Source organism: Streptomyces sp. NPDC085866, from assembly GCF_044541035.1.
Lineage (GTDB): Bacteria > Actinomycetota > Actinomycetes > Streptomycetales > Streptomycetaceae > Streptomyces.
Genome location: NZ_JBITSQ010000005.1, coordinates 56,079 through 113,055 on the forward strand (window position 1 = coordinate 56,079; position 56,977 = coordinate 113,055).

The 56,977-nt window shown below is 73.1% G+C and carries 44 protein-coding genes (1 of these 44 running past the window's edge); 34 read left to right on the forward strand and 10 right to left on the reverse strand.

Annotation, left to right across the window (positions count from 1 at the left end):
• The 6 genes from ACIF83_RS13295 to trpD all read left to right on the forward strand — a co-directional run.
• On the forward strand, nucleotides 1–1,837 hold the 3' portion of the coding sequence (locus tag ACIF83_RS13295; protein ID WP_393468489.1) for a BTAD domain-containing putative transcriptional regulator. The gene continues 1,154 nt to the left of window position 1, outside the view; the window shows 1,837 of its 2,991 coding nt (coding positions 1,155–2,991); its start codon lies beyond the left edge, outside the window; its stop codon occupies nucleotides 1,835–1,837.
• 159 nt (nucleotides 1,838–1,996) lie between these two features.
• Nucleotides 1,997–3,034: a 2,3-diaminopropionate biosynthesis protein SbnB gene (gene sbnB / locus ACIF83_RS13300; RefSeq protein WP_393468491.1), complete on the forward strand. Its 1,038-nt coding sequence runs from the start codon at nucleotides 1,997–1,999 to the stop codon at nucleotides 3,032–3,034.
• Between the two features lie 42 nt (nucleotides 3,035–3,076).
• The gene (locus ACIF83_RS13305) at nucleotides 3,077–4,591 is read left to right on the forward strand and encodes an anthranilate synthase component I family protein (protein WP_399726392.1); all 1,515 of its coding nucleotides are present in this window, start codon (nucleotides 3,077–3,079) and stop codon (nucleotides 4,589–4,591) included.
• Nucleotides 4,588–5,175 carry an anthranilate synthase component II gene (locus ACIF83_RS13310; RefSeq protein ID WP_399726395.1) on the forward strand — a complete coding sequence of 196 codons (588 nt, stop codon included), beginning with the start codon at nucleotides 4,588–4,590 and terminating at the stop codon, nucleotides 5,173–5,175. The genes ACIF83_RS13305 and ACIF83_RS13310 overlap by 4 nt, the downstream gene beginning before the upstream one ends.
• Nucleotides 5,176–5,413: 238 nt before the next feature.
• Nucleotides 5,414–5,635 carry a hypothetical protein gene (locus tag ACIF83_RS13315; protein WP_398137703.1) on the forward strand — a complete coding sequence of 74 codons (222 nt, stop codon included), beginning with the start codon at nucleotides 5,414–5,416 and terminating at the stop codon, nucleotides 5,633–5,635.
• A gap of 42 nt (nucleotides 5,636–5,677) precedes the next feature.
• Complete coding sequence (gene trpD / locus ACIF83_RS13320; protein ID WP_399726399.1) at nucleotides 5,678–6,754, forward strand: anthranilate phosphoribosyltransferase; 1,077 nt, start codon at nucleotides 5,678–5,680, stop codon at nucleotides 6,752–6,754.
• Between the two features lie 79 nt (nucleotides 6,755–6,833).
• Here the strand turns inward: trpD and ACIF83_RS13325 are convergent, their stop codons facing one another.
• The 3 genes from ACIF83_RS13325 to ACIF83_RS13335 all read right to left on the reverse strand — a co-directional run bounded on the left by ACIF83_RS13325 (nucleotide 6,834) and on the right by ACIF83_RS13335 (nucleotide 10,431).
• On the reverse strand, nucleotides 6,834–8,177 hold the full coding sequence (locus tag ACIF83_RS13325; RefSeq protein ID WP_399726402.1) for a cation:proton antiporter: 1,344 nt from the start codon (nucleotides 8,175–8,177) through the stop codon (nucleotides 6,834–6,836).
• Nucleotides 8,158–8,745 carry a flavin reductase family protein gene (locus ACIF83_RS13330; RefSeq protein ID WP_399726405.1) on the reverse strand — a complete coding sequence of 196 codons (588 nt, stop codon included), beginning with the start codon at nucleotides 8,743–8,745 and terminating at the stop codon, nucleotides 8,158–8,160. Before ACIF83_RS13330 ends, ACIF83_RS13325 begins: the two co-directional genes overlap by 20 nt.
• Before the next feature lie 84 nt (nucleotides 8,746–8,829).
• The gene (locus tag ACIF83_RS13335) at nucleotides 8,830–10,431 is read right to left on the reverse strand and encodes a tryptophan halogenase family protein (protein ID WP_399726409.1); all 1,602 of its coding nucleotides are present in this window, start codon (nucleotides 10,429–10,431) and stop codon (nucleotides 8,830–8,832) included.
• Between the two features lie 311 nt (nucleotides 10,432–10,742).
• Here ACIF83_RS13335 and sbnA point away from each other — a divergent pair, with 311 nt between their 5' ends.
• From sbnA to ACIF83_RS13375, 8 genes are all read left to right on the forward strand, one after another.
• Nucleotides 10,743–11,753 carry a 2,3-diaminopropionate biosynthesis protein SbnA gene (gene sbnA, locus ACIF83_RS13340; RefSeq protein ID WP_398137701.1) on the forward strand — a complete coding sequence of 337 codons (1,011 nt, stop codon included), beginning with the start codon at nucleotides 10,743–10,745 and terminating at the stop codon, nucleotides 11,751–11,753.
• A 66-nt stretch (nucleotides 11,754–11,819) separates the two neighbouring features.
• Nucleotides 11,820–12,083, forward strand: coding sequence for an acyl carrier protein (locus ACIF83_RS13345; protein ID WP_097252620.1), 264 nt, complete (start codon nucleotides 11,820–11,822; stop codon nucleotides 12,081–12,083).
• Nucleotides 12,080–13,318, forward strand: coding sequence for a beta-ketoacyl-[acyl-carrier-protein] synthase family protein (locus ACIF83_RS13350; protein ID WP_399726412.1), 1,239 nt, complete (start codon nucleotides 12,080–12,082; stop codon nucleotides 13,316–13,318). Before ACIF83_RS13345 ends, ACIF83_RS13350 begins: the two co-directional genes overlap by 4 nt.
• A gap of 62 nt (nucleotides 13,319–13,380) precedes the next feature.
• On the forward strand, nucleotides 13,381–14,475 hold the full coding sequence (locus ACIF83_RS13355; RefSeq protein WP_393468521.1) for a beta-ketoacyl synthase N-terminal-like domain-containing protein: 1,095 nt from the start codon (nucleotides 13,381–13,383) through the stop codon (nucleotides 14,473–14,475).
• A gap of 64 nt (nucleotides 14,476–14,539) precedes the next feature.
• A complete protein-coding gene (gene fabG / locus ACIF83_RS13360; RefSeq protein WP_399726416.1) occupies nucleotides 14,540–15,283 on the forward strand; it encodes a 3-oxoacyl-ACP reductase FabG in 744 nt (247 codons plus the stop codon).
• Between the two features lie 26 nt (nucleotides 15,284–15,309).
• Nucleotides 15,310–16,002: a 2-hydroxychromene-2-carboxylate isomerase gene (locus ACIF83_RS13365; protein ID WP_393468526.1), complete on the forward strand. Its 693-nt coding sequence runs from the start codon at nucleotides 15,310–15,312 to the stop codon at nucleotides 16,000–16,002.
• A complete protein-coding gene (locus ACIF83_RS13370) occupies nucleotides 15,999–17,447 on the forward strand; it encodes a condensation domain-containing protein (protein WP_393468529.1) in 1,449 nt (482 codons plus the stop codon). Before ACIF83_RS13365 ends, ACIF83_RS13370 begins: the two co-directional genes overlap by 4 nt.
• Entirely contained in the window at nucleotides 17,444–18,619 is a 1,176-nt protein-coding gene (locus ACIF83_RS13375) for an FAD-dependent monooxygenase (protein WP_399726420.1), read from the forward strand. Before ACIF83_RS13370 ends, ACIF83_RS13375 begins: the two co-directional genes overlap by 4 nt.
• A gap of 131 nt (nucleotides 18,620–18,750) precedes the next feature.
• Here ACIF83_RS13375 and ACIF83_RS13380 read toward each other — a convergent pair whose 3' ends face one another.
• Nucleotides 18,751–20,238 carry an FG-GAP-like repeat-containing protein gene (locus ACIF83_RS13380; RefSeq protein ID WP_399726423.1) on the reverse strand — a complete coding sequence of 496 codons (1,488 nt, stop codon included), beginning with the start codon at nucleotides 20,236–20,238 and terminating at the stop codon, nucleotides 18,751–18,753.
• Between the two features lie 52 nt (nucleotides 20,239–20,290).
• Nucleotides 20,291–21,718, reverse strand: a complete 1,428-nt coding sequence (locus tag ACIF83_RS13385) for an FG-GAP repeat protein (RefSeq protein ID WP_399726426.1) — start codon at nucleotides 21,716–21,718, stop codon at nucleotides 20,291–20,293.
• Between the two features lie 317 nt (nucleotides 21,719–22,035).
• Here ACIF83_RS13385 and ACIF83_RS13390 point away from each other — a divergent pair, with 317 nt between their 5' ends.
• Nucleotides 22,036–22,392 (forward strand): FAD-dependent oxidoreductase, encoded by a 357-nt coding sequence (locus tag ACIF83_RS13390; RefSeq protein ID WP_399726429.1) that lies wholly within the window; start codon nucleotides 22,036–22,038, stop codon nucleotides 22,390–22,392.
• Here ACIF83_RS13390 and ACIF83_RS13395 read toward each other — a convergent pair.
• The 4 genes from ACIF83_RS13395 to ACIF83_RS13410 form a co-directional block, all read right to left on the reverse strand.
• A complete protein-coding gene (locus ACIF83_RS13395) occupies nucleotides 22,389–22,844 on the reverse strand; it encodes a hypothetical protein (protein ID WP_393468540.1) in 456 nt (151 codons plus the stop codon). The two genes, ACIF83_RS13390 and ACIF83_RS13395, sit on opposite strands and share 4 nt — an antisense overlap.
• 40 nt (nucleotides 22,845–22,884) lie before the next feature.
• The gene (locus ACIF83_RS13400) at nucleotides 22,885–24,072 is read right to left on the reverse strand and encodes an amidase domain-containing protein (RefSeq protein ID WP_399726433.1); all 1,188 of its coding nucleotides are present in this window, start codon (nucleotides 24,070–24,072) and stop codon (nucleotides 22,885–22,887) included.
• A 244-nt stretch (nucleotides 24,073–24,316) separates the two neighbouring features.
• Complete coding sequence (locus tag ACIF83_RS13405) at nucleotides 24,317–25,249, reverse strand: helix-turn-helix domain-containing protein (RefSeq protein ID WP_399726436.1); 933 nt, start codon at nucleotides 25,247–25,249, stop codon at nucleotides 24,317–24,319.
• Nucleotides 25,250–25,341: 92 nt separating this feature from the next.
• Nucleotides 25,342–25,983, reverse strand: coding sequence for an HAD family hydrolase (locus tag ACIF83_RS13410; RefSeq protein WP_399726439.1), 642 nt, complete (start codon nucleotides 25,981–25,983; stop codon nucleotides 25,342–25,344).
• Nucleotides 25,984–26,180: 197 nt separating this feature from the next.
• Between ACIF83_RS13410 and ACIF83_RS13415 the strand changes: the two genes are divergently transcribed.
• The 17 genes from ACIF83_RS13415 to ACIF83_RS13495 all read left to right on the forward strand — a co-directional run bounded on the left by ACIF83_RS13415 (nucleotide 26,181) and on the right by ACIF83_RS13495 (nucleotide 54,362).
• A complete protein-coding gene (locus tag ACIF83_RS13415) occupies nucleotides 26,181–26,405 on the forward strand; it encodes an MbtH family protein (RefSeq protein WP_393468553.1) in 225 nt (74 codons plus the stop codon).
• A gap of 65 nt (nucleotides 26,406–26,470) precedes the next feature.
• Entirely contained in the window at nucleotides 26,471–31,495 is a 5,025-nt protein-coding gene (locus ACIF83_RS13420; RefSeq protein WP_399726442.1) for an amino acid adenylation domain-containing protein, read from the forward strand.
• Complete coding sequence (locus ACIF83_RS13425; RefSeq protein ID WP_399726445.1) at nucleotides 31,492–38,241, forward strand: amino acid adenylation domain-containing protein; 6,750 nt, start codon at nucleotides 31,492–31,494, stop codon at nucleotides 38,239–38,241. Before ACIF83_RS13420 ends, ACIF83_RS13425 begins: the two co-directional genes overlap by 4 nt.
• Nucleotides 38,242–38,246: 5 nt before the next feature.
• Nucleotides 38,247–39,215 carry an ornithine carbamoyltransferase gene (locus ACIF83_RS13430; RefSeq protein WP_398137689.1) on the forward strand — a complete coding sequence of 323 codons (969 nt, stop codon included), beginning with the start codon at nucleotides 38,247–38,249 and terminating at the stop codon, nucleotides 39,213–39,215.
• 80 nt (nucleotides 39,216–39,295) lie between these two features.
• Entirely contained in the window at nucleotides 39,296–40,552 is a 1,257-nt protein-coding gene (locus tag ACIF83_RS13435) for an MFS transporter (RefSeq protein ID WP_399726448.1), read from the forward strand.
• Between the two features lie 108 nt (nucleotides 40,553–40,660).
• Entirely contained in the window at nucleotides 40,661–41,452 is a 792-nt protein-coding gene (locus ACIF83_RS13440) for a Tat pathway signal sequence domain protein (RefSeq protein ID WP_399726451.1), read from the forward strand.
• 42 nt (nucleotides 41,453–41,494) lie between these two features.
• Nucleotides 41,495–42,694, forward strand: a complete 1,200-nt coding sequence (locus tag ACIF83_RS13445) for an inositol-3-phosphate synthase (protein ID WP_399726454.1) — start codon at nucleotides 41,495–41,497, stop codon at nucleotides 42,692–42,694.
• A 2-nt stretch (nucleotides 42,695–42,696) separates the two neighbouring features.
• Nucleotides 42,697–44,172, forward strand: coding sequence for an SCO3242 family prenyltransferase (locus tag ACIF83_RS13450; RefSeq protein WP_399727144.1), 1,476 nt, complete (start codon nucleotides 42,697–42,699; stop codon nucleotides 44,170–44,172).
• Complete coding sequence (locus tag ACIF83_RS13455) at nucleotides 44,169–45,065, forward strand: sugar phosphate isomerase/epimerase family protein (RefSeq protein WP_398137688.1); 897 nt, start codon at nucleotides 44,169–44,171, stop codon at nucleotides 45,063–45,065. Before ACIF83_RS13450 ends, ACIF83_RS13455 begins: the two co-directional genes overlap by 4 nt.
• The gene (locus ACIF83_RS13460) at nucleotides 45,062–45,721 is read left to right on the forward strand and encodes an EboA domain-containing protein (RefSeq protein ID WP_399726459.1); all 660 of its coding nucleotides are present in this window, start codon (nucleotides 45,062–45,064) and stop codon (nucleotides 45,719–45,721) included. The genes ACIF83_RS13455 and ACIF83_RS13460 overlap by 4 nt, the downstream gene beginning before the upstream one ends.
• A 46-nt stretch (nucleotides 45,722–45,767) precedes the next feature.
• Nucleotides 45,768–46,625 carry a TatD family hydrolase gene (locus ACIF83_RS13465; RefSeq protein WP_399726462.1) on the forward strand — a complete coding sequence of 286 codons (858 nt, stop codon included), beginning with the start codon at nucleotides 45,768–45,770 and terminating at the stop codon, nucleotides 46,623–46,625.
• 9 nt (nucleotides 46,626–46,634) lie between these two features.
• Entirely contained in the window at nucleotides 46,635–47,789 is a 1,155-nt protein-coding gene (gene eboE / locus ACIF83_RS13470) for a metabolite traffic protein EboE (RefSeq protein ID WP_399726465.1), read from the forward strand.
• Nucleotides 47,786–49,174, forward strand: a complete 1,389-nt coding sequence (locus ACIF83_RS13475; RefSeq protein WP_399726468.1) for an alkaline phosphatase family protein — start codon at nucleotides 47,786–47,788, stop codon at nucleotides 49,172–49,174. The genes eboE and ACIF83_RS13475 overlap by 4 nt, the downstream gene beginning before the upstream one ends.
• 30 nt (nucleotides 49,175–49,204) lie before the next feature.
• Entirely contained in the window at nucleotides 49,205–50,026 is an 822-nt protein-coding gene (locus tag ACIF83_RS13480; RefSeq protein ID WP_393468587.1) for a 4'-phosphopantetheinyl transferase family protein, read from the forward strand.
• Between the two features lie 136 nt (nucleotides 50,027–50,162).
• The gene (locus ACIF83_RS13485) at nucleotides 50,163–50,888 is read left to right on the forward strand and encodes a hypothetical protein (RefSeq protein WP_399726471.1); all 726 of its coding nucleotides are present in this window, start codon (nucleotides 50,163–50,165) and stop codon (nucleotides 50,886–50,888) included.
• Between the two features lie 133 nt (nucleotides 50,889–51,021).
• Complete coding sequence (locus ACIF83_RS13490; RefSeq protein WP_145884418.1) at nucleotides 51,022–51,801, forward strand: ABC transporter ATP-binding protein; 780 nt, start codon at nucleotides 51,022–51,024, stop codon at nucleotides 51,799–51,801.
• Nucleotides 51,801–54,362 (forward strand): FtsX-like permease family protein, encoded by a 2,562-nt coding sequence (locus tag ACIF83_RS13495; protein WP_399726474.1) that lies wholly within the window; start codon nucleotides 51,801–51,803, stop codon nucleotides 54,360–54,362. The genes ACIF83_RS13490 and ACIF83_RS13495 overlap by 1 nt, the downstream gene beginning before the upstream one ends.
• A 67-nt stretch (nucleotides 54,363–54,429) precedes the next feature.
• On the opposite strand, the gene ACIF83_RS13500 is transcribed toward ACIF83_RS13495, so the two are convergent.
• Nucleotides 54,430–55,386, reverse strand: coding sequence for a TauD/TfdA family dioxygenase (locus tag ACIF83_RS13500; RefSeq protein WP_393469788.1), 957 nt, complete (start codon nucleotides 55,384–55,386; stop codon nucleotides 54,430–54,432).
• A gap of 236 nt (nucleotides 55,387–55,622) precedes the next feature.
• Here ACIF83_RS13500 and ACIF83_RS13505 point away from each other — a divergent pair, with 236 nt between their 5' ends.
• Nucleotides 55,623–56,387, forward strand: coding sequence for a 4'-phosphopantetheinyl transferase family protein (locus ACIF83_RS13505; protein ID WP_393468598.1), 765 nt, complete (start codon nucleotides 55,623–55,625; stop codon nucleotides 56,385–56,387).
• A 59-nt stretch (nucleotides 56,388–56,446) separates the two neighbouring features.
• Nucleotides 56,447–56,935 carry a hypothetical protein gene (locus ACIF83_RS13510; protein ID WP_393468601.1) on the forward strand — a complete coding sequence of 163 codons (489 nt, stop codon included), beginning with the start codon at nucleotides 56,447–56,449 and terminating at the stop codon, nucleotides 56,933–56,935.
• Nucleotides 56,936–56,977: the final 42 nt, after the last annotated feature.

Here is a 56,977-nt window from a genome sequence, read left to right on the forward strand (position 1 = left end):
CAGCGTGCTCGCCGAGCGGCAGGTGCTGCTGGTGCTCGACAACGTCCGCTCCTTCGCCCAGATCCAGCCCCTGCTGCCGGGCAGCGGCGGCTGCGCCGTGCTGGTGACCAGCAGGGAGCAGCTGGAGGAGCTGGTCACCTGGCCGCAGGACGCCCGGGTCCACCTCGGGGTGCTGCCCGGGGACGACGCCGTGGAGCTGCTCGGGCGGATCGTCGGCGAGGAGCGCATCGACTCCGCCCGCGCCGACACCCGGCGCCTCGCCGACCTGTGCGACCGGCTGCCGCTGGCGCTGCGCATCGCCGCCGCCCGGCTCGCCTCCAAACCGCACTGGACCGTGCGGCACCTGGTGACCCGGCTGGGCGACGAGCGGCGCCGGCTGGACGAGCTGAGCCAGGGCGCGGCGCAGGTGCGGGCCAGCTTCGAGCTGTCGTACCGCTATCTCCCGGACGACACGGCCCGGCTCTACCGGCGCCTCGGCCTGCTGGACGTACCGGACTTCGCCGCCTGGGTGGGCGGTGCGCTGCTGGACGTCGACGTGCTGGACGCCGAGCGGCTCATGGAGGATCTGGTCGACGCGCAGTTCCTGGAGGTCGTCGGCGTCGACGCGACCGGCCGGCTGCGCTACCGGCTGCAGAACCTGATGCGGCTGTACGCCCGCGAGCGGGCCCAGGCCGAGGAGCCCGAGCCGGAGCAGCGGGTCGCCCGGGAGCGGGCCTTCCGTACCTGGCTCGCCCTCGCCGAGGAGGCCCACCGGCGGGAGTACGGCGGCCACTTCAGCGTGGTGCACAGCCCCGCGTCCCGCCGCCCCCTCGACCGCATCCACACCGACGAGCTGCTCTCCTCGCCGCTGGAGTGGCTGGAGGCCGAGCGGCTGTCGCTGGTGGCCGCGGTGGCGCAGGCGGCGGAGCTGGAGATGGACGACCTCGCCTGGGACCTGACGGTGTCCGCCGCCGTGCTCTTCGAGACCCGGCACTATCTGGAGGACTGGCGGGAGTGCGCCGAGGTCGCGCTGGAGGCGGCCCGGCGCGGCGGCAACCTGCTCGGCCAGGCGGCCATGCTGCACCAGCTCGGCGGGGTCGCCCAGTCCTACCGGCGGCTGGCGGAGGCGCACGCCCGGTACACCGAGGCCATGGAGCTGTTCGAGGAGGCCGGCGAGCCGCACGGGCAGGCGCTGAACCTGCGGAACCTGTCGATCCTGGAGCGGTTCAGCGGCGACCTCGACCTCGCCATGACCCGGCTGGAGCGTGCGGGCGACATCTTCCGCACGGTCGGCGACGTCTCCTCCGAGGCGCACGCGCTGGACAACATGGCCCAGATCGAGCTGGAGCGGGGCAACACCGAGCTGGCGATGAAGCTGGGGGTCGAGGCCGTGCGGATCATGGAGTCGATCGACCGGGGCAGCAAGCGGGGCGTCGCGCAGACCATCCACCGGCTCGGCCGCGTGCATCTTGCCCGGTCCGATTTCCCAAAGGCAGAAGAAGCGTTTCTGCAGGTGATCGAGCTGGTCCAGGCCAAATCCGATCTGGTCGGTCTCGCCTATGCCCTGCTCGGTCTCGGCGAGGCCCGGCTCGGCGCGGGTGACGTGGACGCCGCCGAGGCGACCCTCTCGGAGGCCCTGGAAGTCGTCGAACGCATCGACAGCCCGCTCGTCGACGGCCAGATCAATCTCGTCCTCGGCGAGGCCCGTTGCCGCCAGGGCCGGCTCGACTCCGCCCGGGAGCGGGCGAGCGCGGCCCACGCCGTGTTCCTGCGCACGGGCTCGCCCCGCTGGCGTGCGCAGGCGGAGCGGCTGCTGTCCCGGCTGGACGAGGAGCCGGGCCGGAACGCCTCCGGCTGACAGTCTTCCCGTGCACGTCCTGTACCGCGTACCGCTGCACGTCCTGTTCCACAGCACGTCCCGTACCGCAGCACGTGATGTAGACGCCCAATAATCAGCCGATAAGGGACGTGCCTACTTTCGGCTGGGACAGACGTCAGCCGAAGTGTGGAGTACAAGATGCCGCCCGTTGCCAAGGCGCCTTCCTTCGCGGTGATTTCCGGGGCCCAGGTCCACCGGGTACTCGACGGCCGGTACCGGGAGGTGGTGGGCCTGATCGAGACGGCCTACCGCGTCCACGGCGCCGGTGACACCGTCAATCCGCCGTCCTACTTCCTGCGCTTTCCCGACCGCCCGGCCTCCCGCATCATCGCTCTGCCCGCGTCCATCGGCGGCGAGGTCCGCGTCGACGGGCTGAAGTGGATCTCCAGCTTCCCCGAGAACGTGGCCGCCGGACTGCCGCGCGCCTCCGCCGTGCTGATCCTGAACGACCACGACACCGGCTATCCGCTGGCCTGCCTGGAGAGCTCCATCATCAGCGCGGCCCGTACGGCGGCCTCGGCGGCGCTGGCCGCGGACGCGCTGAGCCGGGGGCGGGGCGAGCGGCCCCGGCGGGTCGGCTTCGTCGGCACCGGACTCATCGCCCGCTACGTCCACCAGTACCTGGCCGGTACGGGCTGGCGGTTCGACGAGATCGGTGTGCACGACCTGTCGGCCGAGCACGCGGCCGGATTCGCCGGCTACCTGGAGGGGGCGGCGGACGGCGGCCGGGTCACCGTGCACGAGAAGGCCGAGGACCTGGTCCGCGGCAGCGACCTGATCGTCTTCGCCACCATCGCCGGCACCCCCCACATCACCGACCCCGGCTGGTTCGGCCACCACCCGCTGGTGCTGCACGTGTCGCTGCGCGACCTCGCGCCCGAGGTGATCCTCACCGGCGCCAACTTCGTCGACGACATCGAGCACTGCCTGAAGGCCGACACCTCCCCGCACCTGGCCGAACAGCTCACCGGCGGCCGGGACTTCATCGACGGCACCCTGTACGACGTCCTCGCCGGCGAACGGGCCGTACCCGCCGACAGGCCGGTGTTCTTCTCCCCGTTCGGCCTCGGCGTGCTGGACCTCGCGCTCGGCAAGCACGTGTACGACACCCTGCACGCCTCCGGCGAACTCTCCGTCCAGCCCGACTTCTTCCACGAGCTGCGCCGCTACGGCTGAGCGCACTCCTGACCGGACCACCCCGAGGAAGGGGCCCCACCCGTGACCACCCTGCTCGACCCACCTCCCCACGCGGCCGGCGCCCGGCGCCGGCCCGTTGCCGTCCGCGTCGACGAGACCCCGCTGCCCCCGCACGACCCGCTCGCCCTGTACGACACCCTGCGCGAACGCCTCGGTGAGGGCGAGGTGTTCCTCCTGGAGAGCCTGGAGGCGCCCGAACAGGAGGGCGGGGACTCCCTCGTCGGCCACGGCCGGCTCGCCGAACTCCAGGTGCACGCCGACCGGGTCACCGTCGACGGCATCGCCCCGGTCGTGGACGCGCTGCTCGCCGCAGCCGACGCCCTGGACCTCGCCCCGCTGCCGGGCGGAGCCCGGGCGCTCGCCTCCGACGACCAGGTGTGGGAGCTGCTGCGGGCCGCCGAGCGCGCCTTCGCCGTCGAGACCGCGGTCCCCGCGGACACCTACGCCTTCGGGTTCCTCGCCACCGTCGGCTACGGCGCCGCCTGGCACATGGAGCGGCTGCCGCGGCGCACCGCCGACGGCGGACCCGACCTGGTGCTCACCCTGTTCCGCGAGGTCGTCCACTACGACGGCGCCGCCGGCACCGTCGCACTGCGCACCGCGCACAGCGAGGACTTCCCGCCCGCCGATTCCGGCACGGTCGCGGCGGCCGTCGCCCGGCTGCGTCCGGTGCCCGGCGCCGTACCCGAGGCGCCCGCGGCGCACGCGGTGCACGACAGCACCGACGAGGAAACGTTTCTGGAGAACGTCGAACGCTGCCTCGGGCACATCCGGGTCGGGGACATCTACCAGATCCAGATCGGCCACCGCATCGACGTCACCACCGACCTGGCCCCGCTCGACGTCTACCGGCGGCTCCGGCACCGCAACCCGTCCCCGCACATGTACCTCGTGCCGCGCGGCGGGACCACCCTCATCGGCGCCAGCCCCGAGGTGCTGTTCGCCACCCGCGGCGACCGGATCGTGATGCGGCCCATCGCCGGCACCACCCCGCGCAGCGGCGACCCGGCCGTCGACGGTCCCCGCATCGCCGCCCTGCGGGCCAGCGAGAAGGAGCGCGCCGAGCACGTGATGCTGGTCGACCTGTGCCGCAACGACATCGGCCGGGTGTCCCGGCCGGGCACGCTGGCCGTCGAGCGGCTGATGACGGTCGAGACGTACTCGCACGTCTTCCATCTGGTCTCCAGCGTCGAGGGGCGGCTCGCGCCCGGCGAGGACACCTGGTCCGCGCTGCGCGCCACCTTCCCGGCCGGCACGGTCACCGGCGCGCCGAAGATCCGTGCCATGGAGATCATCGAGGAGCTGGAGAGCGAGCCGCGGCGCATGTACGCCGGTGCCGTCGGCCTGGTCGACGTGCGCGGCTGGTCCCGGCTCGCGCTGTGCATCCGCACCGTCGCCCACGACGGGGCGACGTACTCCACGCAGGCGTGCGCGGGCATCGTCGCCGACTCCGACCCGCACGCGGAGTGGCGCGAGACGTTGCACAAGATGGGTGCCGCCTACTGGGCGCTGACCGGTGAGGAGCTGCTGCCGTGAACGTCCTGCTCGTAGACGCCTACGACAGTTTCACCCACATCATCGACCAGTACCTGCGCACCCTCGGCGCCCGCACCGAGGTGGTGCGCTCGGGGACCCGTACACCGGAGCAGCTGCTGGCCGGGGCACCGGACGCGGTGGTCCTCGGGCCGGGGCCCGGGCATCCGGCCGACTCCGGGCACGTGGAACTCGTGCACGCCTTCGCCGGGCGTGTGCCGCTGCTCGGCATCTGCCTGGGCCACCAGGCCATCGGGCTCGCCTACGGGGCCGAGGTGGCCGTCGCCGAGCGGCTCAAGCACGGCAAGACCAGCCCGGTCACCCATGACGGGGCCGGGGTGTTCACCGGGCTCGGCACCGAGGTGACCGCCACCCGGTACCACTCGCTGATCGTCACCGAGCCGCTGCCCGAGGAGCTGACGGTGACCGCACGGGCCGTGGACGACGGATATGTCATGGGACTCAGACACCGGCAACTGCCCGTCGAGGGCGTCCAGTTCCATCCCGAGTCGGTGACCACCCTCGGCGGGCTGCGGCTGCTGGAGAACTTCCTGAGGGGCGCGGCGACGGTGGAGCGGGTCGCTTGACGAGCGGAATTAACGGCACCGTGTGCGGAATTACCCGTACCGGTGCCGATTCCACTTCCGGGGCATCGGAATTCAATGGTCCGTATTCTCGGGGACCGCCTCTGACCTGCATGTATATCGTCGTTATCGCCGGGCGTGCGGGGGCGAAGCTCGGCCGATAATAAAGCGAAGCGGCACCCCCATAGATTTCTTGCTGTCGGAACGAACCGCAGCAACGAAAACCCAACGGGAGACGAAAATGCAGCTCGTCAAGACCGCTCGGAAGAACAAGCTCCAGGCTCTTGTCCTTGCCGCGCTGACCGCGGGCGCCGTTTTCACCGCCGTGGCCGGCGCCGACCACGCCGAGGCGCAGGAGCGGCCGGCCGCGGTCGCCGGGGGCGGGGTTCAGGCCGGTGTCGTGGTCTCCGGCGACGGCGTCACCGTGACGCTGGGCACCGGCGACGTGGACCCCTGGAGCTAGGCCGGGGCGACGGGCCGAACCACGGACCGAAGGAGAGTACCTGTGAGCACAGGCACTGAGACGGAGCGGGCGGAACGCTCCTGGCCCGCACTGCTCGGGTCCGTTCTGAACGGTCGTGACCTGTCCGGCGCGGACACCGCGTGGGTCATGGACCAGGTGATGCGGGGCAGCGCCCCGGACGCCCTGATCGCCGGCTTCCTGGTCGCCCTGCGCGCCAAGGGGGAGACGGTCGGCGAACTGGAAGGGCTCGTACGAGGAATGATGGCGCACGCCGTGCGCATCGACGTGCCGGGGAGGACCGTCGATGTGGTCGGTACCGGGGGAGACGGGGCGAACACCGTCAACATCTCCACCATGGCCGCCATCGTGGCGGCGGGCGCCGGCGTACGGGTCGTCAAGCACGGCAACCGGGCCGCGAGTTCGGCCTCGGGGTCGGCGGACGTACTGGAGCGGCTCGGCGTGAGTCTCAGGATTCCGCCGGGGCAGGTCGCCGCGGTGGCGGAGGAGGCCGGGATCACCTTCTGCTTCGCCCCCGACTTCCATCCGGCGATGCGGCACGCGGCCGGGGCACGACGGGCGCTGGGCATTCCGACCGTGTTCAACGCCCTGGGGCCGCTGACCAATCCGGCGGCTCCCGCGGCGCACGCGGTGGGGGTCTCCGATCCGCGGCTGCTGCCGCTGGTCGCCGGGGTGCTGGCGCGGCGGGGGGCCACCGCGCTGGTGTTCCGGGGCGACGACGGGCTCGACGAGCTGACGGTGACGACCACGTCCACCGTGTTCTCGGTGGCCGGGGGCCAGCTGCGGCAGGAGGCCTTCGATCCGCGGGACGTCGGTGTCGCGCTCGCGCCGGTCGAGGCACTGCGGGGTGGGGATGCCGTGCACAACGCGGAGGTCGCGCTGCGGGTGCTGGACGGTGCCCGCGGCCCGGTGCGGGATGCGGTGCTGTTGTCGGCCGCGGCTGCGCTGGCCGCGGAGGCCGCCGGCGGTTCAACGGTGACCGAGCGGATCGGTGCTGCTCTGGGCCGGGCCGCGGATTCCCTGGACTCGGGGGCGGCTCGGGCAACGTTGGACCGGTGGATTGTGGCTACAGGGGACAGGGCGCTGGCTCCGGTCGCGTGAGTGGCCCCCGGGGTCGGTGTGACCGCCCCGGGGACTGCGCCCCCAGACCCCCGCTGCAGGCCCGGAACGGGCCTCGTCCTCAAACGCCGGACGGGCTGGACTGTGCCGGCCGGTGCGAGGAGGTTGCCGGGAGGGGCTGGGAGGTCGCCGGAAGGTTCTGGGAGTGTGCCGACGCCTCCGGCGGGTCGTCCGACACAGGCACTCGGCGGAACCAGTTCAGCGCAGGGGAGGTGACCGCAGTCGTGATCAGGGCCATCAGGACCAGGATCGTGAACAGGGAGGGGCCGATCACGCCCAGCTGGAGGCCGAGGTTCAGGGCCACCAGCTCGGTCAGGCCGCGGCAGTTCATCAGCGCGCCGATGGACATCGCGTCCCGCCAGGACTCGCCGGCCAGCCGGGCCGCGGCCGTGCTGCCGCCCCACTTGCCGAAGGCGGCCGCCGCCAGCACCGCCGCTGCCCACAGCCACTGGGAGGGATCGCCGTTGAGCAGGGCGATGTCGGTCTTCAGGCCTGTGTTGACGAAGAACAGCGGGAGCAGTACCGGGACGGTGAACGCGCGCATCCGGGCCGCGGAGATCTCGACGGTGCGCGAGCCGCGCGGGGTCACCACGCCGAACAGGAACGCGCCGAACAGGGCGTGGATGCCGATCCGGTCGGTGACGAAGGCCGACAGGCACAGGCCGGTGAACAGCACCACCAGGACGGTGGACTCCACCGCCCGCGACGCCCGTTCGGCGGCCTTCGCGAGCAGCGGTCGTACGACCCACAGCATGACCACGAGGAACACCACCGACCACAGCGCCGTCATCGCCGCGTCCTGGAGGGAGCCGCTCGCGCCGACCGCCGCCACCACCGCCAGCAGGCACCAGGCGGTCACGTCGTCGACGGCCGCGCAGGCCATCGCCAGTGAGCCCAGGCGGGTGGTGTACATGCCGCGGTCGCTGAGGATGCGGGCCAGCACCGGGAACGCGGTGATGCTCATCGACACCGCGATGAACAGGACGAACGGCAGCCGGCCCACGCCCTCGGGGGCGAACGTGCCGTACATGCCGAGCGCGAGGAGCGAACCGAGTGCCAGCGGCAGCGCGATGCTGGCCTGAGAGACCGCCACCGCGGAGCGGCTGTGGCCGCGCAGCGCCGAGAGGTCCAGCTCCAGGCCGACCAGGAACATGAAGGCCAGCAGTCCCAGATTGCCCAGCGCGCCGATGTACGGCAGCACTTCGGGCGGGAAGAGCCAGTGCTGGAGCGACGGTGAGAGCCAGCCGAGCAGGGACGGGCCGAGCAGGATGCCCAGCGTGATCTCGCCGATCACCGGGGGCTGGCCCAGCCGCCGGAACAGGCCTGCGCCCGCACGGCACGCGGCGATCACCACCGGTACCGCGATCAACAGGTCGGGCAACGGGTCAAAGGCGGGTGCCGACACGGGCGTCTCCTTCCAGAGTGGTGGGCAGGGGTACTTCGGCGGCGGCCTCGGCCAGCGGGCTGGTCGCCACCGACCAGCGGGCGTACCGGCGGCGGCCGTACAGCAGGGGCTCCCCCGCGTCCGCCAGCGTGACCGCGGTGACCCGGCCGAAGACGGCCGTGTGGTCGCCGATCTCGACCGTCTGCGCGACCTCGCAGTCCGCGACGGCCAGCGCCGCCCCGGTCAGGTGGGGGCCACCGGCGCCCAGGGGCAGCCGCCACTCGGCGCGCTCGAAGCGGTCGGCGTTGCCGGAGGCGAACAGGTCGGAGAATTCGTGGGCCCGCTCGTCCAGGAGGTTGACGGCGAACCGGCCGCTCTCCAGGGCGGCCTGCAGGGTCGGCCCCGCGGTGCGCAGGCAGACCACCAGGGTCGCCGGGTCGAGGGCCACGCTCGCCAGTGAGCTGCAGGTCATCCCGCGTGGGACGGAGTCCGCGTCGAGCGCCGTGACGACGGAGACCCCGGACGGGAAGCAGGACATCAGCGGGCGTATGTCGGTGTTGCCGGACGACGTGCTCAGGGATGTGCTCATGCAGGAGGACTCCTGTCCGTGAGAGGCCGGCGGTGCCGCGCCGCCAGGAGCGACGGGCACCGCCGTGCGGTGCTGGACCTGGGCCTACTTGCCGTGCAGCCGGCGCAGGTAGTCGTAGGTACTGGGGAGGGTCTGCAGCAGGTGCTCCTGCTGCTGCCGGACCTGCTCGAACAGCGGCTCGGCACCCGCCACGGACTCCGGCTTGTGGGCGAGGGCCGGCAGCGGGGTGTCGGGTTCCAGGCCGAGCCCGGCGAAGATGCAGTAGTAGCTGCCGTTGGTCCAGAAGTTGCGGAACTCCGCCTCGAAATTGCCGTAGTACGTGGACTCGTCGGCGATCGGCGAATTGATCGGCAGGCCCGCCTTGTAGGCCGCGATCTTCTTCTGGATGTTCTCCGGCAGAGTCAGCTTCTTCTGGGCCTGCCAGAACGGTGTGTCATTGCGCGGGGCGTAGTAGAAGTGCGCCTGGATGAAGTCGCGGGTGTCGTCGAACATCACCTCGATCTCGTTGTTGAAACTGTCGACGAGCGCCGGGTTGAAGGTGCGGTCCGGGAAATGCTTCGCGAGCTGGTAGATGGCGGCGGTGATGAAGTAGATGCCGGTCGACTCCAGCGGTTCGAGGAAGCAGGAGGCGAGGCCGATGCTCACCACGTTGTTGACCCAGGCACGACGGTTGCGGCCGACCCGGAAACGGACGTGGTTGAACTTGGTCTTGGCCGGGTCGAGATTCCACAGTTCGCAGAATTCCTGGGTCGCCTCCTCCTGCGATGTGAACCTGCTGGAGTAGACGTAGCCGGAGCCGAAACGGCCCAGCATCGGGATCTTCCAGCTCCAGCCGGAGGACATCGCGATGGCGGAGGTGTACGGCTCCACGCCGTTCGCCTCGTCGTCGTGCGGGACGGCGGTGGCGACCGCGCTGTCGCACATGAGGTGGTCGCTCATGTCCAGGAACGGCTCGCCCAGGGCCTTGTTGATCAGCAGCCCGCGGAAGCCCGAGCAGTCCACGAACAGGTCTGCCTCCAGCACCCGCCCGGACTTGCAGTGCAGCGCGGTGACGTACCCGCGCTCGTCCTGCTCGACCCGCACCATCTCGTCCTGGACGTGCTCGACGCCCTGCTTGTCGGTGGCGAACCGGCGCAGGAAGTCGGCCACCAGCGCCGCGTCGAAGTGCCAGGCGTAGCGGGTGGAGGGGGTGCCGTCGAGCCACTTCGGGGAGAGCTTGGCGTCCATCGCCGGGGGCTCGCGGAAGCAGGAGTAGTCGAACGGCAGGTCCGTGCGGCCCTCGTGCTTGTTCTTGAACCAGTAGTGCGACAACGGCGTGTTGTCGTGGTCCGGCAGGATGCCGAACGGGTGGTAGAAGTGGTCCGGCCGGCCGTCGTCCAGCGTGCGGGCCTCGGACTCACCCCGGCCCGGTGTGCGCCAGTTGACGAAGCGCACCGCCATCTTGAAACTGGCGTTGCACTCACGCATCCACTCCTCCTCGGGTATCCCGAGATAGTCGAAGAGCACGCGGTGCAGATTGGGAACGGTGGCCTCGCCCACGCCGATCCGGGGAATGGCGGGCGCCTCCAGCACCTGGATGTCCACAGTGCCCTGCAGAGCCTTGCCCAGATAGGCCGCGGTCATCCAGCCGGCCGTACCGCCGCCGAGAATGACGACCTTACGGATACGCGAGTCGGTATCGGTCATATGCGGGGCTCTCTCTCCTGGTCGGGTGGGTCGGGAGCACATTCGCCCCGACGCTGTCGAGCGATTCCACGCCAGATTCGGAGGGTCGGCTATGCCGCTTCTATAGATGGCTGGAATCTCGGCTTGAGCAGCCTTGTATGGGTGAGGTATAGGCGGCCCGGCGATTGTCGGTTGGCATAGAAAACCGCCCCGCAACTCCCAGCAGAGGATGGCTGCATCAGATGCCGTACGAAGACGGGAATGCCGTTGCCCCGGGGCCGGGCGGACTCCCCGGCACTCCGCCGGCCGGACTCAAGGGAATCCTTTCCGCGGTGGGGGGAACCCCGCTGATCGAGCTGGAACGGCTCGTCCCCGGATTCCCCGGCAGGCTGTTGGCCAAAGCCGAACGGTTCAATCCCGGCGGCAGTGTCAAGGACCGCTCCGCGCTCGGCATGGTGCTGGGCCGGATCCGCTCCGGGGAGCTCGTGCCCGGCCGCTCCACGGTGATCGAGTCCAGCTCCGGCAACCTCGCGATCGGACTCGCCCAGATCTGCGGGTACTTCGGACTGCGCCTCGTCTGCGTGGTCGACGCCCGCACCACCCAGCAGAACATCGCGATCCTGCGCGCCTACGGCGCCGAGGTCGAAGTGGTCCGCGATCCGGACCCGGTCACCGGTGAACTGCTGCCCGCGCGGCTGCGCCGGGTGGCCGAACTGCTGGCCGAAACCCCCGACTCGTACTGGCCCGACCAGTACGCCAACCCCCTCAACCGGCAGGCGCACCTGACCACCATGCGGGAGATCGCCGAGGCGCTCGACGGGCAGGTGGACCACCTGGTCCTGGCCGCCGGCACCGGCGGCACCCTGGGCGGCTGCGCCGAGTACATCCGGCAGGCGGGTCTTGCCACCACCGTGCACGCCGTCGACGCCGTCGGCAGTGTGCTGTTCGGGCCGACCGCGAGCTGCAAGCGGCTGGTGCCCGGGCACGGTGCCTCGGTACGCCCCAAGCTGCTGCGCACCGCGGACGCCGACCACGTCATCCACGTCACCGACCTGGACTGTGTGGTGGGCTGCCGACGGCTGGTGCGGCGCGAGGCGATCCTCGCCGGGGGTTCCTCCGGTGCGGTCGTGTCCGCGCTGGAGCGTGTCCTGCCCCAGGTCGAACCCGGCGCGAACGTCGTCCTGATCCTGCCCGACGGCGGCGACCGCTACCTCGACACGATCTACGACGACGCCTGGGTACGGCGTCACTTCGGCGCGGTCTCCCAGCTCTGGGAGGACGACGCCGCGTTCCCCCGACCCGCCGAGAACACGAGCGAGTTGGCCGATATAGGGCATCGATAGCCGGCCCGCCCAGCATGGTCGGCATCGACCACGGAACCCCCTTTCATCCCCTTACGGAGGCATCCCATGACCACCCAGATCCCCGCCCTGGACGAGACCGAGCAGAGCCAGATCAAGGACATCGTCTGCGACATCCTCGAGCTGGAGCTCGACGAGGTCACCGACACCAGCCTGTTCAAGGAGGAGCACGACGCCGACTCGCTGCGCACCATCGAGATCCTGGCTTCCCTGGAGCGCACCTTCGGCATCACCCTGAAGCAGTCCGAGCTGAGCCGCATGGTCAACCTCGCCGGCGTCTACGCCGTGGTCGCCGAGGCCAAGGCCCAGTGACCGGCGCCCGGCACCGGGTGGTCGTCACCGGCCTCGGGGTGGTGACCAGCATCGGCACCGGAGTGGACGCGTTCGCCGCGGGCCTGCGGGCCGGGCGCAGCGGGGCGAAGCCCATCACCGCCTTCGACACCACCGGCTTCGCCTACTCCAACGCCTGCGAGATCACCGACTTCGACCCCGAGGCCTGGATCACCGAGCAGTCCCCGGACGACCTCGGCCGCGCCGCCCAGTTCGCGGTCGCCGCGAGCCGGATGGCGGTGGCCGACGCCGGCCTCACCGAGGAGCAGGTGCGCGGGGTCCGGTCGCTGGTCTCCGTCGGCACCACCGACGGCGAGTCCCGCGACCTGGACCACCTCACCGGGCTGCAGGTCACCGGCGGCGACGACGTGCTCGACGCCGTGGTGGCCCGCCGGGTGTGGCCCGGCCGGCTGTCCGCCGGGATCGTGCGCGAACTCGGCCTGGAGGACGTGGAGACGGTCACCGTCCCCACCGCCTGCGCCGCCGGCAACTACGCCGTCGGATACGGCTACGACGCGATCAGCTCCGGCGACGTCGAGATGGCGCTGTGCGGGGGCGCGGACGCGCTGTGCCGCAAGACGTTCACCGGCTTCTACCGGCTCGGCACCATCGCACCCGACGTGTGCCGCCCCTTCGACGCCGACCGGCAGGGCATCCTGACCGGCGAGGGCGCCGGCATCCTGCTCATGGAGTCGCTGGAGTCCGCGCTGGCCCGCGGCGCCGGCATCTACGCCGAGGTGCTCGGCTACGGGCTGTCCTGCGACGCCAGCCACCCCGTCGCCCCGGACCGCGACTCGATCGCCCGCTGCATCACGGCCGCGCACCGCAACGCCGGGATCGAGGCGGCCGACGTCGACTTCATCTCGGCGCACGGTACCGGCACCAAGGCCAACGACGTCACCGAGGTCGGCGCGATCCGGCAGGTGTTCGGCGAGGAACTGCCGCGCACCGTCTCCATCAAGTCGATGATCGGGCACACCATGGGCGCCGCCAGCGCCCTCGCCTCGGCGGCCTGCGCACTCGCCCTGCGCGACGGCTTCATCCCGCCCACCGTCAACCACCGCACCACCGACCCCGAGTGCGCGGTCGACTGCGTGCCCAACGAGGCCGTCGAGGCGCACCTCAGGGTCGTGCAGAACAACGGCCTCGCCTTCGGTGGCAACAACGCCGTGCTGGTGCTCGGCCGGTGGGACACACCCGTGCCGAGCGCGGCCTGAGACGGACGGCCTGAGACAGACACAGCACACCGACACACGACGACAGAGGGGAGTGGGACGCCATGGCAGCCGAAACGGGCGCGCCGCCGGCGGAGCTGGTGATATCGGGCTGGGCCGTGTCCTCGCCGTACGGACTGGGCAGGGCCGCCTTCGCCGGGGGCCTCGCGTCCGGACGGCGTGCGATCGCCCCGCTGGACGACGCCGACTGGCCGGTGCCGTACGAGGAGGCCGGGCTGATCCCCGGCTTCGACATCAAGGCGGTACTGGGCCGCAAGGGCACCCGTTCCATGGACCGGGTCACCGGCATCGCGGCCGCCACGGTCGGCATGCTCCTCGCGGAGTACGGGACCGGGCTCGCCGCCGACCCGGAGTCGACCGGGCTGGTCCTCGGCACCTCCGGCAGCGTGCAGTCGATCATGGACTTCACGCGGGACGCGCTCACCGGTGACAAGCCCTACCTCGTCGACCCGGCACGCTTCCCCAACACCGTCATGAACTGCCCCACCGGGCAGAGCGCCATCCGGCACACCCTCAAGGGCCCCAACGTCACCGTCTCCGGCGGCGCCGCGACCGCGCTGCTCTCGCTGCAGTACGCCTCCCGGCTGCTGCGCGGCGGGCACGGCAGGGCGTTGCTGGCGGGCGCGGCCGAGGAGTTCTCCGTGCAGCGCGCCCGCCTGGAGCGGGTCGCCGACCACGGGGGCGCCGCACCGCAGCCGCTCGGCGAGGGTGCCGCGCTGTTCCTGCTGGAGGACGCGGCCGACGCCCGGGAGTCCGGCCGTCCGGTGCTCGCCGGCGTCCTCGGCTCCCGCTTCCGCGCCTTCCAGGACACCGCGCGGGCCGGTACGGCACTGGAACGCTGTGTCGCCGACGTGCTGGCCGCCGCGGGTGCCGCCCCGGACGACGTGGAGCTGATCGCGCCCGGCACCCCGCCCGGACTGCTCGGCAAGCAGGAGGAGTCCGCCCTCGACGGCCTCACCGGCAACCGGCTGCCCGTCCGCTCCCTGGTTGGTGACGCCGGCGCCGCCTCCGCCGCCTTCCAGCTCGCCGCCGTCCTCGCCGAGGCGGAGGCCGACCCGCGCCTGGTGGACCGGCTGACCCTGGTCACCGCCGTCGACCGCGACGGCACCGCGGGCGCGGTGCTGCTGCGCCTGGCCTGACGGCGCGTACCCCTGACACTTCCGCAACCAACGGTCCGAACTTCCCCAGGAGAGAGGCAAGTCCATGTCCGACACACCGAGGCCGGTGGCGCTCGTCACCGGTGGATCGCGCGGTATCGGGCGGGCCGTCGTGGAGACGCTGGCCCGGGACGGCTACGACGTGGCGCTGTGTTTCCAGTCCAACGAGCAGGCGGGCGAGCTGGCCGCGAAGGCGGCCGAGGCGCACGGCGCGCGGACCCTGGCGCGCCGGGTCGACGTGACCGACCGGGCCGCCGTGGCGGACTTCGTGCAGCAGGCCGAGGACCGGCTCGGCCCGGTCGACGTCCTGGTCACCGCGGCCGGCATCGTCCGGGACGGTCATCTGGCGATGATGGCCGACGAGGACTGGGACGCCGTGCTGCGCACCAACCTCGACGGCACGTACCACTTCGTCAAGGCGCTCGCCTTCCCCATGATGAAGCGCCGCCGCGGCACGGTCATCACGCTCTCGTCGGTCGCGGCGGAGGGCCACGCCACCCAGACCAACTACTCCGCGTCCAAGGCCGGGATCATCGGCCTCACCAAGGCCTTCGCCAAGGAGGCCGGCCGGTCCGGCATCCGCGCCAACGTGGTCGCCCCCGGCTTCATCGGCACCGACATGACCGGCGGGCTCTCCGAGAAGCACGTCAAGGAGATGACCCGGCGCATCCCGCTGGGCCGCTTCGGCGAGCCGCAGGAGGTCGCCGAACTGGTGTCGTTCCTGGCGGGCGAGCGCGCCTCGTACATCACCGGACAGGTCTTCGCCATCGACGGCGGCCTGGTCGTCTGACCACGGCACCACGGAAGGAATCAGCCATGCCACGCGCCGCCCGGCCGCCGCGGTTCTACTTCAACCTGCGCAGCCCCTACAACTTCTTCGCCCTGCGCGCGCTGCGCGCCCACCGCCCCGACCTGCTCGACCGGCTCGAGTGGCGGCCCTTCTGGGAGCCCGACGAGACCAGCGAGAAGCTGCTCGCCGAAGCCGGGGCCGAGTTCCCGTACACGCCCATGTCCCGGGCCAAGCAGTTCTACATCCTGCGCGACGTGCGCCGCCTGGCCACCGCCCGCGGGCTGGAGCTGACCTGGCCGGTGGACGCCGAGCCGTGGTGGGAGCCCGCGCACCTGACCTGGTTCGTCGCCGAGCGGCACGGCCTCGGCCAGGCCTGGGTCGAGCGGGCCGGCCGGGCCCGCTGGCTGGAGGGCCGCGACCTCTGCGACCCGGCCACGGTCGCCGAACTCGCCGCCGAACTCGGCTTCGAGGCCGCCGACACCGACGACCCCGAGCTGCGTGCCCAGGGCGCCAAGGCGCTGCTGGACGTCGTACGCGACGGCGTGTTCGGAGTGCCGTACTTCATCAACGGCTCGCAGCCCTACTGGGGCCTGGACCGGGTGGCCGACTTCGTCGCCTCCTTCGACCAGCCGGGCGCGGAGACCGCCCCCGACGCCGCCGACCTGTCCGTCGTCGCGGGCCGCGCCTCCGACCTGAGCCACGCCGGAGGCTGCGGATGAGCACCGCCGTACGCGCGCTGCCGCTCACCACGATCCAGGAGTCGATGTGGACGGCGTACCGCATCGCCCCGGACAGCGCCGCCTACAACATCGTGATGCCGCTCAGGCTGCGCGGCCGGGTCGACCCCGCCGCCATGGACGCGGCCGTCGCCTCGGTCGGCGAGCGGCAGGAGCTGCTGCGCTCCGTCTTCGCCGAGCACGACGGCCGCCCGGTCCGGGTCGTCGCCGAACAGCCCGTGATCCGGCTGGAGTTCCGTGATCTGGACGGCTCCGACGAGACCCAGTTGTTCCAGGCCGCCGAAGAGGCCGGAGCCCGGCCGTTCCGGCTGGAGGCGGGGACCTTCCGGGTCGTCCTGCTGCGGCGCACCGACGACGACTGGGCGCTGGTCACCTCCGCCCACCACATCGTCAGCGACTTCACCTCGCGCTGGCTGCTGGTCCGTGACGTCCTGGACGCCTACGCGGCGCACGCCACCGGCACCGCGCCCGCCTGGCGCCCGCTGACCTCCTCCTACAGCGAATACGCGGCCGAGGAACTGCGCTTCACCGCCTCCGACGAGGGCCTGAGGGCCGCCGAGGAGTGGCGGGCCGCGGTGAGCGGTTCGGCCCCCGCCGAGCTGCCCCTGGACCGGCCCCGGCCGCGGGTGCGGTCCCTGCGCGGCGACACGGTCGTACGACGGCTCGCGCCGGAGTCGGCCGAGGGGCTCGGCCCGGCCGCCAACACGGCGGGCGTGACCCCGTTCGCCTATCTGCTCGCCGTGTTCCAGGCCCTCACCCACCGCTGGAGCGGCCAGGACGACTTCCTGCTCGGCGTACCCGCCTCGGCGCGCTCCGGGCGCGGCCAGCGGGACCTGATCGGCTGCTTCCTCAACACCATGCCGGTGCGGGCCGAGTTCGGCCCCGACACCACGTTCCGGTCGGCGGCCGGGCAGGCGGGGGAGCGGATCATGCGGGGCATGCTCGGGGTGCGCTACCCCTGCGGACTCGCCTTCCCGGACACCGTGCTGTTCCGGGCCGCACTGTTCCTGGTCCAGATGGACCGCATGCAGCCGCCCGTGCCCAACGTCCCGCCGGGCGCGGCCGTCGGCCCATCCATCTCCTACGCCGGCCTCGACATCGCCCTCGTCGACGTACCGCAGCAGGAGGGCCAGCTCGACCTGCTGCTGCGCATCGAGCAGACCCCCGACGGCGTCACCGCCGTCTTCTCCTACGACACCGACGTGCTGGACCGGACGAGCGTGGAGCGGCTCGCGGACGGCTACGAGCGGCTGCTCGCGGCCGCCGTGCGGGACCCGGACACGCGGATCGCGGACGTGGAACTGGCCGGCGCCGCCGACCTGGACGCCCTCCTCGCGCTCGGCGACTCCGGCACCTACGACGACTTCGCCTTCGACGAGTCGTACGACTCCTTCGACTCCTTCGAGAACGCCTGGGACCACCGATGATGACGACCACCACGATCGCGGTGACCGGCGCCGGAATCGGCGGACTCGCCGCCGCCGCGGCCCTGCACCACCGGGGCGTCGACGTGCACGTCTACGAGCGTGCCGACACCCTGCGCGAACAGGGCGTCGGCATGCACCTGGGGCCCAACGGCACCCGACTGCTGCACCGGCTCGGACTGGCCGGCGAACTGGAGCGGGCCGCCGTGCGGCCCGAGGCGCTGGAGGTGCGAGCCTTCCACGACGGCTCCGTCGTGGCCCGGCAGGAGATGGGCGCGGCCTGGGAGCGGGCGTTCGGCGCGCCCTACCTCACCGTCCACCGCGGCGACCTGCACCGCATGCTGGCCTCCCTGTTGCCGGCCTCGCGGGTGCACACCGGGCGCGAGCTGGTGGCGTACGAGGAGAGCCGCAAGGGCGTCACCCTGCGCTTCGCCGACGGCACCGCGACCCGGGCCTCCGCCCTGGTCGGCGCGGACGGGGTGCACTCGGTGGTGCGGCGCTCGCTCGCCGGGGACGAGCAGCCCCGCTACTCGGGCAACAGCGCGCTGCGCGGCCTGGTGGACGCGGCCGACGTGCCCGGGCTCGACCCCGCACAGATGTACATGTTCGCCGGGCCGACGGCACGCGTGCTGGTGTATCCGGTCAGTGGCGGGCGGCAGTTCACCTACGTCGTGGTCGCGCCGGCGCCGGAGGGGATTGCCGAGTCCTGGACCAGTGCGGCAGACCGCGCCGACCTCGACGCGGCGCTCGACGGATGGGCGCCCCAGGTGCGCCGGCTCGTGGGCGCGGCACGGGATGTGCGGCGCTGGGCGCTGTACGACCGTGAGCCGCTGCGGCGCTGGAGCACCGCCCGCACCACGCTGCTCGGCGACGCGGCCCATCCGATGCTGCCGCACCACGGGCAGGGCGCCAACCAGGCCGTGGAGGACGGCGTCGCGCTCGCCGTCTGCCTCGCCGAGGCAGGGCCCGGCGGCGACGGGATCGCCGCCGCGCTGGCCCGTTACGAGGCGGTACGCCGCCCGCACACCACGCGCGTGCAGTTGGGCTCGCGGGACGGCGGCGGCCGGGGCCCCGGCAAGGGCGTACGGGACCAGGCCGCCGACGTGTCCTGGATCCTCTCGCACGACGTCGAGCAGAGCCTGTACGGCGAGATGTCCGGCGACAACGCCGCCTGACCGACACCCCAGGGCCCCCGATGCCGTCACCGGCGCCGGGGGCCAACGGGCCAGAGGCGGAGGCCGCGCCGTTCGGCCCGGCGCTGGGGCGTGGCGGGTGGAGATCTGTCGGACGGCAGCGTGGGGACTCCCTAGCCGCGCCCGATCACCAGCCCGTACTCCAGGGCGCTCGTCGACGACGGGAGCCCCAGGCTCTTCGGCGTCAGGGTCCTGGAACCCGTCGCCGTCGTGCCCTGCGCGGTGCCCGGGAGGAGCCAGACGCCGCCCTGGGCGGCGTTCTCGCCGGGAGCGCCTGCCGCGAGGTCCGCGTAGCCGTCGGCGTCGTAGTCCTGAAGGCGGACCGATGCGCCGAACCGGTCGCTCGTCTCCGCGGTGCCCGGGACGCCGCTGCTGTTCTGGGTGAAGCCGACGCTCGTCGCCGTACCGCCGGAGGACAGCAGGCCGGTGGCGGTGCCGTGGACGAGGACCACCGTGCCCGCGTTCTGCTGCGAGCCCACCGCCTCGTACTCGTCGCCGATGGCGAGGTCGGCGTAGCCGTCGCCGTCGATGTCGCCCGCGGCGACCGCTGCGCCGAGGCGGTCCTCGGACTCGGCGGCGCCGGCGATGCCCGGAGTGTCCTGCTGGATCTCCTGGGTGCGGGCGCCGAAGCCGTCGGACTTCGAGCCGTACGCCACCTTCACCAGACCGCCCTTGAACACCTCGGCACGACCCGTGGAGTAGTCCGCGCAGTCCGGAGCGTCCTCCTCGTAGTTCGGGTAGCAGTAGCCGAGGGCCAAGTCGTCCGTGCCGTCCGCGTCGAAGTCGGCGGCTGCGAGGGAGACGGCGGAGGCCGTGGTGCTCCACAGCTGTACCGGGGCGCCGTCCTGCCAGCGGTAGATCCGGACGAATCTGCTCTCCGTCGCCTTGATCGAGACCGCGAGGTCGTCGTCGCCGTCGCCGTCGAAGTCGCCGGTGGTCAGGGCCGTCACGCCGCCGAGGTCCGCCCCGGCGATCTCCCCGCTCAGGGTGTCCGGGGAGTCGGCGGTGAGCGGGCCGGGACGCAGCACAGCGCCGCCGTGCTCCTCGCCGCTGCGGCTGAGAACCAGGTCGGTGCGGCCGTCGCCGGTCACGTCCCCGGCGGCGATCACCGCGCCGATCCGGGAGAACTCGCTCGCACCTTGCGCGACCGTGTAGCCACCGCTGGTGAAGCCGGAGGCAGAGCCGCGCAGCACGGTGACGGTGCCGTGTTCGGCGGACTTGTCGGCGGAGAGCGACTCGCTGGAGGCGCCCACGACCAGGTCGGCGTAGCGGTCGCCGTCGACGTCCGCGGCGGTGACCGCGGAGCCGAAGAGATCACCCGCCTCGGGGGTGCCCGGCACGCCGCTCGTGGCCTGGCTGATCCGTACGGAGCCGTACTTGCCCGGTCCGTCCGGGCCACCCCACACGACGTTCACATAGCCGGCCTTGGCCTTGTCGCCGACCTGCCCGGAGGGCACGCCCACCGCCAGGTCCGGGTAGCCGTCGCCGTTGAAGTCTCCCTGCGGCGCGGCGGCGTCGGTGGCCTGCGCGGCGGTGGGCGCGGTAACGCCCAGCAGGGTCGTCGCGCAGATCACCGTCGCGGAGAGGATCTTGTTACGCATCGTTGTCGTTTCTCCTGTTGGTACTCAAGGCAATCGGTGTGAACCGGTGTGGTCAGTGGGCGAAGACATCCGCGAACTTGCGGCCCTCGACCACCGGATAGCCGAAGTCGCTCGCGTTGAAGGCGGTTGCGTACGAGGCCGTCAGGCCCGAGGTCGTGCCGCGCAGCACCCACGCCGCCCCGTCGTCGTACCCCCCGGGCACCACGTCCTCGCCGACCGCGCCGATCGCCAGGTCCGCCCTGCCGTTGCCGTTGATGTCGCGCAGCCGCAGCGAGGAGCCGAAGTGGTCGCCGGCCTCGGCGGCGCCCGGTACGCCCGGCGTGGCCTGGTGGAAGGACTGGGCCCCGTTCGTGGTCAGTCCGGCCGAACTGCCCCTGAAGAACACGATGTCGCCGACGCTTCGGTGGCCGTCCACGCCCTCGTACGGGGCGCCGACCGCGATGTCCGCGTAGCCGTCGCCGGTCGCGTCGCCCACCGCGACGGCGGCGCCGAAGCTGTCGTAGTCCTCGTCGGCGCCCGGCACACCGGCGCTGGCCTGGGTGTACTTGGTGCCCGTGGCGGGCAGTCCGGCGGCCTTGCCGTACCGCACGGTGAACGAACCGCCCTTGCCGACCCTCGGGTTGCCGGTGACCAGATCGTCGTAGCCGTCGCCGTTGATGTCGCCCGCCGCGACGGCCCTGTCCCAGGAGGTGTCGCCCGCTTCGTAGCCGTCGGCCAGCACCGTGTAGCCGGAGCCGATGTCGCCGGGACCGCCGCGCAGGAGGCCCACGTAACCGTGGGTGGCGCCGGTGCTGTCCCTGCGGCCGCCGTGCACGACGAAGTCGCTGCCGTCGGTGGCGGAGAAGTGCCCGGCGACGATCCCGTCCAGGTCTACGCCCTCGGGCAGGAACCCCACCTCCGGCGCCAGCGCGCCGTCCTGGGTGGGCTTCCCGTCGGCATACCACCAGAAGGTGTTGCCACCGACGACGACCAGGTTGCCGGTGCCGTCGCCGTCGAGGTCGGCGAACGCGGCGCCCGTCCCGAACGCGCCGGCCTCGGCGTTCGGGGCGGTGAGCACGGTGCCGCCGGACGTGAACGGGTTCGCTCCGCCCCAGACGATGGTCACCGAGCCGTTCGGCTTGCCCGTGATCCGCTCGTAGGGTGCGCCGACGATCAGGTCGGCGTAGCCGTCGCCGTCGACGTCACCGCTGGTGACGTTCTCGCCGAACTGGTCCACGGACTCCGAGGTCCCGGGAACGCCCGGGGTGTTCTGGGTGATGTTCACCGACCGGGAAGGGCTGACGCCGGAAGACGAGCCGAACAGGACGGTGACCGTGCCACCGCTCGCCTTGGGCGTACCGATGGCCAGATCGCGATACCCGTCACCGTTGAAGTCGTCCCACAGCCCGGAGGGCGCCGCACCGGCACCGGGTGCGCCCAGTCCTGCAACGGCAAGGGCAGCAGCCACCGCAACGGCGAAGGTACGTATGCGCAAGGTCATGCTCCCGTCAGTGAACCGAGGCTTCAGCGACGTACGACACGCGTGGTGAACGAAGGGTTGTACACGACAAAGCACAAGGTGAACGCGCGCCATCACCACCGCTACCGCGGTGGGCAGGCGTTCTTCCCCTCAGCGGCGGGCGGCAGTTCACCTACGTGTGGTCGCCCCGGCACCGGAGGGCCACGCCGAGTCCTGGACCAGCGCGGCAGAGTGCGCCGGCCTCGACGCGGCGCTCGACGGATGGGCACCGCAGGTGCGGGGGCTCGTCGAGGCGGCTCGGAACGTACGGCGCTGGGCGCTGTACGTTCTGAGCCGCTGTGGCGCTGGAGCACCCCCCCCGCACCACCCTGCTCGGCGACGCGGTCCACCCGATGCCGCCCCACCACGGACAGGGCGCCAACCAGGCCATCGAGGACGGCGTCGCACTCGCCGTCTGCCTCGCCGAGGCGGGCCCCGGCGGCGACGGCATCGCCGCCGTCCTGGCCCGCTACGAGGCGGTGCGCCGCCCGCACACCACCTGTGTGCAACTGGGCTCGCGGGACGGTGGTGGACGCGGCCCCGGCAAGGGGGTGCGGGACCAGGCGGCGGGCGTGCGCGCTACATCTCCGGAGACGGGTAAGGACATCGGCCCGCACAGTGCAGTGCGGGCCGATTCGCGTGTGGTCGCCCTTTAGGAGGCTGTTGGTGTGGCGGTTGAGGCCGGCGTCTTGCCGGGCGCGGTGGGCTGCCCTGTGAAGACGACGAGGTGCCATGTGCCCTTGTCGCGGGTCACCGTGAAGGTGTCGGTCATGGGTTTGCCCGCCTTGTCAGTGGCGGTGAGATGGGCGCTACCGGTGTTGGGGCCCATGTCGTGGTCGATCTCGAGGTTGCTGATCTTCCATCCTCGTCCGCCCTTGTCGGCGAGGATCTTTGAGGCTTCTCGTCGCGACCAGGGCTCGTCCTTCACGCCGCCGATCCGGATGAGACCGGTCGTACTGCGTGCGTTGAGAGCGGAGATGTAGTCGTTGACGGCCTGGCGTGCGCCGTCAGTCGGTGAGGCAGCGGGTTTGGCTTCGTCCTTGTTTGACGAGCAGCCGGCCAGGGCCAGTAACGCGAGCGCGGCGACGGCGATGCGGCGACGGTTCATGGCAGGGTTCCTTCTTCTCCTGTGAGGGGTCGGCAGCCTGTCACGTGCGATGGGCGTACCACCAGGTGTTCGGGTGGTCGGAGACGAGCGTGTTCACGGGCTTGTTGTGCGTGTCGTGGGTGTGGTAGGTGAGGTAGGGCATGCCCCTGTACTTCTTGGTGACGAACATCGAGTGATCGATGACGTTGTTGCGGTTCCAGTCAGCCTGGAGAACATCCGAAGCGAGCAGGTCGTACACGTTGCGAAGCGCCTTCGTCCGCTTCGAGTGCTTGATCGCGAACCAGTACCAGTTCTCGGCTCCGCCCCAGGTGTACGAAGTCCAGATACTGGTGGGCCCGTAGAACCAGTACTTGTTGCTCGTGCGCTGGATGATGGAGCCGCCCGCGGGCCAGCCGCCGGCGAGCATGATCTGCGACAGGAAATTCGTGCAGTCATTGCCGCCGTAGGTGCGGAAGGCGGAGTTGTGGTGTTTCCAGTACTTGTCCGCGTAGGCGATCATCTTGTTGTAGCTGTACGCGGCTGTCGCGGCGGGTTTCACTGCTCCGGGCCCGGTTTCGGTGCCGGTCTCGTCAGGCGGCGTGGTGCTGGAACCCTCGCCCTTGGCCCCCTCGTCCTCGTCCGCGGTTCCACCCTCGTCCGTTGTCTCCGGTTCCACATCGACGTCGGAGACCTGTGTGGTCGGCGTAGGTCCGCTCCCGGCGTCCGCCTTGTCTGAGGCCAGAAGCCACGTGCCGTCGTCGGCCTTCGTGAACTTGACCGTATGGGGGAGGGACGACTCCTCGTATTCGGGAGCGCCGTCCTCGATTTCCTTCTGCGTGAACGGGAAGTACAGGCGGGTGTCTTCGGTGAGTCGAAGCGTGGCCTGTTGCCCGTCGACCGTGGAGTCGTCGACACTGACCTCGACCTGGGCCTTGGTGTAGGTGGTGCCGATCTTCTCGTACCGCTCCCTCTTGGCGGCCAGCGCGGACAGATCGTCCTGCGTCTGGGCCGACATGGCGGGCGTTGCCTTGATGCGGGCTGCGACACCCCGGAGGGTGGGCGGGCTGGTCGTGAGCATGTCGGCGCGCTGCTGAAGGTAGCCCTCGGCAAGCTGTGACAGTGACGATGCGGTGGCGTCCGAAGAGGAAGGGGCGTCGTTCGGGACGGCGCTCGCGGGTATGTCGACGAGTGCGAGTATCGCCGCCGTGCCGGCCGCGGCGAAGGCGAGTCTGCGCTGCGCAGGGCGCATGAGACCTCCTGATCATGAGCTGACTGGTCGCCGTCAGCCTGTATGAGAAGAGATCAAATCCGGGCGGAGCGTTTCCTTCTGGCTCTTTTCCTGCTCGGGAATGTCCGATTCCTCACCGCCTGACGCTTCAGCCCCAGCAGCTGCTTGAGCCATGGGCGTGCCGAACGCACGGGTCACGGGCCTGTCTGCCAAGCTCAGGTGTCCCTGATGGTCTCGGCGAGCGGTTGGCAGCGGAGTCCGGCGGCTACCGCACGGCTGGAGTCGACCGGCCACACGCCCGCATGTGTACGCCAAGCGGCAACTCGGTCCACTGCACGGCGCCCTGCTCGTTCAACGCCGTGCCGTAGTACACGCCCTCGGGCAGCCCGACAGCCAGTGCGCGGGCTTCGTCGAGGTGGATCTGTGCGGCTGAGGGACTGTTCGCCCTCCCGGCGATGACGGCAGCCCTCATGTGCAGAGCGCCCCGTGCCGCGATCCGCACCGCATCGTTTGGGGCCGGTGCTGCGTCGAGGGCGTGCTCCAAAGCACGCAGTCCAGCGGCGTGGGCGCGTGCGGCGAAGAAGGTCTCCGTGCGCACGTAGGCGACAGAGGCGGCCAGGAGGGAGTCCTCGGCGTCAGGAGCGGCCCACCGCATGAGGTCGACCAGACGAGCGGACAGGTCGTGGGCACCGAACTTGTAGGCGACGGCGTCGGCAGAGCGGTAGGCCCTGACCAGCAACGCGGCCAGCTGGTTGCGCTCGCCGCCGGGGGCTGCGTGGTAGGCGCGCGCGAGTTCGGTGAGCAGGTCTGGCAGATTGCGGGCGATGCGGGTGTACTGGGCTGCCAGACGCCAGAGGGCAGCTTCGTTCACCGCTGCCCGCAGCTCGCCGAGGGGGCGGACCGGTCCCTCGTCGGGGAGATCGTAGGTGGCGATCGCGGCCGACAGCGCAGGCAGCGCGGCATGGACCGGGGTGCGGGTCGGCTCCGCGTCGTAGCGCAGCCGGGCCGGGTCCACACCCATGGCGTCGGCGAAGGCGTCCAGCATGCCCTCGCTGGGATTGCGCTCGCCACGCTCGATCTTGCGGACGGCGCCCAGGGAGGCACCCGACGCATCAGCGAGCTGCTGCTGCGTCATGTGGGCCGACCTGCGCTGGTAGGCGATCCGCTGTCCTACGCCCGAATAAATAAGTATGGGCATTCTGGCTCCAGTTCGGTGCATCCACTCCGAACCGTACTTGCGCGAAGACGCAGCGTGTACATGAACGGCCCGCCTTGGGGCCGCTTCGGAGGTCAGCGTCCCGTGATGTCGATCAACTCGGTGAGGTTGTCGATGCGCCAGTCGGCCGCCGCAGCAACCTCGGGATCGTGCGCCCACAGATATCCCCATGGGCCGCGTCGGAGATGCGCTGCCTTCAGGCCGGCTTGCTTCGCGGGAATGATGTCGTTCGCCGGGTGATCGCCCACGTAGAGCGTCCGGTCGGCGGGGGTCTGGGCCACGTCCAGGACTCGCGCGAAGAACTCCGGCTCAGGCTTGGCCACCCCCCACTCTCCTGAGGTGACCACCAGGTCGGCAGGGAGGGCCAAGCCGCGGAGCAATTCACCCGCTCGTGTCGTCTGGTTGCCGGCGATGATGACGCGCATCCCGGCCTGTCGCAGTGCGGACAGGGTGGGCCGAACGTCGTCATAGAGATCGCTCTCGTCCAGCTGTTCGCCGCGGCCGGCCGCTTCACGGGCACGGTATTCGGCTGAGACGTCGACGCCTGGCCGAATGAGCCGTAGGGCTTCCGCGTTGTCGAGACCTTGGGCAACGACAGCGCCGACCAGCGCGGAGAGGGTGTGGCGGGGGACGCCGATCCAGTCCGCCCAAGACGCCCAGTAGCGGTCGTCCCTGGTGATCGTCTCGCCGATGTCGAACACGATGGTCTCAATCACCTGGGGAAGCCTACGGCCCTTGAGAGTCGGTGTTCGTGGCGGCCATACCGCGCGAGCATCGGCGTCGGGGGGCCGTTGCCGTGCCTGCGCCGCCCCGCGCAAGGGGGCGTCCTCGGGGACGTATAGACGCCCGATACGGCACTGATAGCGCCGAGTTCAACCATGGGCCAGACCTGTCCACACAGAAGGGACGTCCCATGGCCGAACAGACGACCGACGACGCCGTGTACCGCGTGGTGCTCAACGACGAGGAGCAGTACTCGATCTGGTGGGCCGACCGTCCGCTGCCGGCCGGCTGGCACGCCGAGGGCACCGAGGGCTCCCGCGAGGAGTGCCTGGCGCGCATCGACACCGTGTGGACCGACATGCGTCCGCTGAGCCTGCGCCGCCGTATGGCCGAGGCCGAGTCGACGGCGGCCTGAGACGCCGCACTCCACGCCGAGCCCCTTCCGATGCCGACCCCGAAGATCCCGATGGAGGAGAGATCGTGAACGAGCCTGCGAAGTCGGGACGCGTCCCCGGCCGTCTGCTGCTCCCCGCACTGTTCGCGGCCCAGGCCGCGCGCACGCCGGATGCGCCCGCCGTTCTGCGCGCCGATGGAAACGCCGTCCGTTACGCCGAACTGGCCGAGCTGGCCGGGCGCGTCGCCGCCCGGCTACGGGCGGCCGGGGTGCGGCCCGGCGACTTCGTCGGCGTGTGCCTGCGGCGCGGCCCGGAGCTGCTCGCCGCGCTGCTCGGGGTGTGGCAGGCGGGCGGCGCGTACGTGCCGCTGGACCCGCAGCACCCGGCGGCCCGGCTGGAGGCCGTGCTGGAGGACACCGCCCACCCGGTCGTGCTCACCGAGCGTGCCACCGAGGACCGGCTGCCCGCCTCCGCCCGGCACCGGATCGCCGTGGAGTCCGTGGACCGCGAAGGGCCGTACGAGAGCGTGGAGTTCGCCGCCGACGGCGACCGGCCCGCCTACGTGCTGCACACCTCCGGTTCCACCGGCCGCCCCAAGGGCGTCCTGGTGCCGCACGGCGGCATCGCCAACCGGGTGCGCTGGCTGGCCCACCGCCACCGGCTGGGCGCCGGCGACCGCATGCTGCTGAAGACCACGATCGGCTTCGACGCGGCCGGCCTCGAACTGTTCACCCCGCTGGTCTCCGGTGGTGCGGTCGTGCTCGCCCCCGAGGGCGCCGAGCGGGACCCGGCGGCGCTGCTGCGGACGGTGGCCGACAGGGGTGTAACGATCCTGCAGGGGGTGCCGTCCCTGTACCGGCGGCTCGTCGAGGAGCCGGGCTGGGAGCGGGCCGGCAGCCTGCGCCTGCTGTTCAGCGCCGGCGAGCCGCTGCACGCCGAGCTGTGCCGGGCGATCGCCGAGCGAGCCCCCGGCGCCGAGATCTGGAACACCTACGGACCCACCGAGGCGTCCGTCGACATCACCGAGCACCGCTGGGACCCGGCCCAGGACACCGGCGCGGTGCCGATCGGGCGGCCCATCGGCAACATGCGGGTGGTCGTGCTCGACCCGGCCGGCCGCCCCGTCCCGGTCGGCGTCCCCGGCGAGCTGCACGCCGGCGGCGTCGGCCTCGCCCTCGGCTACCTCGGCCGCCCCGGCCAGAGCGCCGAACGCTTCGTGCCCGACCCGCACCGCCCCGGTGAGCGTCTCTACCGCACCGGCGACCGGGTGCGCTGGCTGGCCGACGGCACGCTGGAGTACCTCGGGCGCCTCGACCACCAGGTCAAGGTCAACGGCGTGCGCATCGAGCCCGGCGAGGTCGAGGCCGCGCTCGCCGCCCACCCCTGGGTGCGGGCCGCCGTCGCCGCCGCCGTACCGGACGGCACCGGCGGCCACCGGCTCGTCGCCTGGGTGCAGTCCCGCGGTGAGGCACTGCGCCCGCAGGAGCTGCGCGCCTTCCTGCGCGGCTCGCTGCCCGACCCGCTGGTGCCGACCGCCTACGTCCCGGTCACCGAGTTCCCGCTCACCCCCAACGGCAAGATCGACCGGTCCGCGCTGCCCGACCCCGCCGACACACCCGCCGACACCGCGCACGTGCCGGTGCGCAACCCCGCCGAGCGGGCGGTGGCCGAGGAGTGGGCACGGCTGATCGGCACCCCGGCAGACGAGATCGGCGCGCTGCACGACTTCTTCCAGCTCGGCGGCTCCTCGCTGATGCTGAACAAGCTCGCCGCCGGACTCTCCCAGGCCGCGGGCCGCACCATCCCGGCGACGGCGCTGCTCACCGCGACCACCGTGGAGCAGCAGGCCGACCTGCTCACCGCCCGTTCCGCGGGCGCGGCGCCGGCCGCCGACGAGCCCGTGGGACCCGTGCCGCGCGACCCGCAGGGGCTGCCGCTCTCCCCGGGCCAGCAGGGCATGTGGCTGCTGGACCGGCTCCGCCCGGGCAGCGCCGAGTGGAACGCGCCCGTCTTCCTCACCCTGCCCGCCGTCTACGACGACATCACCCTGGCCCGGGCGCTGACCGCCCTCGCCGAGCGGCACGAGATCCTGCGCACCCGGTACGCCCTGCGCGGCGCCGAGCCGGTGCAGATCGCCGACCTGCCCGCCGAATGGGAGCTGCGCACCGCCCGCGCCGACACCCCCGAGGAACTGAACGCTCTGGTCGCCGAGGAGTTCACGCTCCCCTTCGACCTCGCCCGCGGGCCGGTGCGCCGGGCCCTCGCGGTGCGCGGGCGCGGCACCCTCGCCGTCGTCCTGAGCATCCACCACATCGCCTGCGACGGCTGGTCCTCCGTCGTGCTGGAACGCGACCTCAGAGCGCTCGCCGAGGCCGCCCACACCGGCACCGACGCCCGGCTGCCCGAGCTGCCCGTGCAGTACGCCGACCATGCCGTGCACCGGCGCCGCCGCCTCACCGAGGACTTCGTCGCCACCGAACTGGAGTACTGGAAGGGCCGGTTGGACGGCATCCCGCCGGTCGAGCTGCCCACCGACCGACCCCGCCCGGCCACCCGGGACGCGGCCGGCCGAGCCCATGTGTTCACCGTGCCCGCCCCGCTCGCCGAGCGGGCCGCCGCCCTCGGCCGCAGCTGCGGGGCCACCCTGCAGCAGACGCTGCTCACCGCCTTCGCCGCGCTGGTCGCCCGGTACACCGGCAGCTGGGACATCCCGGTCGGGGTGCCCGTCGCCGGCCGGACCGGACCCGAGGTCGCCGACGTGGCCGGCTACTTCCTCAACACGCTGGTGCTGCGCTGCGACGCGGGCGCCGACACACCGTTCCGGGACGCGCTGGTGGGGGTGCGCGACACCGCCCGGGAGGCCTTCGCCCACTCGGAACTGCCCTTCGACCGGCTCGTGGAGGAACTCGACGACACCCGCGACCCGGCCCGCACCCCGCTCTACCAGGTGATGTTCGACCTGCACGAGGAGGGCCGCACCGGCACCGCGGTCGGCGCCGCCGACGCGGACGCCTTCCGCGGCGCCTGGAGCACCGCCCGCACCGACCTCACCCTGGTGCTCCAGCGCCAGGCCGACGGCTCGCTGCTCGGCCTCGCCGAGTACGCCACCTCGCTGTTCGACGCGGCCACGGTCGAGCGCTTCACCGACTGCTGGGTCCGGCTGCTGGAGTCCGTCACGGACGACCCGGCGCGCCGCCTGCGCGAGGCCGACATCCTGCCGGCGCCGCTGCGCGCCGAACTGCTCGCGAGCGGCCGCGGCAGGCCCGAACCGGGCGCCGACACCGCCACCGGCACCACCGTGCACGCGGCGATCGCCGCCTCGGCCCGCCGGGCGCCGCAGGACACCGCGGTGGTGTGCGGCGACGAGAGCTGGACGTACGCGCGACTGGAGCGCCGTGCAGGGGAGTTCGCTGCGCGGCTGCGGGGTCTTGGCGCCGGACCCGACACGGTCGTCGCCGTCATGCTGGGCCGCAGCCCGGACCTGGTTGCCGCGTTCCTGGGCGCCTGGAAGACGGGCGCCGCCTACGTCCCGCTTGACCCGGCCGCCCCCGACGAGCGCACCCTCCATGTCCTCGCCGACTCCGGCGCACAGGTGCTCGTCACCGACGGCGCGGGCGCGGAGCGGCTGGCGGGGCGCCACGAGGTGGCCGTACTCGCCGTGGACGCGGGCTTCGCCGATGCCGCCGTGGCCGTCGTGCCGGAGGCGTACGAGGACCCCGACCGCCTCGCCTACATCATGTACACCTCGGGCTCCACCGGCCGCCCCAAGGGCGTCGCCGTCGCCCACCGCTCGCTGCTCGCCATGCTGCGTGCCTCCCAGGCCCACCTCGACTTCGGGCAGGGGCCGGACGACGCCTGGCTGGCGCTCGCCCAGGTGACCTTCGACATCTCCTGCACCGAGCTGTTCATGCCGCTGGTCGCCGGCGGCCGGGTCGTCCTGGCCCGGGAGCGGGAGCAGCAGGACCACGCATCCCAGCTGCGGCTCATGGACCGGCACGAGGTCAGCCACCTCCAGGTGGCCCCGCCGCACTGGCAGATGCTGATCGACGCGGGCCTCGGCCACCGCGCGGTCGTGGGCCAGACCGGCGGCGAGCCCTGCCCGCCCGTGCTCGCCCGCGAGCTGTCCCGCCGCCTGATGCGGTTCATCAACGAGTACGGGCTCACCGAGACCACCATCGCCGCGACCCGCTGGGACGCCGACGACACCGCCACCGCGGTCCCCGTCGGCCACCCCTACCCGCATGTCACCGCCCACGTCCTCGACGCGGACCTGCGGCCCGTGCCGTACGGCGTCACCGGCGAACTGTGCGTCGGCGGCGCCGGACTGGCCCTCGGCTACCACGCCCGGCCCGCACTGACCGCGGCCGCGTTCGTGCCCGACCCGTACGGCGCCCCCGGCGCGCGCCTCTACCGCACCGGCGACCGGGCGCGGATGCGGCCCGACGGCACGCTGGAGTTCACCGGCCGCGCCGACGGCCAGGTCAAGATTCGCGGCCGGCGGGTGGAGACCGGCGAGGTGCAGGCGGTGCTCGCCGAGCACCCGGCGGTCGCGCAGGCCTTCGTCACCGTCCACACGGGTGGGTCCGAGGCCGCGCTGGTCGGCTACTTCACGCCCGCGCCCGGCACCGAGGCGCCCGCCGAGAGCGAGTTGCTCGACCACTGCGCGCTGCGGCTGCCCGACTACATGCTGCCCGCGCTGCTGGTCCGCATGGAGCGGCTGCCCCTCACCCGCCACAACAAGGTCGACACCGCCGCGCTGCCCGTGCCGGACCTGGCCGCGGCCCTCGCCGACGAGCCGTACAGCCCGCCCGAGGGCCCGGTGGAGGAGGCGCTCGCCGAGATCTGGGCCGAGGAGCTGTACGGGCCCGGCTCCACCCGCCGGGTCGGCGCCCGCCAGGGCTTCTTCCGGATCGGCGGCAACTCCGTGAAGGCGGCCCGGGTCATCGCCCGCATCCAGGAGGAGTTCGACGTGGAGCTGCCCCTGCGGGCCGTGTTCGAACGGCCCACCGTGCAAGGCCTCGCCACCGCCGTCGAAGAAGCCGTACGCGCCGAGATCGAATCCCTCACCGAGGCCGAACTGGCCCACGCCCACCGGGAGTTCCAGCCGTGACCGCACCCACCGCGCCCACCCAGGAAGAGCTGCGGGCCGAACTGCTGCGGCGCCGGCTCGCCGCCCGCAAGGGCACCACCCGGCCCCAGCAGGCCGCGATCCCGCCCGCCGACCGCACCCGCCCGCTCGCCCTGTCCGCGGGCCAGCGCCAGCTGTGGTTCCTGCACCAGCTCGACCCGGACAGCCCGGAGTACTTGCTCCCCATGGCGTACCGGCTGCGCGGCACCCTCGACGCGGACGCCCTGCGCCGCGCCGTCGACGCCCTTGCCGCCCGCCACGAGATCCTCCGCACCCGCTACGCCCTCGACGGCACGGAGCCCTGCCAGGTGATCGACCCGGCGGGGGAGGCCGACTTCGCCCTGGTGGAGGCGGGGGACCGAGGCGCCGCGCCCGTCGCCGGTGAGGCGGGGGCGGGGCGGGACGCCGGGGCTGCCGGTGCCGCCGACCTCGCCAGGAGCACCGGTGCGGGACCGGGTGCCCCGGGCTTCGCCGAGGGCGGGTCCGCGGGCCGCGATGCGACGGCCGTCGCCCACGCGCAGGTGGAGGCCGCAGGGCCCTCAGACCTCTCCAGGAGCACCGGTGCGGGGCCGGAGGCCGAGGGCCTCGCCGACGGCAGGTTCGCCGATCGCGATGCCGCAGCCGTCGCCTTCACCGAGGCCGAGGCGGCGCGGCCCATCGACCTCGCCACCGAACACCCCCTGCGGGTACGGCTGCTGCGGCTGGCCGAAGACGACCACGTGCTGGTCGCGGTCGTCCACCACATCGCCTGTGACGCGATGACCCGTCCGCTGCTCCTGGAGGACCTGTCGGCGCTGTACGCGGCCGCCGTGGCGGGGCGTGACCCCGGCGCCGAGCTGCCCGCGCCGCCCGTGCAGTACGCCGACTACGCGGCCTGGCTGGCCGGACGGCACTCCGGGGCCGCCGCCGAGTGGGGCCTGGACTGGTGGCGGGAGCGGCTGGCCGGCACCGGACCGCTCGGGCTGCCCACGGACCGGCCCCGGCCCGCCGTACGGGACGGGGACGGCGCCGCCGTCGGCTTCGACGTCGACGCCGCCGTCGCCGACCGGGTACGGGCCCTGGCCCGGGAGACCGGCGCGACCCCCTTCATGGCCCTGCTCGGCGCCTGGCAGCTGCTCCTCGGCCGGTACGCCGGGAAGACCGATGTGTGCGTCGGCAGCGCGGCCAGCGCCCGCACCCGGCCCGAGCTGCGGCGGATGGCCGGATACGCCTACAACACCCTGGCTCTGCGGGCGCGCTGGCGTCCCGAGGTGCCGTTCCGGGACTTCCTCGCCGCCGGCCGGGGTGCCGTCCTGGACGCCTTCGACCACCAGGACACCCCGTTCGACCGGATCGCCGACGCGCTGGAGCCCGACCGGGACCTGTCCACCACTCCCGTCTTCCAGGTGATGTTCGACCTGGTCGGCGGGGAGGGCGCCGGCGGTCCCGACCTGCCCGGCGTGGTCACGGCTCCGGTCCCGGCCTCCGGCCGGATCGCCCGCTTCGACCTCACCCTGCACCTGGCCGAGCGCGCCGACGGCTCGCTGCACGGCAGCCTGGAGTACGCCACCGCCCTCTTCGACACCGCCACCGCCGAGCGCATCACCGCCCACTACGGTGCGCTGCTCGCCGCGATCGCCGAGGCGCCCGACACCCCGGTGGCCGACCTGGACTTCCTCTCCGCCACCGAGCGCGCCCTGCTCCTCAACGGCCCGGCCGAGCCCGTCGGCACCGGCCGGCCCCTCGACCTCACCGGCCTGCGCTCCGTGATCGAGACCATCGGCGACCAGATGGCGGCCACCCCGGACGCCGTGGCGATCCGGTACGCGGACATCGCCGTCGGCTACGCCGAACTCGACGCCCGCGTCGACCGGTTCGCCCGCCACCTGGCCGCGCTCGGCGCCGGTCCAGAGACCACCGTCGGTGTCCTGCTCGACCGCGGCCCCGACCTGGTCGCCGTGCTCCTCGGCATCTGGCGGGCCGGAGCGGCCTATGTGCCGATCGACCCGGCCTACCCGGACCACCGCATCGCCTACATGCTCGACCAGACCGCCACCACGCTCGTGGTCACCGAGTCCCGGCACGCCGAACGCTTCCAGGGCGTGCGCCGGATCGTCGTCGACGACCCCGCCGAGCGGGCCGCGATCGAGACCGCCGACGCCGAACTCCCCGCCTCCCTCGACCTCGACCGGCTCGCCTACGTCATCTACACCTCCGGCTCCACCGGCAAGCCCAAGGGCGTCCAGATCACCCACCGCGGGCTCGCCAACTACCTGGGCTGGACCGTGCAGGCCTACGCGGGCGCCGGCACCGGGGGAGCACCGCTGTTCTCCTCGGTCGCCTTCGACCTCGGCGTGCCCGACCTGTACGCGCCGCTGATGACCGGGCAGGCCGTGCACCTGCTGCCGCAGGACCTCGACACCGCCGACCTCGGCGCCGCCCTCGCGGCGGGCGGCCCGTACGCCTTCATCAAGCTCACCCCGGGCCATCTGCACCTGCTCACCCAGCAGTTGGCCGACGAGCAGATCGAGGCGCTGGCCGGTCTCGTCATCGCGGCCGGCGACTCCTTCACCGCGCGGCTCGCCGAGCGGTGGGCGCAGGCGGCCGGACCGCACGGCACCCGGCTCGCCGCCGAGTACGGGCCCACCGAGATCACCGTCGGCAACTCGGCGTACTTCCTCGACGGACCCGTGGCCACCGAACTGGTCTCCATCGGGCGCGCCATCCCGCACACCACCATGTACGTCCTCGACGAGCGGCTGCGCCCGCTGCCCGTCGGCGTGCCCGGCGAGGTGTGGATCGGCGGCGTCGGGCTCGCCCGCGGCTACGCGGGCCGCCCCGGCCTCACCGCCGAGCGCTTCCTGCCCGACCCCTACGGCCCGCCCGGCGCCCGCCTCTACCGCACCGGAGACGTGGCCCGGGTGCTGCCCGACGGCAACCTCGACTTCCTCGCCCGCGTCGACCACCAGGTCAAGCTGCGCGGCTACCGCATCGAACTCGGCGAGATCGAGACCGCCCTCACCGCCCACCCCGCCGTCGCCGAGGCCGTCGCCCTGGTTCGCGAGGACACCCCGGGCGACCAGCAGCTCGTCGCCTACCTGGTGTCCGCCGAGGACGCGGACGAGGAGGCGCTCGCCCCGGCCGCGCTGCGCGAGCGGCTCGGCGAGACCCTGCCGCCGTACATGGTGCCCACCGCCTACCTGCGGCTGGACGCGCTGCCGCTGACCGGCAACGGCAAGCTCGACCGGCGCGCCCTGCCGGCCCCGGGCCGGGCCGCGACCGCCGTCGGCGAACACGTCGAGGCCCGCGACGCCGACGAGCGGGCGATGGCCGCCGTCTGGGCCGAGGTGCTCGGCCTCGACACGGTCGGGGTGCACGACAACTTCTTCGACCTCGGCGGGGACTCGCTGCGCGCGGTCGCCCTGGTCGGGGCGCTCCGGGCGGCCGGCTGGGAGACCAGCGTGCGGGACGTCTTCGAGCACCGCACCGTGGCCCGGCTGCGCGCCGCGGTGCCCCGCGACGGCTCCGCCGGCCCCGGCGGCTTCGTGCCCGTCGAGCCGTTCGCCATGATCGACGCCGCTGACCTGGCCGCGCTGCCGGCCGACGTCACCGACGCCTATCCGATCTCCCGCATCCAGGCCGGGATGCTGATCGAGATGCACGGCGGCAGCGGCGAGAACCGCTACCACAACATCACCTCCTTCCGGATCCGCGACGACCTGCCCTTCGACCCGGACGCCTTCCGCCGCGCCACCGACCTGATCACCGAGCGGCACGAGGTGATGCGCACCTCCTTCGCCCTGTCCGGCTACTCCGAGCCCCTCCAGCTGGTGCACGCCGCCGCGACCATGCCCGTCGTCCACGAGGACCTGCGGCACCTGCCCGAGCAGCAACGGCAGGCCGCGCTCTGGGAGTTCGCCGACCGGGACCGGGCCGAGCTGTTCGACCTGACCCGGGCGCCGCTGATGCGGATGGCGGTGCACCTGCTGGACGACGAGAGCTGGTGGCTGTCCATCACCGAGTGCCACCCCGTCATCGAGGGCTGGAGCTATCACTCCCAGCTGATGGAGCTTCTGCGCGCCTACAACGACCTGCGCCAGGGCCGCGAACCCGCCCCGGCACCGCCGAGGCCCGCCGTCCGCTACGCCGACTTCATCGCCGCCGAGCTGCACTCCCTGTCCGACCCCTCCGACCAGGAGTACTGGCGCGGGATCGTCGAGGGGTACGAGAAGTTCACCGTGCCCGCGGGCTGGGCCGGCGACCCCGAGGGCCCCGACGAGCGCTACCGCCTCGACCTCTCGCTCGACGAACTGGAGCCGGGCCTCAGGGCGCTGGCGAGCGCGGCCGAGGTGCCGTACAAGAGCGTGCTGCACGCCGCGCACAGCAAGGTGCTGTCGCTGCTCACGCCCGCCCGGGCGTTCCGCGGCGGCATGGTCGCCGACGCCCGGCCCGAACAGGCCGGTGCCGAGACGGTCTCCGGCATGTACCTCAACTCGGTGCCCTTCCCGTACGAGCGGGGCGCCCGCAGCTGGGGCGAACTGGCCCGGCAGGTGTTCGCGCACGAGGTGGCGCTGTGGCCGCACCGGCGGTTCCCGATGCCGGCGATGCGGGTGCCCGGCGGCGAACGGCACCTGATCGACGTGCTCTTCCACTACCTGGACTTCCACCAGGTCGACACCGAGCTGATCGACATCATGGCCAGCCGTGACGACAGCCCCAACGAGTTCCCCGTCGTCGTCGGCACTCCGGTGCGCGGCCACCTGTCCCTCGCCTCCCGCACCCGCACCCTCTCCCGCGCGGCCGCCGACCGGCTGCTCCGGCTGTACCAGGCCGTGCTCACCGAGATGGCCCGCGCGGGCGCCGACGGCGACAGCACCGGCGCCTTCCCGGACGCACACGAACGTGCCCGCCTCAAGGCGCCCGCGCTGCCCCACCCCGACACCCCCGCGGACACCCTGGCCGCCTTCGAGGCGCAGGCCGCCCGCACCCCCTGGGCGACCGCCCTGCACGGCACCGGGTTCACGGTCTCCTACGGCGACCTCGACGCCCGCGCCAACCGCGTCGCCCGCCGGCTGCGCGCCCTCGGTGCCCGCGCGGAGACCCGCGTCGCGGTGCTCCTGGACCGCGGTCCCGACCTGGTCGCAGCGCTCCTCGGGGTGTGGAAGGCGGGAGCCGTCCAGGTGCCGGTCGACCCGTGCACTCCCGCGGCGCGCATCGCCACGGCCCGGATCGAACTCGCCGTCACCCAGGCGTCGTACGCGGACCGGCTGCCCGCCTGTGAGCTGGTGCTCGCCGAGGATGCGGCGTACGAGGGCGACGGCTCGCCGCTCGGCCTGCGGCACGACCCGGACCGGCTCGCCTACGTCCTGCACACCTCCGGCTCCACCGGCACCCCCAAGGGCGTCGAGGTGTCCCACCGGGCGCTCGCCCACTACCTCGACTGGGCCGTGTGCGAGTACACGGCCGCCGGCAGCGGGGGAGCACCCTGGTTCACCCCGGTCGGCTTCGACCTCGGGATGCCCGCGCTGTACGCGCCGCTGATGACCGGGCAGCCGGTGCACGTGCTGCCGCAGCTGTACGAGACGGCCGACTTCGGGCCGCTGCTGCTGAGCCGGGCACCGTACTCCTTCGTCGGCCTGACCCCCGGCCATCTGGCCCTGCTGGAGCACCAGTTGGACGACCGTGAGCTGGCCGGACTGGCCGCGCTCGCGGTGTGCGCGGGCGACGCCTACCCGACGGCCCAGGCCGACCGGGTGGCCGCGCGGATCCGGACCGCCGGTGGGCCGACACCGGCTGGAGCGCCCCGGAGGCCAAACGACATGCACGGCATGGAGCTGGCCGCCGAGTACGGGCCCACCGAGGCCACCGTCGCCGCGACGTTCACCCGGGTACGGGCCCGGTCCGGGCGCACGCTCGTACCGCTCGGCTCGGCGCTGCCCGGCGTCCTGGTCCGCGTCCTCGACGCCGGCCTCAGGCCCGTGCCCGACGGCGTCACCGGCGAGGTCTGGCTCGGCGGCGACGGGCTCGCCCGCGGCTACACCGGCCGCCCCGGACTCACCGCCCTCGCCTTCGTGCCCGACCCCTACGGCCTGCCTGGCACCCGCCTGTACCGCACCGGCGACCTGGCCCGCCGGCTCGCCGACGGCAGCCTGGAGTTCGCCGGGCGGGCCGACCAGCAGGTCAAGATCCGCGGCCACCGGGTCGAGCCGGGCGAGGCGGAGGCAGCGCTGACCGCCGACCCTGCCGTCCGGGACGCACTCGTCAGCGCGGTACCGGCGGCCGACGGCGGCCGACGCCTCGCCGCCTGGGTGGTGCCGGCGGACGGGCACACGGTGGAGGTGGCCGCGCTGCGCGACCGGCTGCGCACGGTCCTGCCCGCGGCGCTGGTCCCGGCCACCGTCACGGTCGTCGACACACTCCCGCTCACCACGCACGGCAAGCGCGACCGCGACGCCCTGGCCGAACGCGCGGCCACCGCGGCCGCCGTCCACCCCTACGCCCCGCCGCGCACCCCGACCGAGCACCGGCTCGCCGCGGTGTGGGCCGAGGTGCTCGGCCTCGAACAGGTCGGCATCCAGGACGACTTCCGCGACCTGGGCGGGGACTCGCTGCTCGTGCCGCCGCTGCTGGTGGCGGCGCGGCGGGCGGGACTCGCGCTGGATCTGCCCACGGCACTGCGCCACCACACCATCGCCCGGTTGGCCGCCGCGCTGGACGAGCGCGCCAACGACTCGAACAGGGAGAGCTGATCCTCATGGACGTCCGTACGGACGGGCGCCGCGTGCGCCATCTCGTCTCCATCGACGACCTCACCGACCCGGAGCTGCACCACGTCGTGGAGCGCGGCGCGGAGTTCTCCGCCGGGCTCGCGGGCCCGGTCCGGCCGCTGGCCGGGCTGGTGGCCGGCGTCTACTTCGCCAAGACCTCCACCCGCACCCGGACCGCGTTCTCCTCGGGCGCGCTGCGGCTCGGCGCCTCCCTCATCGCCTACGGACCCGGCGACCTGCAGCTCAACACCGGTGAGAGCACCGAGGACACCGGCCGCGTGCTCTCCGGCATGCTCGACGTGCTGGTCGCCCGCACCGCGGGACCGGAGGCCGAGCTGCGCGGCTGGGCGAGCCAGCACCGGATGGCCGTCGTCAACGCCATGAGCGCCGAGGAGCACCCCACCCAGGCACTCACCGACCTGACCACGCTGCTGCGGCACTTCGGTCGCATCGAGGGCCTGCGCGTCCTGTACGTCGGCGAGGGCAACAACACCGCGGCCGCCCTCGCCCTCGCCCTCACCCGGTACCCGGCCGTCGACTTCGAGCTGCGCACCCCGCGTGGCTACGGCCTCACCCCCTCGATCCTGGAGCGGGCCCGCGTGAACGCGGCCCGCACCGGCGCACGGATCACCGAGCGGCACGACATGGCGGCGCTCGAGGGGGCGTACGACGTCGTCTACACCACCCGCTGGCAGACCACCGGCACCAGCAAACCGGACGCGAACTGGCGGGAGATCTTCGCCCCGTTCCAGGTCACCCAGGACCTGTGGCGGACCAGCCCGCGCGCCGTCTTCATGCACGACCTGCCCGCGCACCGCGGCGAGGAGGTCACCGCCGAGGTCCTGGACGGCCCGATGAGCATCGCCTTCGCCCAGGCCACCAACAAGATGCACAGCGCCATGGCGGTCCTGGAACACGTCCACGCACCGGCGCCGGTCCCGCTGGCCGTCCGATGAGCGGTACGACACGCAGGGCGGCGGCTGATCCGGCGGAGGTGCCCTGGCTGATGGCCGAGGAGGGAAGGGAGGAGAGCGTCATGACGGTCACCGACCAGGTGTCCGCCGAACCCGTCCCTCAACCCCTGCGGCAGAACCGGGACTTCCGGCTGCTGTGGGGCGGCGCCGGGCTCTCGCTGCTGGCCGGGCGGGCCACCGCCGTGGCCTATCCGTTGACCGTGCTGTGGGCGACCGGGTCGCCGGGCGACGCCGGACTCGTCGGCACCGCCCTGCTGCTGCCGCAGCTGGTGATGCAGCTGCCGGGCGGCGCGCTCGTGGACCGCTGGGACCGGCGGCGGGTCATGGTGGCCGCCGGGCTCGGGCAGACCCTGGTCGCGGGACTGGTCATGGCGCTGCTGCTCAGCGGCCGTACCTGGCTGTGGGCGCTGCTGGTCGCCGCGTTCGCCGAGGGGACGCTCGGGGTGCTGCACCAGCTCGCCGAGCGGGCCGCCGTACCGAGTGTGGTCCCGGCGGAACAGCTGCCGGCCGCGCTGACCGGCAACGAGGCCCGCACCCGCGGGGCCGCGATCGCCGGGCAGCCGCTGGGCAGCGGACTGGTCGGGCTCGGTGCGTCCCTGCCGTACGCGGCGGCCGCTGTCGCCCAACTCGCCTCGGTGCTCTGCCTGTTCGGCATTCGTGGGCGGCTCCAGCAGCAGCGGGCCGCGCCGCCGGCAAGGATCGGCACCGAGATCCGCGAGGGCCTGGTGTGGATGTGGCGGCAGCCCTTCCTGCGCGCCGTGATGACCGCGGTCGCCGTCACCAACATCCTCTTCCAGGGCCTCAACCTGGCCGTGATGACCGGCATCCAGGACCACCACGGCACCCAGTTCGAGGTGGGCCTGGTGCTCTCGCTGAGCGGCGCCGGGGGACTGGTCGGCGCCCTCACCGGCGGCTGGTGGCAGCACCGGCTGCGACTGCGCACCCTCGTCCTCGGTGGACTGCTCGCCTGGACCGCGCTCATGGCCCCGGTCGCCGCCGCCCTGCACACGCCCGTGCTGCTCGGCGCGCTGTTCGCGGCCAGCGGCTACGTCGGCGGTGTCTTCAACGTGGCGGGCGGCGTCCTGCTGGTGCGGGCCGCCCCCGACCGGATGCGCGGCCGCGCCAACTCCCTCGCTAACCTGGTCGGTTCGGGCGCCATGGCGGCAGGACCGGTCGCCGCCGGCTTCCTGCTGGAGGCCACCGGACCCGTCCGCTCGGTGCTGGCGCTCAGCGCCGTCATGGCCCTCACGGCCGTCTGCGCCCTGCTCTCCCCGGGCCTGCGCAAGGCCCCCTACCCCGAATCCGAAAGCCCTTCCTGACCTGCGGATTCCCGGTATAGGCCGCCGATAGGGCGGACCTGGAAAGTCGTACCAAGGAAACCTTCGGCCCTCGCCGACGAAACGCTTCGCCCCTCGTAAGGAGAACCCATGTCGCTCAACACCCTGGACCGGAGGGGCGCGCTGCGGGCCGCCCTCGGCGTGGCGGGCGCGGCCGCCGCCGCCACGCTGATCGGCGCGGCGCCGGCCTCGGCCGCTCCCCAGCGCTGCCACCCGTCCCTGCCGGACGTGCCGGGCATGGTCGGCGACCGCTGGGCCAACGAGTTCTGGTATCAGTACGACGAAATGTCCTACTACACCCCCTCGCAGGAGATGAAGGACGCCGTCGCCGCCATCACCACCCCGTTCGGCGGTTTCACCAAGACGTACGACGCCTGGCTCGCCACCCGCAAGAGCGGCCGCTACCCGCGCAGCTTCCTGGAGCTGATCCAGCCCAACAAGGATGCCTTCGAGGTCCTCTCGCGCAACCAGCTCGCGGTCTACGACCAGTTCTACGGCCGTGACCCGCGCGGACTGGTCTTCGCCTTCCAGGAGTTCGGCCAGGGCACGCTGTTCGACCCGCGCCGCCCGGTCGGTCAGAAGGTCCACATGATGAACTACACGCCGCCGGAGCCCACGCACGCCTACCACCGCTGGCACCCGTTCCTCGCCGGCTTCGTGCTGCTCGGCATCGAGCCCCGCTGGTGGACCCACGTCAACCGGCTCGCGGGCGCCGCCTGGGAGCTGCAGTCGCTGGCTCAGCCGATCACCGACCACACCGACAACCCACACCTGCCGAAGCACACCGTGCGCCACATCACCGCCAAGTGGCTGCGCCGTGACCGCGACGAGCTGGACGCGGCCTTCGACGTCTCCCCGTTCCCGGCCGACCTCGGCAAGTAGCCCTCGTTCCGTACGGCACCACCAGCAGGAGGCAAGCTCACCATGCAGGACACTGACCGCTCCCCCGGAACCTCCCCCCGCGTCGGCGTCTGGCTGGTCGGCGCCCGTGGCTCGGTCGCGACCACCGTGGTCGCCGGCACAGCCGCGATCGCCGCTGATCTGGCCTCCCCGACCGGATGCGTCACCGAGTCCCCCGTCTTCCGTGGCGCATCCCTGCCGGCCCTCGCCGACCTCGTGTTCGGCGGCCACGACATCGTCGACGTGCCGCTGTCGGCGAGGGCCGGCCTCCTGGCCGACGCGGGCGTGCTGCCCGCCCGCGTCGTCGCCGCCGTACGACCCGCCCTGGAAGCGGCCGACCGGGAGATCCGGGACGGCTCCCCGCGGGAGGGCGAACCCCAGTACACGACCGCCCGCCGGCTCGCCGCGGACATCGCGGACTTCCGCACCCGCCACGGCCTCGCGCAGGTGGTGGTCGTGAACGTCTCCTCCACCGAGCCGCTGCCCGACCCCGACCCCGCCTTCCTCGACCTGACCGACCTCGACAAGGCGCTGGCCACCAGCACCACCCTGCTGCCGCCCAGTTCCCTGTACGCGTACGCCGCCTTCCACGCCGGCTGCGCCTACGTCAACTTCACCCCGTCCGCCGGAGCCGCGCTGCCCGCCCTGGAGGAGCTGGCCCGGCTGCGCGGGGTGCCGCACGCGGGACGGGACGGCAAGACCGGTGAGACGCTGGTCAAGAGCGCCCTCGCCCCGATGTTCGCGCAGCGCGCGCTGCGCGTGCGCTCCTGGTCCGGCACCAACCTGCTCGGCGGCGGCGACGGCGCGACCCTCGCCGACCCGGCGGCGGCGCGCAGCAAGACCGAGTCCAAGCAGCGGGCCCTGGAGGAGACCGTGGGGCACGCGGTCGAGGGCCAGGTGCACATCGACAACGTGCCCGAGATGGGCGAGTGGAAGACCGCCTGGGACCACATCTCCTTCGAGGGCTTCCTCGGCGCCCGCATGTCGCTGCAGTTCACCTGGCAGGGCTGCGACTCGGCCCTCGCCGCGCCCCTGGTCCTGGACCTCGTCCGCCTCGCGGCCCTGGCCCACCGCCGCGGCGAGAGCGGCGCCCTGCCCGCGCTCGGCTTCTTCTTCAAGGACCCGGTGGCCTCGACGGAGCACAACCTGACCCTCCAGTACGGCGACCTCGTCACCTGGGCCGGTTCCGCCGACCGCACACGGTTGCCCGAGGGGGCACGGTGAGCATGATGCGGGTGTCCGGTCTGGGGCGGGCTGCGGTCACCGCCGTGACCGTGGCCGCCCTGGGCCGGGCCGTGGTGAGCACGGTGACGGCGGCGCGCCCGGCGCGCCCGGCCGGCTCCGCCGCCGCGGCGTCCCGGCCCGCGGCCTGGGCGGCCTCCTCACCCCGGGCCCCCCGGCCCCGCGGCCCGCTCACCGACCTGGCCCGTGCGGCCAGGGAGGCGGCGCGGGCGGCGGGAAGCGCGTTTCGTGCGGCCCGGGGGGAGGCAGCGGGGGAGTCCGGTGTCTCCGGCGCCGGTGCGTCTGCCGCTGCCCCTGACCGGGCCGGCGTCGATGCCTCCGCCGCAGCGGCCGCTCCTCGCCGGAGCCGGCCGTACGACACCGGATACCGCCCCCGCTCCGTCGCCCTGCGGCAACACGGCAGGGACGTAGCCGAGTTGGTGCGGGCGCCCGCCGCGCTGACCGTGCCCGGTGACGTGCTCGCCGGGGCGCTGGCCGTGGGACGTCCCGCCGCCGGCCGGACGCTGCTGTTGGCCGCGTCCTCCGTCAGCCTGTACTGGGCCGGCATGGCACTCAACGACTGGGCGGACCGGGAGGAGGACGCGACGGAGCGCCCGGAGCGGCCCGTGCCGTCCGGCAGGATCGGCGCCGGGACCGCGCTCGGCATCGCCGCGGGGCTCACCGCTGCGGGCCTCGGTCTGGGCGCGCTGGCCGGCGGGCGGCAGGTCCTGCTACGCCGCACCCTGCCCCTCGCGGCCGCCGTCTGGGCGTACGACCTCGGCCTGAAGCGGACCCCGCTCGGCCCCCTGGCCATGGCGGCGGCACGCTTCCTCGACGTACTGCACGGCACGGGCCCCGCCCCTGCCGCCCCGGCCCTGCGCGCCGCGACCACGGTCGGCCTGCACACCTGGGCGGTGACACGTCTCAGCCGCCACGAGGTGGACGGCGAGGCGGGCCACGAGCCACTGGTGTCACTGGCGGTCACGACAGCGACGGTGCTGGGCGCGAGCGGTGCGGCCGGGGCGGTGCCCGGCGCGAGCGGTGCGGCCGGGGCGGTGCTCGGCTCACGTGGTGCGGCCGGGGCGTTGCTTCGGCGCCTGGCGGCGCATCGGGTGCTGCCGGACGGCCCGGCAGGCCTGACGACGCTTCGGCAGGGCCCCCTGCCGGTGGCGGACATCGTCACCGGAACCACCCTCCTCGCCCGACTCCCCTCGCTGCGCGCCCTGTCGGCCCCCGAGACCTCCGTACCCCTCCTCGCCTCCGCCGCCTACGCCGCGACCTGCGCCCGCTCCCAGTGGGCCGCCCTGCGCACCCCGCAGGACCCCGCACGCGTCAGGGCCGCGGTCGGCGCCGGGATCCACGCGCTGCTGCCCCTGCAGGCGGCGCTCGTCGCGCGGGCCGGGGCACCCCGGCTCGCCGTGGTCCTCGCCGCCGGCCTCCCGCAGGCTGTCCGACTCGCCAGGAAGGTGTCCCCGACATGACCGCCGGAGGCCTCCGCTTCGGTTACGGCACCAACGGCTTCGCCGACCACCGGCTCTCCGACGCCCTCTGCGTCCTGGCCGGGCTCGGCTACGACGGTGTGGCCCTGACCCTCGACCACCAGCACCTCGACCCCTACGCCCCCGGCCTCGCACCCCGGGTCCGCCGCGTCGGCAGGGACCTGCGCCGTGCCGGACTCGCCGTCGTGGTGGAAACGGGCGCGCGCTACCTGCTCGACCCGCTGCGCAAGCACCGCCCCACCCTGGTCAGCGCCGAACCCGAAGGACGCGCCGCGCGCCTGGAGCTGCTGCGCCGGGCCATCCGCATCGGGGCCGAACTCGAGGCGGAGGCCGTGCACTTCTGGAGCGGCACGCCCGACCCCGGCACCAGCCGGGAGCAGGCCTGGCGGCGGCTGGAGGAGGGCTGTGCGCAGGCCCTCGCCGAGGCCGAGCGGGCCGGTGTCGACCTGGCCTTCGAGCCGGAGCCCGGCATGCTCGTCGAGGACCTCGCCGGCTACCGCCGCCTGCTGCGCGCCCTCGGCGGCCACGAGCGGTTCCGGCTCACCCTGGACATCGGGCACTGCCGTTGCCTGGAGCCGTGGTCCGAGGCGCGCTGCGTGGAGCTGGCCGCGGACCGGCTGGCCCACGTGCAGATCGAGGACATGCGCCGCGGGGTGCACGAGCACCTGCCCTTCGGCGAGGGGGAGATGGACTTCCCGCCGATCCTCCAGGCCCTGCGCGCCGCCCACTACACGGGCCTGGTCTCGGTGGAACTGCCCCGCCACAGCCACGCCGCAGCGACGACGGCCCGCCGGAGCATCGAGTTCCTGCACCGCACGGCCACGACGGTCAACGCACCCGCACCCGCACGCACCCCGAAGGAGGTAGCCGCATGACCGCCCCCACCCTCGCCCAAGCTCCCGCGCCCATCCACAACGCCCTGACCGCCCGCACCCTGAAGGAGTCCCTCCTCTCCGTCCTGACGGAGCCGCAGCGCCAACGCCTCGCCGAGGACATCGCGGCGGTCGAGGAACAGGGCCCCGCAGCCCTGAACCCCCGCTTCCCCGCGGCCGGCCGCCACTACGGCCGCGGCCCCCTCCCGGGCTGGGCCGACTGGCACGTGGAGGACGGCATCCGCGCCCTCTTCCTCACCAGGCTCCCGCTGAACGGCGAGGAGCTGGCGCAGGAGGCCGCGGCCCGCTACCGGGGCGGCGACGCGGCCGAGCGGCGCGGAGTGCTCCGTGCCCTCCCGTTCCTCCCGATCGGCGCCGCGGGTCTGCCCCTCACCGACGACGCCCTGCGCACCAACGACACCCGCCTCATCGCGGCCGCCCTCGGCCCCTACGCCCGTACCCACCTCGACCAGTACCGCTGGCGCCAGGCCGTCCTGAAGTGCCTGTTCACCGGCATCCCCCTGCGCACGGTCGCCGGCCTGCGCGAACGCCGGGACGCCGAACTCGCCCGCATGGCCCTGGGCTTCGCCGCCGAGCGCCGCGCGGCCTCCCGCACCGTGCCCGCCGACCTCTGGCTCATCGCCACCCCCGACAACTGACCCGACCCCCAACCCGGAATCCACTCCCGAGCGGAAAGCCCCGGCCATGCGCATCTTCGATCCACACATCCACATGACGTCCCGTACGACGGACGACTACAAGGCGATGCACGCCGCGGGCGTCCGCGCCCTGGTCGAGCCCGCGTTCTGGCTCGGCCAGCCACGCACCTCCCCGGCCAGCTTCACCGACTACTTCGACTCCCTGCTCGGCTGGGAGCCGTACCGCGCCGCCCAGTTCGGCATCCGCCACCACTGCACCATCGGCCTCAACCCCAAGGAGGCGAACGACCCGCGCTGCACCCCCGTCCTCGACCAGCTGCCGCACTACCTCGCCAAGGACGGTGTCGTGGCGGTCGGAGAGATCGGCTACGACACCGTCACCGAGGCCGAGGAAAACGCCTTCGCCACGCAGCTCGCCCTCGCCGTGGAGTTCGGGCTGCCCGCCCTGGTCCACACCCCGCACCGCGACAAGGCCGGCGGCACCCTCCGCTCCCTGGACGTGATCCGCGAGTCCGGCATCGACCCGGCGTACGTGGTCCTGGACCACCTCAACGAGGTCACCGTCGACGAGGTGGCCGGCACCGGCTGCTGGATGGGCTTCTCCATCTACCCCGACACCAAGATGACGCCCGAGCGCATGGTCGCCGTCCTCGAGCGCCACGGTACCGAGCGCATGCTGGTCAACTCGGCCGCCGACTGGGGCCACAGCGACCCGCTGCTGACCCGGGCCACCGCCGAGGCCATGCTCGCCGCCGGGTTCGACGAGGACGACGTGGACCGTGTGCTGTGGCGCAACCCGGTCGCGTTCTACGGCCAGTCCGGCCGGCTCGACCTCGACGGCTACAACGACACCCAGGCCGCGGGCCTGTTCGCGGGCAACTCCATCGCCCGTGGCGGGAGCTGAGGAGCAGTCATGCGTGTGCGACACCCCGACGGCAGCACCGTCCATCTGGCGTACTGCACCAATGTGCACCCCGCCGAGACCCTCGACGGCATCATCGGCCAGCTCGCCGCCTACGCCGAGCCGGTGCGGGTCGCGGCCGGCGCCGAGCGGATCGGCGTCGGCCTGTGGCTGCCCGCCGAGACCGCGGGCCGGCTCGCCGCCGACCCGGCGGCCGTGGCCCGGCTGCGCCGCGAGCTGACCGCGCGCGGCCTGGAGACGGTCACTCTCAACGGCTTCCCCTACCGCGGCTTCCACGCCCGGGTCGTGAAACGGGCCGTGTACTACCCGGACTGGTCGGAACCGGCCCGCCTGGAGTACACGCTGGACCTCGCCCGGGTGCTGGCCGGGCTGCTGCCGGAGGGGGCCCGCGGGTCCATCTCCACCCTGCCGCTGGCCTGGCGCACCGTGTGGACGTCGGCCCAGCGCGCGATGGCCGCCCGCCAGCTGGACGCGCTCGCCGAGGGGCTGAAGCAGATCGCCGCCGACACCGGCCGTACGGTGCGGGTCGGTATCGAACCGGAGCCCGGCTGCGTCGTCGAGCGCACCGAGCAGGCCGTCGACGCGCTGGCCGGCACCGACTCCGAGTGGATCGGCGTGTGCCTGGACGCCTGCCACCTGGCGGTCGCCCACGAGGACCCGGCCGAGGCGCTGGCCCTGCTGCGCGAGGCGGGCATCCCGGTCGTCAAGCTCCAGGCGGCCACCGCGCTGGAGGTCGCCGACCCCGCCGACCCGGCCGTACGGGAGCTGCTCACGGACTTCGCCGAGCCCCGCTTCCTGCACCAGACCCGGGAACCGTCCGGCGGCCGGCTGCTGGGCACCGACGACCTCGGTCCCGCGCTCTCCGGCGCGCTGCCCGGCAGCCGGCCCTGGCGCATCCACTACCACGTGCCCCTGCACGAGGACCCGCTTGCGCCACTGGCGAGTACCCGGCCCGTGCTGCGCGAGACCCTGCGGGCGCTGCTGGCGGGGGAGCGGGCGGGCACCGACCACATCGAGATCGAGACGTACACCTGGTCCGTGCTCCCCGGCCACGGCGACGAGACCCTCGCGCGCGGCCTGGCCGCGGAACTCACCTGGCTGCGTGACGAGTTGACGGCCCTCGGACTGCAGCAGGAGACGTCATGAGCGGCGGTCGTACGACGGCGGCGACGGTCGTGCTGTGCATGGTCGGCCTCACCCCGCGGCTGCTGGAGCGCATGCCGCACGTGAAGGCGGTCGGCGAGCAGGGCTTCACCGCCCGTCTGGACACGGTGTTCCCGGCCGTCACCGCCACCGTGCAGGCCACCCTGACCACCGGGCTGCTGCCGCGCGAGCACGGGGCCGTGGCCAACGGCTGGTACCACCGCGACCACGGCGAGGTCATGATGTGGCGCCAGCACAACGCCCTGGTGCGGGGCGAGAAGGTGTGGCAGGCGGCCCGCCGCCGCGACCCGGACCACTCGACCGCCTACCTGTGCTGGTGGTGGGCGATGGGCGCGGACGTGGACACGATCCTCACCCCGCGCCCGGTCTACCACCACGACGGCCGCAAGTCCCCCGACTGCTACACCGTGCCCGCCGGACTGCGCGACGAACTCACCGCCGCACAGGGCGAGTTCCCGCTGTTCCAGTACTGGGGTCCGACGGCGTCGATCGCCTCGACCCGGTGGATCGCCGGCGCCGCCCGCTACGTCGTCGACCGCCGCCGCCCCGACCTGACCTTCGTCTACGTGCCGCACCTCGACTACGACCTGCAGCGCTACGGCCCCGACAGCCCGCAGGCGGTCCGCGCGGCGCGGGAGACGGACGCCGCGCTCGCGCCCCTGCTCGCGGACCTGCGCGAGCGGGGCACGACGGTGGTGGCGCTCAGCGAGTACGGCATCACACCGGTGAGCCGGCCCGTCGACGTCAACCGCGCGCTGCGCCGCGCCGGACTGCTGGAGGTGTACACCCAGCGCGGCATGGAGTACCTCGACCCGTACACCTCCCGGGCGTTCGCCGTCGCCGACCACCAGGCCGCGCACGTGTACGTCGCCGACCCCGTCGACATCCCGCGGGTGCGGGACGTCCTGAAGGCGCTGGACGGCGTCGACGAGATCTGGGACCGCACCGAGCAGGCGGCGTACGGCATCGACCATCCCCACGCCGGCGAACTGGTCCTCGTGTCGGAACCGGACGCCTGGTTCACGTACTACTACTGGCTCGACGACGACCGCGCACCCGACTTCGCGCGCGGTGTCGAGATCCACCGCAAGCCGGGCTACGACCCCGCCGAGCTGTTCTTCGACCCGTCGATCCCGGCGGTGAAGGCCAAGGCGGCGTGGACCGTGCTGCGCAAGAAGGCCGGGATGCGCGCACCGCTGACCGTGGTGCCGCTCGACCCCGGCCTGGTCAGGGGCAGCCATGGACGGCTGCCGTCGGAGGACCGGGACGGGCCGCTGCTGCTGTGCTCGGACCCGGCTCAGGAACGGGACCGCTACCACGCCACCGAGGTCAAGGAGCTGCTCCTGCGCCTCAACGGACTGGCCTGAGACCGGCCGTGACGAGAGAGAGGAGGACGGATGACCACGCGACCGGCCACGGCCGCCGCACACATCGACCACGCGGCGGACGTCGGCGAGGTGTACGTACCCGAGACGGCACGCGCGGTGGTGGCGCGGCTGCGGGAGAGCGGAGCTGCCCACGTGTGGTGGTGGCCGCTCGGCGAGGCGACCGATCCGGCGGACTTCGTGCTGCTGGACGAGCAGGAACGGGCCCGCATGCGGCGCTTCCACGCGCCACGGGACGCGGCGGCGTTCACGACGACCCGCGCGGGGGCGCGGCGCGCGGTGGCCGGGCTGCTGGGCGTACCGGCCCACACCGTGCGCTTCGGCCGGCGCATCTGTCCGGGCTGCGGCGACGCGGACCACGGCCCGCCCGCCGTGGTCCGGCCCCCGGTCCCGCTGGCGATCAGCCTCTCCCGCACCGACGGGTGCGGGGTGCTGGCGGTCCGGGCGGGCGACTGGGTGGGCGTGGACGTGGAGGCGTACCGCCCGATGGAGTCGGAGGCCCTGGCGCAGCTCGTCCTGACCCCGGACGAGACCGACCGGATCCTCTCGCTCCCCGAGGGCCCCGGCCGTACGTCCCTGTTCCACCGCGCCTGGACCCGTAAGGAGGCGGTGGTGAAGGCGGTGGGCCTCGGTCTGCTGGGCATGCCCCTGAACACCCTGGAGGTGGCGCCGGGGCAGGAGGGCCCGCTGACGGTGACCCACATCCACGAGGGCCGTACGACCACCTGGCACGTGGAGGACCTGAACCTGAACGGCCCGTGGTCGGCGTCCCTGGCCCGCCCCTCGTCGGCCACCCCGCCGGGCCCGGTCCACCTCCACCCCCCGGCCGTCTGACGGCCGTCTCCAGACCTCGGAGCCGATCCCCCCTCGGCGACCGAGAGACGCGGTTCCCGGCCCCCGGCCCTCCCCGGCGGAGGCCGGGAACCGCCCCATGTCCGGCCACACAGCCCTCCACAGCCAGGGAGCACACATGAGCCGACCCACGTACGGAACCGTGGCGACCCCCGAATCCGAAGCCCCCGCCCACGTCACCGGTGAGGCAGTCACCGGTCGGACCGCGCCCGTCGCGCCGGCGGTGCGGACCGGGCCGCCGCCGCACACCCCGCCGCCCAAGCCCGTCGCCGTGATCGCCGGGCTCGCCCTGGCCGGGGGCGTGCTCGTGGGCGGCGGGCTGGCGGGCGGGGCGCTACGGGGGTTCCTCGACCGGATGGCCGGGGTCGTGGCGCTGGTCGCGCTGTCGCTGGCGGTGATGCTGGGGCTGGCGACCGCGCTGCGCGGTGTGCTACCGCCCCGTCCACGGACCGTGTTCCAGCACCTGCACCGGGCCTTCGGCGTGCTCGGCGTCGGGTTCCTGCTGCTGCACATCGGCGTGGAGGTGGCCGGTGGCCGGGTCGCCGCCACGGCCGCGGCGCTGGGCTGGGGCAGCGGTGACGCGCTGGTCGGCCTCGGCACCCTGGCCTGTTACCTGTTCCTCCTCGCCGTGGCCACGGGTGTCTGGCGCGGCGTCTTCGCCACCCGCCGCTGGATCCGTCCGTTCCGCATCCTCCACGGCGCGTCCTACGTCGGCTGGCTGACCGCGGTGATCCACGGCCTCACCGCGGGCCGCGCCCCCGCGGCCTGGGTCGTGGCCGCGTACGCCGTCTGCCTGACGGCAACGGCAGCGGCTCTCGTCCACCGCGCCCTGCGCCGCCACTAGCGAGCCCCGGCGTAGCCCGGCCGAAAATCACCCCTCAACTCCCCTTCCCCTGCGTGGCCATAGCCCCGATATAGATCGTCCGGCCACGTTCGTCCCGACCCCCACGACGATGGATGGAGAGGACTGGTCACGCATGAGGACCGAGAGGACCAACACACAGCCGCGCAGCGGCACGGGAGCCCGAAGCCACGCCCTGCGCCTGGAGGAGGTCACCAAGGTCTACGGCCGCGGCGGCCGGGGTGTCCGGGCCCTCGACGGTGTTTCCGTGGACATCGCCCGTGGCTCCTTCACCGCCGTCATGGGGCCCTCCGGCTCCGGCAAGTCGACCTTCCTGCACTGCGCGGCCGGTCTGGACAAGCCGACCTCCGGCCGGGCCTTCATCGGCGACACCGAGCTGGGCGGCATGAACGAGACCCAGCTCACCAAGCTCCGCCGCGAACGCATCGGCTTCGTCTTCCAGGCGTTCAACCTCGTACCCGCCCTGTCCGTCCGGCAGAACGTGGAGCTCCCGCTCCGCCTGGCCGGCTCCCGGCTGGACGGCCAGTGGCTGGAGGACATCCTGCTGCGCGTCGGCCTCGGCGGCCGCGCGGCCCACCGCCCGTCCGAACTCTCCGGCGGCCAGCAGCAGCGCGTGGCGATCGCCCGCGCCCTGATCACCCGCCCCGACGTCATCTTCGGCGACGAGCCCACCGGCGCCCTCGACACCGTCACCGCCAAGGAGATCCTCTCGCTGCTGCGCAACTGCGTGGACGAGACCGGCCAGACCGTCGTCATGGTCACCCACGACCCGGTCGCCGCCTCCTACGCGGACACCGTCCTGTTCCTCGCCGACGGCCGCATCGCCGACCGCATGCACGCCCCGACCGCCGAGCGCGTCGCCGACCGTATGACGCACCTGGGAGCGTGGGCCTGATGCTGCGCTACGCCTTCCAGACCCTCAAGGCCCGCAAGGGCGGATTCATCGGCGCGTTCCTCGCGCTGATGTGCGCCGCCGCCCTGGTCACCGCGTGCGGCATCCTCCTGGAGACCGGTCTGCGCGGCACCATCGGCACCGAGCGGTACGCCGCCGCGCCGGTCATCGTCGGCGGCGACCAGAACGTCCACCAGACCACCGTCAAGCACAAGAAGGGCAAGACCAAGGTCAAGCACAAGGCCAAGCCGCTCGGCGAGCGCGTGTGGCTGTCCGCCGCCACGGTCGACAAGCTGCGGTCCGTGCCCGGCGCCCGGTCCGTGGTGCCCGAAGTCACCTTCCCCGCCTACGCGGTGAGCCCCAAGGGACAGGTCGTCCCCGGTGTCGACGGCAAGCCCTCCTACGGGCACGCCTGGACCTCCGCCGCCCTCACCCCGTTCAAGCTCGTCGCCGGCCGCGCCCCCAGCGCCGCCGGTGATGTCGTCGTGGACCGCGAACTCGCCTCCCGCACCGGACTCAAGCCCGGCGCGAAGCTCACCGTGCAGGCCACCGACGCCCCGCGCAGCTACACCGTGACCGGCATCGCGGCCCCGGCCGACGGCGACCTCAAGCAGCAGACCTCGCTGTTCTTCTCCGCCGACGAGGCACAGCGGCTGTCCGGCCGGAACGGACAGGTGTCCGCGATCGGCGTGCTGCCCAAGCAGGGCGTGTCCACCGGCGCACTCGCCGACCAGGTCCGCAAGGCGCTCTCCGGCACCACCGCCCAGGTGGCCACCGGCGGCGACCGCGGCCCGGTCGAGTTCCTGGACGCGGCCAAGGCCCGGGTGAAGCTGGTCTCCATGGGCGGCGCCATCGGCGGCACCTCGCTGCTCGTGGCGATCCTCGTGGTCGTGGGCACCTTCGCGCTGTCGATCCAGCAGCGCTACCGGGAACTCGCGCTGCTGCGCGCGATCGCCGCCACGCCCAAGCAGGTGCGGCAGCTGATCGGCCGGGAGGCGCTGATCGTCGGCCTGCTCGCGGGTCTCACCGGCTCGCTGCTGGGCCTGCCCATCGCGTACTGGCTGCACCGGAAGTTCGTCGACTTCAAGGCGATCCCGGACACGCTGCAGGTGACCTTCAGCGTCTTCCCGTTCTTCGCCGCCGTCGGCGCCGCCCTGCTGGGCGCGTGGGCCGCGGCCCGGATCTCCGCCCGCCGCACGGCCCGGATCCGCCCCGCCGAGGCGCTCGCCGAGTCCGCGGTAGAGCGGCCCGGGTTCGCCTGGGGCCGGACGCTGGCCGGGATCCTCACGCTGGCCGGCGGGATCGTGCTGCTCGTGGTGCTCAGCGTGCTGGACACCGAGCCCGCGTCCACGCCGGTGACGTTCCTGTCGGTCGTGGTCCTCGCGGTCGCGGTGTCGCTGCTCGGCCCGCTCATCGCCCGGGTCGCCGTCGCCCTGCTCGGCATCCCGCTGCGTGCCTCGCGCGTGGCCGGCCACCTGGCCACCGCCAACGTCCGCGCCAACACCAAGCGGATGGCCTCCGCGATCACTCCGCTGGCGCTGCTGATCGGCATGGCCTGCACGGTGTTCTTCGTGCAGACCACCATGGGCGACGCCGCCACCGCCCAGGCCCGCGAGGGCAACAAGGCGGACTGGGTGGTGGCCTCCGCCGGCCCCGGCGTACCGGAGCAGGCGACCGCGGCGCTGCGGCAGACCCTCGGCGTCACGGCCGTCACCGAGGTCGTACGGACCTCCGTACGCATCGGGCTCGACAAGTACCCGGCGCAGGGCCTGTCCACCCAGGGGCTGCGCGAGACCTGGGACCCGGACGTGCAGAAGGGCTCGCTGAACGGCTTCGGCGACGGCAGTGTCGCGATGAGCGAGGTCGCCGCCGACCACCTCGGCAAGAAGGTCGGCGACGACCTGAAGGTGACCCTCGGCGACGGCACCGTCGTCCACCTGAAGGTCGCCGCCGTCTACTCCCGCGGCCTCGGCTTCGGCGACCTCACGATGAGCCACGCGCTGGTCTCCCGGCACGTCGACAACCCGCTCGCCTCCTCCGTCCTGGTCCGCACCAGCGGTGACGGCAAGGCGGGACGCGAGCAGCTGCAGAAGGCCGTCGGGCACTTCCCCGGCATCGGGGTGCTCGACCGCGCCCAGGTCGAGGACCTGCAGGCCGAGGTGCAGCAGAACAACGCCGAGGTCAACTACGTCGCCATGGGCCTGATCATCGCGTTCACCGCGATCGCCGTCGTCAACACGCTCGCCATGTCGGTCTCCGACCGGCTCCGCGAGTTCGCGCTGCTGCGCCTGGTCGGCACCACCCGCCGCCAGGTGATGGGCATGCTGCGCATCGAGGCCGGCATCGTCGTCCTCGTCGCGGCCGCGCTCGGCACCGGCATCGCCTACGCCGTGCTCACCGCGTTCAGCATCGGCATGACCGGCTCGGCGGCGCCCTCCGTGGCACCGGGGACCTATCTCGCCGTCCTCGGCTTCGGCGGGCTGCTGGCCCTGCTGGCCACCGTGGTGCCGGGCCGGCTGGCGCTGACCGGACGCCCCGCGGACGTCATCGGCTCCCGGCAGTGACCGGTGACCACACCTGAAGGGCCGGCCCCTCGTGGGGGCCGGCCCTTCAACCGGTCTGCGGGGTCCCTCAGTTGAGGACGGCCCCGCCGCCCAGCCGGTCCACCCGGCTGCGCCGGTTGTCCAGGTGGGCGTACACCCGCTCCAGCCAGCGGTCCTCGCCGTCGTAGTTCGGGGTGAAGGAGGTACGGCCGTGCACCGCGACCCGGTTGTCCACCACGGCCAGGTCACCGACGCGCAGCCGGTGCGCTGCCATGGTCTCCACGAACGCCTCCCGCAGCTCGGCCATCGCTGCCTTCGCCCGCTCGTCCAGCGGGTGCGTGGCGGCGAAGTCCACCAGGACGTTGGGGTCGTCCAGGTCGCCCTGCAGCACCGGGTGCGCCGAGCGGACCCCGCCCAGCGAACCGAAGGACGGCGGCGGCTCGGTCAGGAACCGCGGCTCGGCCAGCACCCGGCGGGTCGCCTCGGACAGCAGCGGCAGCGCACGGCGGATCGACGAGGTGCACAGCTTGGCGTCGCCGGTCGGGTCCTCGCGCATGCACAACAGGCCTACGTAATCGGGACGGTTGTCGTGGAAGGCGTTCTCGACATGCAGTTCCAGCAGCACGGAACCGGCGTTGCTCTGGGATTCCTCCTTTCCGGGAACCGGCACCACGTTCTGCACCAGGGCGCCGCTCTTCTCGTTCCGGAAGGCGATGACCTCACCGAGTTGCAGCATGACCGAGACGATGACGGCAGCGGCCGTGGTGGGAACACGCTCGACGGAATTGGGCACGCCCGGTGTCGGCGGCAGCGGATCGCCGGCCGTCACCGGCAGGTTGCGCAGCAGCAGCACCCCGTCCGCGCCCGGGTCGTGCCGGAACGCGCGGAGGGTGCCGAGAAGTTGCCGGGGCAGCAGCGAGGTCGCCTCGCGGGCCGCGCCCAGCCAGTCGGGGGAGTCGATGAGCGGGTGCTCCGGACCGGTCAGCCGGCCGGCCAGCGTGATCAGGCCGGTCTTCTCCGCCGCGGTGAGTTCGCGTGCGGTCACCGTGCTCTCTACGGCCGGAGCCAGAATCTCTGTCTGTGTCACAGCGTTTTCCTCTGGTCGACGGCATTGCTCGGAAAAGCTTCCGGGCAGCGCCTATCGCGGCCCTATGGAAAAGGGCCGTAAACGCTGTATAGGGCGGAAATAGCGGGCGGGCGGAACCTGGCCCCGGAGAAGTCCGCCAAAAAGTCCGGACGTTGTGTGTCCGACGTCTCTGAAGAAACGCGGGAGTGGTGCTGATGCGTCAAGGAGGCGAAGAAAGGGTCTATCCCGAGGTGGACCGGCTCATCGCCCGGGGCGAGGCTCATGTGTGGTGGTGGCGCTCGCCCGGCCGGGTCGACCCGGCCGATCTGCGGCTGCTGGCCACGGCGGAGTTCCGGCGTGCGCTCGGCATGCTGTCCGAGCGGGACGCGGCCGAGTTCGTGCACACCCGGGCCGGTGCCCGGCGCGCGCTCGGTCAACTCCTCGGCACCACCGCCGCCGATGTCGACCTGGGCCGCCGGCGCTGCCCCGGGTGCGGCTCGGACGGCCATGGACCGCCGCAGGTGCTGCACCCCGGTGTGCCGCTCGCGATCAGCCTGAGCCGGACCGCCGGCTGGGGCGTCTTCGCGGTCGGCGCGGGTACCGCCATCGGGGTCGACGCCGAGGCGCTGCGGCCGGTGCGGGAGGCACTGCTCTCCGACACCGTGCTCACCGAGGCCGAGCGCGGCCATCTGCGCGACGTCCCGGAGGGCACGGCCCGGCAGCGGGCGTTCCACCGGGTGTGGACCCGCAAGGAAGCCGTCGTCAAGGCGGTCGGCGTGGGCCTGGCCGGCACCGAACTGGGCCGTCTGGAAACCCTGCCCGACCGGACCGGACCGGTCCGCGTCACCCACGACGCCGACGGCCACGCCACCGCCTGGACCGTCGAGGACCTGCAACTCTCCGACCGCCTCGCGGTCGCCCTGGCCCGCCCCGCGGGACCGGCGGCCCGGGGACCGGTGCACCTGCACCCGCCCGTCTGAGCGCGCCCACGGCGGCGTCCTCGCGTCAACTCACCGACCAGGAAGGGAAGCAGCCCACCATGACCGTACAGACCGTCGCCGCCCCCGCCGCGGCACCTCTGCTCACGTCCGGTGACCTGATCGCCTACTTCGACACCCTCGCCGAGGCCGTCGACCGCATCGACCCCGGCCCCTCCGCCCCGGGCGGCTGGGAGGCCCGCGAACGGCTGCGGCTGGGCACCTGGGTCCGCCAGGCCTACGAACACCCGCTGTCGTCCCAGGTGTTCGCGCACCCCGACGCCGGTGTCGCCCGTGGCGTGCGCGACGCGATGGCGGCCGCGCTCGGCCTGCGCCTGGAGGTCTGCGGCAACGGCGTCCGCCCCGCCCGCCCCACCGTGGACGTACGCGCGACCGCCGCCGTCGCCGCGGTCTGGGCCGTCACCGCCCAGGCCATCGCCCAGTCCCCCCGCCCACCGCGCGAACGCGTCGTGTCCGACGCCTGGGCGGTGGCCCAGGAAATCATCGCCCCGGCCCGCCAGGGCTACGTCCGCGCCCGCGGCTCCTGGTGACCCCACCGGCACGGCCTCCGTACGTCCTGGCACGGACGTCCG

What these genes read in the sequence shown, in the direction of transcription:
- sbnB (WP_393468491.1), top strand. Translation starts at nt 1,997, where the DNA reads ATGCCGCCCGTTGCCAAGGCGCCTTCCTTCGCGGTGATTTCCGGGGCC.
- ACIF83_RS13315 (WP_398137703.1), top strand. Translation starts at nt 5,414, where the DNA reads ATGCAGCTCGTCAAGACCGCTCGGAAGAACAAGCTCCAGGCTCTTGTC.
- ACIF83_RS13330 (WP_399726405.1), bottom strand. Translation starts at nt 8,745, where the DNA reads ATGAGCACATCCCTGAGCACGTCGTCCGGCAACACCGACATACGCCCG.
- ACIF83_RS13335 (WP_399726409.1), bottom strand. Translation starts at nt 10,431, where the DNA reads ATGACCGATACCGACTCGCGTATCCGTAAGGTCGTCATTCTCGGCGGC.
- ACIF83_RS13345 (WP_097252620.1), top strand. Translation starts at nt 11,820, where the DNA reads ATGACCACCCAGATCCCCGCCCTGGACGAGACCGAGCAGAGCCAGATC.
- ACIF83_RS13355 (WP_393468521.1), top strand. Translation starts at nt 13,381, where the DNA reads ATGGCAGCCGAAACGGGCGCGCCGCCGGCGGAGCTGGTGATATCGGGC.
- fabG (WP_399726416.1), top strand. Translation starts at nt 14,540, where the DNA reads ATGTCCGACACACCGAGGCCGGTGGCGCTCGTCACCGGTGGATCGCGC.
- ACIF83_RS13365 (WP_393468526.1), top strand. Translation starts at nt 15,310, where the DNA reads ATGCCACGCGCCGCCCGGCCGCCGCGGTTCTACTTCAACCTGCGCAGC.
- ACIF83_RS13370 (WP_393468529.1), top strand. Translation starts at nt 15,999, where the DNA reads ATGAGCACCGCCGTACGCGCGCTGCCGCTCACCACGATCCAGGAGTCG.
- ACIF83_RS13375 (WP_399726420.1), top strand. Translation starts at nt 17,444, where the DNA reads ATGATGACGACCACCACGATCGCGGTGACCGGCGCCGGAATCGGCGGA.
- ACIF83_RS13380 (WP_399726423.1), bottom strand. Translation starts at nt 20,238, where the DNA reads ATGCGTAACAAGATCCTCTCCGCGACGGTGATCTGCGCGACGACCCTG.
- ACIF83_RS13385 (WP_399726426.1), bottom strand. Translation starts at nt 21,718, where the DNA reads ATGACCTTGCGCATACGTACCTTCGCCGTTGCGGTGGCTGCTGCCCTT.
- ACIF83_RS13395 (WP_393468540.1), bottom strand. Translation starts at nt 22,844, where the DNA reads ATGAACCGTCGCCGCATCGCCGTCGCCGCGCTCGCGTTACTGGCCCTG.
- ACIF83_RS13400 (WP_399726433.1), bottom strand. Translation starts at nt 24,072, where the DNA reads ATGCGCCCTGCGCAGCGCAGACTCGCCTTCGCCGCGGCCGGCACGGCG.
- ACIF83_RS13405 (WP_399726436.1), bottom strand. Translation starts at nt 25,249, where the DNA reads ATGCCCATACTTATTTATTCGGGCGTAGGACAGCGGATCGCCTACCAG.
- ACIF83_RS13415 (WP_393468553.1), top strand. Translation starts at nt 26,181, where the DNA reads ATGGCCGAACAGACGACCGACGACGCCGTGTACCGCGTGGTGCTCAAC.
- ACIF83_RS13430 (WP_398137689.1), top strand. Translation starts at nt 38,247, where the DNA reads ATGGACGTCCGTACGGACGGGCGCCGCGTGCGCCATCTCGTCTCCATC.
- ACIF83_RS13435 (WP_399726448.1), top strand. Translation starts at nt 39,296, where the DNA reads ATGACGGTCACCGACCAGGTGTCCGCCGAACCCGTCCCTCAACCCCTG.
- ACIF83_RS13440 (WP_399726451.1), top strand. Translation starts at nt 40,661, where the DNA reads ATGTCGCTCAACACCCTGGACCGGAGGGGCGCGCTGCGGGCCGCCCTC.
- ACIF83_RS13445 (WP_399726454.1), top strand. Translation starts at nt 41,495, where the DNA reads ATGCAGGACACTGACCGCTCCCCCGGAACCTCCCCCCGCGTCGGCGTC.
- ACIF83_RS13450 (WP_399727144.1), top strand. Translation starts at nt 42,697, where the DNA reads ATGATGCGGGTGTCCGGTCTGGGGCGGGCTGCGGTCACCGCCGTGACC.
- ACIF83_RS13455 (WP_398137688.1), top strand. Translation starts at nt 44,169, where the DNA reads ATGACCGCCGGAGGCCTCCGCTTCGGTTACGGCACCAACGGCTTCGCC.
- ACIF83_RS13460 (WP_399726459.1), top strand. Translation starts at nt 45,062, where the DNA reads ATGACCGCCCCCACCCTCGCCCAAGCTCCCGCGCCCATCCACAACGCC.
- ACIF83_RS13465 (WP_399726462.1), top strand. Translation starts at nt 45,768, where the DNA reads ATGCGCATCTTCGATCCACACATCCACATGACGTCCCGTACGACGGAC.
- eboE (WP_399726465.1), top strand. Translation starts at nt 46,635, where the DNA reads ATGCGTGTGCGACACCCCGACGGCAGCACCGTCCATCTGGCGTACTGC.
- ACIF83_RS13475 (WP_399726468.1), top strand. Translation starts at nt 47,786, where the DNA reads ATGAGCGGCGGTCGTACGACGGCGGCGACGGTCGTGCTGTGCATGGTC.
- ACIF83_RS13480 (WP_393468587.1), top strand. Translation starts at nt 49,205, where the DNA reads ATGACCACGCGACCGGCCACGGCCGCCGCACACATCGACCACGCGGCG.
- ACIF83_RS13485 (WP_399726471.1), top strand. Translation starts at nt 50,163, where the DNA reads ATGAGCCGACCCACGTACGGAACCGTGGCGACCCCCGAATCCGAAGCC.
- ACIF83_RS13490 (WP_145884418.1), top strand. Translation starts at nt 51,022, where the DNA reads ATGAGGACCGAGAGGACCAACACACAGCCGCGCAGCGGCACGGGAGCC.
- ACIF83_RS13495 (WP_399726474.1), top strand. Translation starts at nt 51,801, where the DNA reads ATGCTGCGCTACGCCTTCCAGACCCTCAAGGCCCGCAAGGGCGGATTC.
- ACIF83_RS13505 (WP_393468598.1), top strand. Translation starts at nt 55,623, where the DNA reads ATGCGTCAAGGAGGCGAAGAAAGGGTCTATCCCGAGGTGGACCGGCTC.
- ACIF83_RS13510 (WP_393468601.1), top strand. Translation starts at nt 56,447, where the DNA reads ATGACCGTACAGACCGTCGCCGCCCCCGCCGCGGCACCTCTGCTCACG.